This is a genomic window from Mucilaginibacter pocheonensis, from assembly GCF_031456535.1.
Classification (GTDB): Bacteria; Bacteroidota; Bacteroidia; order Sphingobacteriales; family Sphingobacteriaceae; genus Mucilaginibacter; species Mucilaginibacter pocheonensis.
In genome coordinates this window covers 692,060-749,730 of record NZ_JAVDUU010000002.1, presented here as the reverse complement: position 1 = coordinate 749,730, position 57,671 = coordinate 692,060, and the positions used below count along the sequence as shown (strand labels likewise).

General features: G+C 41.7%; 45 protein-coding genes and 1 tRNA gene (2 of these 46 running past the window's edge). 30 read left to right on the top strand and 16 right to left on the bottom strand.

Features of this window, described 5'->3' with window-relative positions; translation table 11 throughout:
- Nucleotides 1-1,275, bottom strand: partial view of a glycoside hydrolase family 30 protein gene (locus J2W55_RS10165; RefSeq protein ID WP_310095169.1) — the 5' portion only. Its footprint begins 132 nt before the window's first position; the window shows 1,275 of its 1,407 coding nt (coding positions 1-1,275); the start codon lies at nt 1,273-1,275; its stop codon lies beyond the left edge, outside the window.
- Nucleotides 1,276-1,540: 265 nt separating this feature from the next.
- Between J2W55_RS10165 and J2W55_RS10160 the strand changes: the two genes are divergently transcribed.
- Nucleotides 1,541-1,915, top strand: a complete 375-nt coding sequence (locus J2W55_RS10160) for a response regulator (RefSeq protein WP_310095167.1) — start codon at nt 1,541-1,543, stop codon at nt 1,913-1,915.
- 59 nt (nt 1,916-1,974) lie between these two features.
- On the opposite strand, the gene J2W55_RS10155 is transcribed toward J2W55_RS10160, so the two are convergent.
- Complete coding sequence (locus tag J2W55_RS10155; protein WP_310095164.1) at nt 1,975-4,890, bottom strand: outer membrane beta-barrel protein; 2,916 nt, start codon at nt 4,888-4,890, stop codon at nt 1,975-1,977.
- Nucleotides 4,891-5,093: 203 nt separating this feature from the next.
- Nucleotides 5,094-5,864: a collagen-like domain-containing protein gene (locus J2W55_RS10150; protein ID WP_310095160.1), complete on the bottom strand. Its 771-nt coding sequence runs from the start codon at nt 5,862-5,864 to the stop codon at nt 5,094-5,096.
- 207 nt (nt 5,865-6,071) lie between these two features.
- Between J2W55_RS10150 and J2W55_RS10145 the strand changes: the two genes are divergently transcribed.
- A complete protein-coding gene (locus J2W55_RS10145) occupies nt 6,072-6,344 on the top strand; it encodes a hypothetical protein (RefSeq protein ID WP_310095157.1) in 273 nt (90 codons plus the stop codon).
- A gap of 118 nt (nt 6,345-6,462) precedes the next feature.
- On the opposite strand, the gene J2W55_RS10140 is transcribed toward J2W55_RS10145, so the two are convergent.
- The gene (locus tag J2W55_RS10140) at nt 6,463-9,102 is read right to left on the bottom strand and encodes a zinc-dependent metalloprotease (RefSeq protein WP_310095154.1); all 2,640 of its coding nucleotides are present in this window, start codon (nt 9,100-9,102) and stop codon (nt 6,463-6,465) included.
- Nucleotides 9,103-9,173: 71 nt separating this feature from the next.
- Complete coding sequence (locus J2W55_RS10135; RefSeq protein ID WP_310095150.1) at nt 9,174-10,421, bottom strand: aspartyl protease family protein; 1,248 nt, start codon at nt 10,419-10,421, stop codon at nt 9,174-9,176.
- Between the two features lie 94 nt (nt 10,422-10,515).
- On the opposite strand from J2W55_RS10135, the gene J2W55_RS10130 reads away from it, so the two are divergent.
- On the top strand, nt 10,516-11,805 hold the full coding sequence (locus J2W55_RS10130; RefSeq protein WP_310095146.1) for a D-alanyl-D-alanine carboxypeptidase/D-alanyl-D-alanine-endopeptidase: 1,290 nt from the start codon (nt 10,516-10,518) through the stop codon (nt 11,803-11,805).
- A gap of 103 nt (nt 11,806-11,908) precedes the next feature.
- On the opposite strand, the gene J2W55_RS10125 is transcribed toward J2W55_RS10130, so the two are convergent.
- Together J2W55_RS10125 and murQ are read right to left on the bottom strand one after the other, a co-directional pair.
- Nucleotides 11,909-12,475 carry a hypothetical protein gene (locus J2W55_RS10125; protein WP_310095143.1) on the bottom strand — a complete coding sequence of 189 codons (567 nt, stop codon included), beginning with the start codon at nt 12,473-12,475 and terminating at the stop codon, nt 11,909-11,911.
- A 111-nt stretch (nt 12,476-12,586) separates the two neighbouring features.
- Complete coding sequence (murQ, locus tag J2W55_RS10120; protein WP_310095140.1) at nt 12,587-13,393, bottom strand: N-acetylmuramic acid 6-phosphate etherase; 807 nt, start codon at nt 13,391-13,393, stop codon at nt 12,587-12,589.
- A gap of 102 nt (nt 13,394-13,495) precedes the next feature.
- Here murQ and J2W55_RS10115 point away from each other — a divergent pair, with 102 nt between their 5' ends.
- A complete protein-coding gene (locus J2W55_RS10115; protein WP_310095137.1) occupies nt 13,496-15,076 on the top strand; it encodes a S41 family peptidase in 1,581 nt (526 codons plus the stop codon).
- A gap of 5 nt (nt 15,077-15,081) precedes the next feature.
- Here J2W55_RS10115 and der read toward each other — a convergent pair whose 3' ends face one another.
- Together der and era are read right to left on the bottom strand one after the other, a co-directional pair.
- Complete coding sequence (gene der, locus J2W55_RS10110; RefSeq protein ID WP_310095134.1) at nt 15,082-16,383, bottom strand: ribosome biogenesis GTPase Der; 1,302 nt, start codon at nt 16,381-16,383, stop codon at nt 15,082-15,084.
- A gap of 139 nt (nt 16,384-16,522) precedes the next feature.
- Complete coding sequence (gene era / locus J2W55_RS10105; protein ID WP_310095131.1) at nt 16,523-17,398, bottom strand: GTPase Era; 876 nt, start codon at nt 17,396-17,398, stop codon at nt 16,523-16,525.
- Between the two features lie 144 nt (nt 17,399-17,542).
- On the opposite strand from era, the gene J2W55_RS10100 reads away from it, so the two are divergent.
- The 4 genes from J2W55_RS10100 (at nt 17,543) to J2W55_RS10085 (ending at nt 20,060) form a co-directional block, all read left to right on the top strand.
- Nucleotides 17,543-17,615, top strand: a tRNA-Met gene (locus tag J2W55_RS10100).
- A gap of 121 nt (nt 17,616-17,736) precedes the next feature.
- A complete protein-coding gene (locus tag J2W55_RS10095) occupies nt 17,737-18,201 on the top strand; it encodes a hypothetical protein (protein ID WP_310095127.1) in 465 nt (154 codons plus the stop codon).
- 234 nt (nt 18,202-18,435) lie between these two features.
- Complete coding sequence (locus J2W55_RS10090; protein ID WP_310095124.1) at nt 18,436-19,020, top strand: Crp/Fnr family transcriptional regulator; 585 nt, start codon at nt 18,436-18,438, stop codon at nt 19,018-19,020.
- A 68-nt stretch (nt 19,021-19,088) separates the two neighbouring features.
- Nucleotides 19,089-20,060, top strand: coding sequence for a quinone oxidoreductase family protein (locus tag J2W55_RS10085; RefSeq protein WP_310095121.1), 972 nt, complete (start codon nt 19,089-19,091; stop codon nt 20,058-20,060).
- Nucleotides 20,061-20,338: 278 nt separating this feature from the next.
- Here J2W55_RS10085 and J2W55_RS10080 read toward each other — a convergent pair whose 3' ends face one another.
- The gene (locus J2W55_RS10080; RefSeq protein ID WP_310095117.1) at nt 20,339-21,622 is read right to left on the bottom strand and encodes a BamA/TamA family outer membrane protein; all 1,284 of its coding nucleotides are present in this window, start codon (nt 21,620-21,622) and stop codon (nt 20,339-20,341) included.
- Nucleotides 21,623-21,848: 226 nt separating this feature from the next.
- Here J2W55_RS10080 and J2W55_RS10075 point away from each other — a divergent pair, with 226 nt between their 5' ends.
- The 7 genes from J2W55_RS10075 to pyrH all read left to right on the top strand — a co-directional run bounded on the left by J2W55_RS10075 (nt 21,849) and on the right by pyrH (nt 27,510).
- A complete protein-coding gene (locus J2W55_RS10075; RefSeq protein ID WP_310095114.1) occupies nt 21,849-22,421 on the top strand; it encodes a hypothetical protein in 573 nt (190 codons plus the stop codon).
- A gap of 166 nt (nt 22,422-22,587) precedes the next feature.
- Nucleotides 22,588-23,025, top strand: a complete 438-nt coding sequence (gene rplM / locus J2W55_RS10070) for a 50S ribosomal protein L13 (RefSeq protein ID WP_310095112.1) — start codon at nt 22,588-22,590, stop codon at nt 23,023-23,025.
- A gap of 25 nt (nt 23,026-23,050) precedes the next feature.
- The gene (rpsI, locus tag J2W55_RS10065) at nt 23,051-23,437 is read left to right on the top strand and encodes a 30S ribosomal protein S9 (protein ID WP_310095109.1); all 387 of its coding nucleotides are present in this window, start codon (nt 23,051-23,053) and stop codon (nt 23,435-23,437) included.
- Between the two features lie 18 nt (nt 23,438-23,455).
- Nucleotides 23,456-24,322: a 30S ribosomal protein S2 gene (gene rpsB, locus J2W55_RS10060; protein WP_310095107.1), complete on the top strand. Its 867-nt coding sequence runs from the start codon at nt 23,456-23,458 to the stop codon at nt 24,320-24,322.
- 156 nt (nt 24,323-24,478) lie between these two features.
- Nucleotides 24,479-25,330, top strand: a complete 852-nt coding sequence (gene tsf, locus J2W55_RS10055; RefSeq protein WP_310095104.1) for a translation elongation factor Ts — start codon at nt 24,479-24,481, stop codon at nt 25,328-25,330.
- Nucleotides 25,331-25,504: 174 nt separating this feature from the next.
- Nucleotides 25,505-26,626 (top strand): N-acetylglucosamine-6-phosphate deacetylase, encoded by a 1,122-nt coding sequence (nagA, locus tag J2W55_RS10050; protein ID WP_310095099.1) that lies wholly within the window; start codon nt 25,505-25,507, stop codon nt 26,624-26,626.
- A gap of 179 nt (nt 26,627-26,805) precedes the next feature.
- Entirely contained in the window at nt 26,806-27,510 is a 705-nt protein-coding gene (gene pyrH, locus J2W55_RS10045) for a UMP kinase (protein ID WP_310095096.1), read from the top strand.
- Between the two features lie 170 nt (nt 27,511-27,680).
- Here the strand turns inward: pyrH and J2W55_RS10040 are convergent, their stop codons facing one another.
- Nucleotides 27,681-30,179 (bottom strand): M1 family aminopeptidase, encoded by a 2,499-nt coding sequence (locus J2W55_RS10040; protein ID WP_310095093.1) that lies wholly within the window; start codon nt 30,177-30,179, stop codon nt 27,681-27,683.
- 267 nt (nt 30,180-30,446) lie between these two features.
- Here J2W55_RS10040 and J2W55_RS10035 point away from each other — a divergent pair, with 267 nt between their 5' ends.
- The 7 genes from J2W55_RS10035 (at nt 30,447) to J2W55_RS10005 (ending at nt 44,489) form a co-directional block, all read left to right on the top strand.
- The gene (locus J2W55_RS10035) at nt 30,447-30,821 is read left to right on the top strand and encodes a hypothetical protein (RefSeq protein WP_310095090.1); all 375 of its coding nucleotides are present in this window, start codon (nt 30,447-30,449) and stop codon (nt 30,819-30,821) included.
- On the top strand, nt 30,778-33,213 hold the full coding sequence (locus J2W55_RS10030) for an ABC transporter permease (protein WP_310095087.1): 2,436 nt from the start codon (nt 30,778-30,780) through the stop codon (nt 33,211-33,213). The genes J2W55_RS10035 and J2W55_RS10030 overlap by 44 nt, the downstream gene beginning before the upstream one ends.
- A 39-nt stretch (nt 33,214-33,252) precedes the next feature.
- Nucleotides 33,253-35,613 (top strand): ABC transporter permease, encoded by a 2,361-nt coding sequence (locus tag J2W55_RS10025; RefSeq protein ID WP_310095084.1) that lies wholly within the window; start codon nt 33,253-33,255, stop codon nt 35,611-35,613.
- Between the two features lie 102 nt (nt 35,614-35,715).
- Nucleotides 35,716-38,076, top strand: coding sequence for an ABC transporter permease (locus tag J2W55_RS10020; RefSeq protein WP_310095080.1), 2,361 nt, complete (start codon nt 35,716-35,718; stop codon nt 38,074-38,076).
- A gap of 36 nt (nt 38,077-38,112) precedes the next feature.
- Nucleotides 38,113-40,485, top strand: coding sequence for an ABC transporter permease (locus J2W55_RS10015; RefSeq protein ID WP_310095077.1), 2,373 nt, complete (start codon nt 38,113-38,115; stop codon nt 40,483-40,485).
- A 60-nt stretch (nt 40,486-40,545) separates the two neighbouring features.
- Nucleotides 40,546-42,939: an ABC transporter permease gene (locus J2W55_RS10010; protein WP_310095075.1), complete on the top strand. Its 2,394-nt coding sequence runs from the start codon at nt 40,546-40,548 to the stop codon at nt 42,937-42,939.
- A 17-nt stretch (nt 42,940-42,956) separates the two neighbouring features.
- Nucleotides 42,957-44,489, top strand: a complete 1,533-nt coding sequence (locus J2W55_RS10005; RefSeq protein ID WP_310095072.1) for an alpha/beta hydrolase-fold protein — start codon at nt 42,957-42,959, stop codon at nt 44,487-44,489.
- A gap of 68 nt (nt 44,490-44,557) precedes the next feature.
- Here J2W55_RS10005 and J2W55_RS10000 read toward each other — a convergent pair whose 3' ends face one another.
- Nucleotides 44,558-44,968 (bottom strand): BrxA/BrxB family bacilliredoxin, encoded by a 411-nt coding sequence (locus J2W55_RS10000; RefSeq protein ID WP_310095068.1) that lies wholly within the window; start codon nt 44,966-44,968, stop codon nt 44,558-44,560.
- Nucleotides 44,969-45,167: 199 nt separating this feature from the next.
- Between J2W55_RS10000 and J2W55_RS09995 the strand changes: the two genes are divergently transcribed.
- From J2W55_RS09995 to ahcY, 3 genes are all read left to right on the top strand, one after another.
- On the top strand, nt 45,168-46,034 hold the full coding sequence (locus J2W55_RS09995) for a peptidoglycan DD-metalloendopeptidase family protein (protein WP_310095065.1): 867 nt from the start codon (nt 45,168-45,170) through the stop codon (nt 46,032-46,034).
- A gap of 65 nt (nt 46,035-46,099) precedes the next feature.
- Entirely contained in the window at nt 46,100-46,465 is a 366-nt protein-coding gene (locus J2W55_RS09990) for a bactofilin family protein (RefSeq protein ID WP_310095063.1), read from the top strand.
- Nucleotides 46,466-46,612: 147 nt separating this feature from the next.
- Entirely contained in the window at nt 46,613-47,929 is a 1,317-nt protein-coding gene (gene ahcY / locus J2W55_RS09985) for an adenosylhomocysteinase (RefSeq protein WP_310095060.1), read from the top strand.
- A gap of 84 nt (nt 47,930-48,013) precedes the next feature.
- Here the strand turns inward: ahcY and J2W55_RS09980 are convergent, their stop codons facing one another.
- Complete coding sequence (locus J2W55_RS09980) at nt 48,014-48,352, bottom strand: hypothetical protein (RefSeq protein WP_310095057.1); 339 nt, start codon at nt 48,350-48,352, stop codon at nt 48,014-48,016.
- 323 nt (nt 48,353-48,675) lie between these two features.
- On the opposite strand from J2W55_RS09980, the gene J2W55_RS09975 reads away from it, so the two are divergent.
- Nucleotides 48,676-49,407, top strand: coding sequence for a pyridoxine 5'-phosphate synthase (locus J2W55_RS09975; RefSeq protein ID WP_310095054.1), 732 nt, complete (start codon nt 48,676-48,678; stop codon nt 49,405-49,407).
- 113 nt (nt 49,408-49,520) lie between these two features.
- Here the strand turns inward: J2W55_RS09975 and J2W55_RS09970 are convergent, their stop codons facing one another.
- From J2W55_RS09970 to J2W55_RS09960, 3 genes are all read right to left on the bottom strand, one after another.
- A complete protein-coding gene (locus J2W55_RS09970) occupies nt 49,521-50,036 on the bottom strand; it encodes an OmpH/Skp family outer membrane protein (RefSeq protein WP_310095051.1) in 516 nt (171 codons plus the stop codon).
- A 133-nt stretch (nt 50,037-50,169) separates the two neighbouring features.
- Complete coding sequence (locus J2W55_RS09965; protein WP_310095047.1) at nt 50,170-51,996, bottom strand: serine hydrolase domain-containing protein; 1,827 nt, start codon at nt 51,994-51,996, stop codon at nt 50,170-50,172.
- Nucleotides 51,983-53,614: an amidohydrolase gene (locus tag J2W55_RS09960; RefSeq protein ID WP_310095044.1), complete on the bottom strand. Its 1,632-nt coding sequence runs from the start codon at nt 53,612-53,614 to the stop codon at nt 51,983-51,985. The genes J2W55_RS09965 and J2W55_RS09960 overlap by 14 nt, the downstream gene beginning before the upstream one ends.
- A gap of 132 nt (nt 53,615-53,746) precedes the next feature.
- Here J2W55_RS09960 and mutL point away from each other — a divergent pair, with 132 nt between their 5' ends.
- The 4 genes in view from mutL to J2W55_RS09940 are tightly spaced (at most 33 nt apart) and all read left to right on the top strand, a layout consistent with a single transcriptional unit that may run on beyond the window.
- Nucleotides 53,747-55,603: a DNA mismatch repair endonuclease MutL gene (gene mutL / locus J2W55_RS09955; protein ID WP_310095042.1), complete on the top strand. Its 1,857-nt coding sequence runs from the start codon at nt 53,747-53,749 to the stop codon at nt 55,601-55,603.
- A gap of 23 nt (nt 55,604-55,626) precedes the next feature.
- Nucleotides 55,627-56,352 (top strand): rhomboid family intramembrane serine protease, encoded by a 726-nt coding sequence (locus J2W55_RS09950; protein WP_310095039.1) that lies wholly within the window; start codon nt 55,627-55,629, stop codon nt 56,350-56,352.
- A gap of 33 nt (nt 56,353-56,385) precedes the next feature.
- Complete coding sequence (locus tag J2W55_RS09945; RefSeq protein WP_310095036.1) at nt 56,386-57,264, top strand: rhomboid family intramembrane serine protease; 879 nt, start codon at nt 56,386-56,388, stop codon at nt 57,262-57,264.
- Nucleotides 57,254-57,671, top strand: the start of a protein-coding gene (locus J2W55_RS09940) for an endonuclease/exonuclease/phosphatase family protein (RefSeq protein ID WP_310095033.1). Its footprint extends 698 nt past the window's final position; 418 of the gene's 1,116 nt are visible here — the first part of the coding sequence; its start codon is at nt 57,254-57,256; its stop codon lies beyond the right edge, outside the window. The genes J2W55_RS09945 and J2W55_RS09940 overlap by 11 nt, the downstream gene beginning before the upstream one ends.

Here is a 57,671-nt window from a genome sequence, read left to right as displayed (position 1 = left end):
TTTAAACGCAACGTTTGGCAACTTATCTGAATTGTTTGAAGCAATACGAACCGAGCCGGGACGTACGAATTTAGAGGCATGGGCAATAGAGTAATAAGCTAAATTACGTTTCACCGCATTTTTATCTATAGTGACCGCGCCCTGACACATGGGGCAGCCGCCCCTGTCGGTATAAGGCTTATAATCGGGATCTGCAGCAAGGTTCCATTCAAGCACATTGCGGCTCCAGTTGCGGGTAGCACCAATAATCAAACGTTTAACCGGTGAAACAATATCAATAGTTGAACTATTTTCTGGTTCAACAACCATTTGCTCGGTAAAATAGAGGTTCTTATCAGGGTGCGCATTATGAACGTCTGTTAAAGCCTCAATGTCGCCGCCGTATAAATGAAAGCCTGAGCCATCGATATATTTACTTGCCGCCGGGTCATTTAAAATAGAAATAGGGTAATCGGGCCTGTCGGCGTTATGATCATAAATAATAATTTTGGTATGGATGCGTGCTGCTTTAAATGCCGGCCCCAGATAGGATTTGATAAACTCGCCCTCGTCTGGTGCTACCAATAGCAGGCTGGGGTTATTGCCTGGATGTAATGGCTCGTTCTGAATAGTGATAGCATCGATGGTTATTCCCTGTGCTTTCATTTCCTGTATGTATTTTACAAGGTATTTGGCGTAAACGCCGTAATACGCTGGTTTTAATCTGCCACCACGGGTGTCGTTATTGGTTTTCATCCATGCCGGTGGCGACCACGGCGATCCCAGTATCTTAACAGACGGATTTATGGCCAGTATTTCCTTCATCACCGGGATCACATCCTGGTGGTCAGGCCCGAGATCAAAATGTTTGAGAGCCGGATCAGTTTGACCAACAGGCATATCGTCATATGAAAATACACGTTCATTTAAATCAGAGGCACCAATACTCAGGCGGATATAGCTAACCCCTATATTATTGCCGTTTGTGGCAAACAGCTCTTTTAGTAAAGCTGCCCGACTATTCGCGCTCATGTGGATAATATGCATGGCGCTTCCGCCTGTTAATGCAAACCCAAACCCGTCAATAGGCTGATAGGTTTGCTTGTCATCAATGCTTATGGTAAAATTGTTGCTGTTTAGCGGTTTAAAATACAAAGCATCCTTCTGTTTTTCAAACAAAACAGACCTGTCGGCTTTAGTTAACCAAAGACTGGCCCCGGTATTTTTTTGAGCGTTAACAGTGCTTGTTGCCAATAACAGCGGCAGCAGAAAAAAAAGTCTGACATTTTTATTCATAGGTAAAAATTTGGCAGGTACAGCATGAAGTGGTTGGTTTTAAAAGGCTAAAATTGGAAAGTAAATTTATTATTGTTTTTAATATAAAAAGAACATAAATGCAGGGTAACTAATATATTACGAAAGTGTAAAACATACACCAATGCTTATATCGCTCATGAAATCGTATTTATAAAAGATCAGGCAATACAGTTCTATACCAATAATGGATTTAAAATATTTTGATTTATTAGGATTTATTTATAGTTTCACTTGAAGTATTCACATGAAAGAACCGCGAAAAAAGATTGTCATATTTGATGATGACGAAGACATACTTTCTATTTGTAGTTATATTTTAGAAGAGCATGGATGGGAGGTTTACACCTTTACTGATTGCAACAATATAATTGATAAGGTATCCAATGTTTTACCCGATGTAATTTTAATGGATAACTGGATACCTGATGCCGGAGGAATTATTGCTACACAAACACTTAAGAAATCTGACGAACTAAAACATATCCCGGTTATTTATTTTTCGGCAAATAGTGATATTGAGCTGTTAGCAAACCGGGCGGGCGCCCAAACCTATCTGGCTAAACCGTTTGATCTGGAAGATCTGGAACGGGTAATTAATACTGTTTTAGTTACGCAATAACTATAAACCTAAATTGATCATAAAAAAACCATCCTTCCGGATGGTTTTTTGGGTTTATATTATTGGGGGCCACCGGGAACGCCTGGTGCCGTGTTGCCGCCATCGCGCCTTCCTCCGCCGTCCCTGAATCCCCGCCCGCCGCGGTCATCCTGTACCGGAGCTTTGCCGGCAAATTTTTGCAAACGCAACGTAAAGGTTAGTAAGTAGTAACGGGCAAGCCGGTTAACACGTGTTTGTGTAAGGGAACTGGCTGTTGGGACAGATGTAAAGCCCGTGTTTTGGTTAAATAAATCAAATCCCGAAAGGCGGATAGTAGCTACTTTATTTTTCAGGAACCTGCGTTCAACGTAAAGATTCAAGATGTTTGGATTGGTTACCTGAATATTTGAAGCATAGCCATAATTGGTAGCTTTTGTATAATCATAACTAAACACCCAGTCGCCAAAATAATTTTTTCCGTTGATGCCTAAGTTCCAGGTTCTGACATTTGATAAGCCATCATTAAAGTCATTTTTTACAGAGTTACTTGTTCTGTTGATGGCGTAATTGCTTAAAATTTGAGCATCAATTACATTAGTTATATCAACCCTGAAACGTAATTCGGGAGTTAAGACCAGGTTTTTAGCAAGGTTTTTTTGTCTTGCGGCATCAATTTCTGCCTGTGTAGCAACAAGTGGGTCCAGGTCAACATTTGTTAAATAACCCACATTATTATTATAGGTAGCGGTGCCGTTAAATATGAGTGAGTATTTACGCTGAGCCCATGGTTTGGCGTAGGTTACACGGCCTGATATGTTATAGTAACCATCTGCATTTAAATATTGTGTTAAGATTCTGTTTGATGTATTTGAAGTAATAGTATTGGTTACAACCTGGTTATTTATTTGCTGATAGGATAAATTAGCAAAAAATACATTACCTGTAGCAAAGCTGAAATTGTTATACCTGATAGAAAAATTGTTTGTGAATGCCGGGTTAAGGTTTGGGTTACCTACAACCGGGTAAAGGGCATTCGAGAAATCGACAACGGGTTGCAGCTGGCTGAAGCTTGGTGCAGCGTTTGACCCGTTATAATTAACGCTGAAGGCTTTGCTGCGTGAGAAATTATAAATAAACCTGGCAGTGGGAATAATATTAAAGGTTGATCTGTGTGTTTCAATATCATTTAATGGCGAGTCTCCGTCTAAAACAGAGGGTTGCACACCTAAACCCAAGGTATAGTTATATTTCTTTTCAACAAAGCGATAGTTTAAACCAACTTTATTGGTAGTAAAAGTATAGTTGTATTGATTGCTTAACAAATCATACCGGTTATAACTACCTGTGCTGCTTAGGGTATCTGTTTCTTTGTTATTGGCTGTAACAGAATGGTTAAACGCATAATTAAGTTCAAGGTATGAACGTTTGCCAAGCGGCTCAAGGTATGATAAATTTACACCATAACTATTTGTACGGCTATAGGTATTTATTAATTGGTTTACAGGAGCGGCAGGTGTGCCGGCCGTATAATTATAAATAGGGTTTTGGTATGACCAACTTGGAGCCGAGCTTGCATTAGCAAAAATGCTTAAGTTACGGCGATGCGGGAATCTGTGATTGTACAACGCCGAAATGCCATAATTAGGCGCCTGCGAATCGCCATTGGTAAAAGAATTATAAGCCGAAGTTATTGCTTGCTTTTGAGTAAGCGATACACTATCTGTTTCATTGGTGTTTGTACCGGCGTAAGAAAATGTCGGCGTAATTTTTAGGTAGTTTACAGTGTCTGGTTTGTACTCCATGTTCCAGGTAAAACGATGGTTTATATTCTGATCTTTTTCAAGGCTATATTGCTGTTGTTCGCTTGGATTAGTTGATGAAGTGTTTTGCTGAAATATATTATTAGTGGTTGATGTGGTGTTATCGGCAAAGCTATAACTGCCATATACCGAAAAGTTTTTACCCCATTGATCGCGAAAGTTTACCCCAATAGAACGGGCAACAGTAATACCGTTTTGAGCAGTTATAAGGCTTCCGGAGTTTAAGCCGCCACGCCCGGCGTTCCCGCGTCCGCCGCCGCCTCCAAAATTACCGCCACGTCCGCCGCCGGCACTACCAAAAGAAAAGGTGTTTACGTTTGTATTATTAAAACTACCCTGAACAGCAACTTGCTGATCACCGTTAAACGTGAAAACATTTAATGACCCAATGTAACGGTTTTGATTTGGGATACCCTGGCTTTTGGGCAATGCATCCTCACCATCACCGGCGGTAGCCTGGCCAGTGTAGCCGTAGTTTTTATCTTTCCTGATCGTGATGTTCATGATCTTATCGGGCTCGCCGGTTTTAACACCTGTTAAATTTGCCTGATCCCCGTAATCATCAATCATTTGTATGTTTTCAATAATATCAGCCGGCAGGTTTTTGGTTGCGCTTTGAACATCGCCCCCCATATAATCCTTACCGTTTATGCGCACCTTGGTTACCTGTTTACCCTGGGTTGTAATGTTACCATTCACATCTACATCAACACCAGGGAGTTTTTTGAGCAGATCTTCAGCCGGAGCGTTCTCGCGTACTTTATAGGAACCAGCGTTATATACCACGGTATCTTCTTTAAGCGTAATGGGATTTGCTGCGCCAACAATGGTTACCTGGTTTAGCATATTGGTTTGTGGCTGCAAAATAATATTACCCAGATCAACCGGTTTGTTATCATTATCAAGCGCAAAATGTTTTTTAACAGCCGTAAACCCTATAGATGATATGGTGAGGGTAATTTTACTGCCTTTAACTCCGGCAAAAATGAACTTACCATTGGCATCAGCAATAGACATGGTACTATCACCACCGTTTGATACCAGCTTGATGCTACTGCCCGGTAATGATAACTTGGTTGAGTCGGCAACGGTACCACTTACATCATGGGTTGTTTGCGCATAGGTATTGAATATGCTTAAAAATGTTAAACTTAAAATAAGGAACAGGGGCTTCATAAATTGTTTCAGCTTGCTTTTTTAATTAGTCATAAGACATAATTTGGATGCAAATGTTCAATTTATAAAGTATTAAATATTAAAAAAGCATATGATTGTTACACTTCCGGCTCTAAAGAGCTATCAATCACACCATTGTTACAGATATTAAACAAAAAAAGCCGGGAACGCCAGCTTTTTTGTTTAGCTGTTTTATGTGAGAATCAGTTTATATGAAGCGCTGTTGCAACCTCGTTGTAATTTTTAAGGTTGATGCCGGGATGTTTAACCTGCAACGTGGTAAGGCTGCTACCCGGAAAGATAACAATTTTAAAATCAAGGCCTGTTTGCGAAAAATTGGCTTTAATGTTTACATAACCTACACCAAAGTCAGACAAGGTTATGGTACGGCCGGCTTCGCTATAAGGTAAGGCATAATAACCCGTATTACTGCCGGTTGTTCTGAAGTAAGCTAAAATTACGCCGCTGTCCACAATATCCTGTGTAATAGCAGGTATTGAAAAGTTGGTAAAACCGGTTAAGGTAACACTCCTGTTAAGCAATAAATAGCTTTTAACATCCATGGAGCCGTCTTTGCCATCAGCGCCTGCAGGTCCTGTTGGCCCTTGAGGCCCAACTGGTCCTTGCGGGCCAGTAGCACCGGTGGCTCCCGTTGCTCCGGTAGCACCTGTATTACCGGTAGCCCCAGTTGCGCCTGTCGCTCCGGTTGGCCCGGCTGGTCCTTGTGGGCCGGCGGGTCCTTGCGCACCCGTTGCGCCGGTAGCACCTGTGGCCCCCGTAGCTCCGGTTGCACCTGTAGCTCCGGTTGCTCCTTGCGGGCCGGCTGGTCCCTGTGCTCCTGTATTACCCTGCGGGCCCTGTGCCCCATCAGCTCCAGTACCGCCGGTTGGACCGGGAACACCAACTTTTTTACATGAACCCATACAGAGCAGGCACACCGATAGCATAGTAAATAAGTGTAATAGTTTTCTCATGAATTTAGTGTTTTGAAGGTTTATAGTAACATTATTACGTACGGATGCGTAATTAGTTACAAGCTTTACTAAGACGAAACCGATTTATTACGTTAAAATAAATTTCCCTTAGTCGCTATATAAAAAATAAATAAATAATAAAAAATAGCAGCAAAAAACAGCAACAAAAAATATTGTATTTCGTTATACTTAAAATCTTATTAACCTATGAATAACATCAGCAACACATTGCACTCTAAAGTGCACAACTGGATAGACGCAATAGGCTTCAGGCTAAACGCATCACAAACAAATAAAAAAAGTCATGTAACAACCAATCATTACTTTTTTGAAACGTTTAACTTTTTTGAAAAAAAGCGAAGGGATCATCCTGAAAGTACAAAGTTTTTATGCTTTGATGCTTATGGAGAAAAAATTAATGTAAGGTCATTGCTTGATCTTCAGGTTGCTTTTTTTGAAAATATCAGCCAGCTCAAATAGCAATGATTTACAGGCAGGCATTGCTAATGTTTAGCCATACTGTTTGATTGTCGGGCATAAAAAAATCCTGCCTTAGAGATTTAAAGCAGGATCTGTAGAGATTTTTAATTACGGATAGTTATTCTATAATTGTTCGTGGCCAGCAATTCCTGTAGCTGCCATCGATGTTTTCTTTTAAAATTTCATCCGTATTTATGCCGCGCATAAGCAGGGGCGTAAAATTAATTACCGGCCGCATGGGATTAAGAGCTTCCTTGATCCTTAAATGCAGGTCGGCAAAATGAGCGGCTGTTAAAGCGTCGCCCCCTTTTGGCAACCCTGCATCTATTTTCTTTAATTCTGCACGTACCATCGGCCTGATATCGGATAGGGCTATGTTGATGGGAGTTAAACCAAAAGCCGCCAGCTGAGTGCTGGTAACCCCTGGAAAGGAAATGCTTACATCAGTATTAAGCATATTCTTCATATTTTCAACATAGCCGCGTTGCAGGTTACGTTTATAAGCATCCGGTTTATTATTGCCAAAAACACCAGCGCGTAAGTCTGCAAATAGATCCGAAACGGTGTACGCCTTATTGCTGTTCTTTGCTTCATTATCATACATCCGTGCCAGCCTTGATGGATTAAGTATATTGGCCAGTACAGCAACCTGCAGCGCCTTAATACGGTTAAGTACAAGGCCATTATCAAATTTGCTTAGTTCAGACTTGTTGATAAGCCAAAGCGGAGTTTCAAACAATTGCTTGTTTAAAAAAAGAGCAGCATCACGTTGCCGGGCTTTGCTTACAAAATCATATACAGCACCTTTTTGATCATAAGTCTTAAAGTTTTCGTTCATGCCTCCAATATTGGTAGATACGTGGCCCATATAACGGTAAAACTGACCTATTACTTCGTTATATAACTCAGATACATCACTAAAGTTCTCGCCCTTTTGATAGGTCCATTTCTCGAGATTTGGTAAAATACGCTTCAAATTTGCAATGCCATAGGCGCTGGCCTTCATAGCATTGTCACCAAGATCCTCGTTTTGTAAACGGGGGTCAATAGATGTGCCCTGCCTGCCAAAATAATATAGTGGATTGCCAGCGCGCTCATTGGTCCAGTTTGCCAATATTTCTTTTTCCTGTTGTGGGTTTTTGTTACCTGGGAACCAGCTATAGCCCCATTTAATTGCCCATAAATCGTATTCGCCTATTTGCGGGTAAAGGTGTGTAACTCCATCACCAGGCTGGGCTATATAATTAAAGCGTGCATAATCCATAATAGAAGGAGCGGTTCCATGCTTATCAGTAAATGATTTTGAGCGTAGTGAATCAACCGGATAAGCGTAGCTTGAGCCAAAATTGTGGGGCAGCCCCAGCGTGTGTCCAATTTCGTGTGAGGACACAAAGCGAATCAGCTCACCCATTTGCTCATCAGTAAACCGGGCCTTACGGGCAGCAGGATTTACGGCAGCGGTCTGTATCAAATACCAGTCGCGTAATAAGCTCATTACGTTGTGGTACCAACCTACGTGACTTTCTAATATTTCGCCGCTCCGCGGATCTGAAACATGCGGTCCATAAGCATTTTCAACATCAGAAGCAAAGTATCTGATCACGCTATAGCGCGCGTCCTCGGTACTAAATTCCGGATCTTGTTTTGGTGTTGGTGCTTCCTTACCGGCAATTGCATTTTTAAAGCCGGCGGCTTCAAAAGCTTTATTCCAGTCGTTTATTCCCTGAATAAGGTATGGAATCCATTTTTTTGGAGTAGCGGGATCAATGTAATAAACTATCTGTTTTTTGGGCTCTACCAATTCACCTTTAGCGTAGGCAATGGGGTCTTTAGGTTCAAGTTTCCAGCGGTGTATATAAGCCGTTACCTGTGCCTTTTGCGCACCGGTTCCGTAATCTGTTTGGCGCTGGCCAAAAAAACCTACCCTGTCATCACTAATGCGGGCTTTCATAGCCATTTTGGGCAATAACAACATAGATGTGTTAAGCTCAAAAGACACAGCTCCATTAGAATTGTCGGTAGGCGACTCGCCGGAACGATACGTTTTTAAAGTGTGAGTTTCCAGGTTTATCGGAAAACTTTTAATAGTATCGATATATGACCGCGTATTATCAACCCCCGAAATTTTGTAAGCTTTTTTCACATCATCACTAAGCCCAATTGCAGTTACATCGCCGTTGTAAAAGTCGGTAACATCAATTAGTACACCTGTGGTGTCCTTATTAAAAGCTTTAATATCAAATGCAGCCAGTACAGCATCAAGGTTTGAATTTTTAACTGACTGGTACATATCGGTGGTACTATCGGCCCTTATTGAGTAGCTGGGTACCCGGATAAAAATTTGCTTATCATGACGTTCCCACTTCCATACCTGATTGTTCAATTGTTCGCCGCCGTATTGCTGGCCAAAGGTTTTTAAGCCGCCTGGGGTTTTAACATAACGGGTAACAACCAGCATTTCGCGGTTAATTAATGAATCGGGGATTTCATAATAATATTTCCCTTCAACTTTATACGTGTTAAAAAGCCCGCTGTCGGCCTTTATTTTGTCGGTTATGAGATCGCTGAACTTTTTAATACCATCTTTTTTAGGAGGGCCAACCGTTGCTGTTGACACCGTTCCTGATGGGCTGGTAGTAGTTTTAAGCGTTAAAGTTTGGTTTGCAGCTTGTTTTTTAGTAGCGCAAGAACTGGCTAAAACAACAAGCAAATACACAGCGCCGCGCATACTGTGCCGAACAAGGAATTGTTTATTCATTTATAACAATAGTTTTAAGGTAAACTTAATCAAAATATCACTTTTATACTTATACTGTGTAAATAATAATATCAGATACGGCGCTTTAAAGTAAGTATTACCTTGTCCAGTTTTTTATCGTGATACACATCAAGTAAAAGGCTCCGATCGTTTTTTGATTTAAACAGATCGTCAATTTCTTCGAGGGTCATTTTTGCAACTGGCTTAAAATTAATGGCAACAATTTCGTCATCCCGTTCCAAACCCACTTCGTCACCTGCTGATCCGGGCTCAACGCGATTAATAATAATGCGGTCAAAGTTATTACCAGCGGCATAGTATTCCAATCCGCTCATGTCATGTTCAAACGGATCCCGAAAGCGCGAACCTGTTTTTAGATACATGGTGTTATGGGCATAATCTAATATAACAGAAAATCGCTTAAGAATACCTATACCCAGGTTGCCATCTCTTTTTACGGATAAAGCGCTCTGATTATTGGTGGTATCGGGAAACGATGCTATAACCTGTTTAACTTTAAATTTACCCAATTCGAGCGACTCCACACGTCCTATAAAGCCATTAATAGGGCCATTTAAACCTATACCCAGATTGGCTGAGGCAATAAATTTTTGAGGTAGTCCATAACGCTTTATAATATTTTCAAGAGAAACGGGATGCCCTGCACCCAGGTCAATGATGAGTTTGGTTTTAATATTTTCGCCGGTCTGCAATTTTACCCAGGCTTCAACATAAGGTTTCCTGTCTTCAATGGTAATGGGAATAGGGACCCCTTTCCTAAATACCTTAAGGTCTTTTGGACGCCAAACCGTTAAAGTGCTGTCCTGAATACTAATTTTAACAGCCAAATTGTTAAAAAACTCGTAGCCGAGCAGTCCGTGTATGGGCATACCAGCGTAGCCAGACAAGCTAAAAAGGTCTTTTTTTAGTATAGCGGCGGCTACGTCATAACTTACAAGACCAGGTATTTCAACATCTAACGGTGAGGTAACGTAGGCTTCAGCATCTTCGCCTTCACCTAATCCGGGTATTTTTAAGGTGCGTTTGTTTGGAATATAAATTGAATCGGCTAATTTGGGATCGGTTATTATCATGAGTCCAACCCCGGTGTCTAATATGAAATTATAAGGGCCTTTATGATTAATGTTTAATTTTATTACCATAAGGCTGCGTACCAGCTTAAACGGGATAGTGATCTTTTTTTTATGGTAATCAAGATCAAAATATTGAGCCTGCGCAGTTAAAAAGCAACCCGAAAGTAAACACGCCAGCCATAACGCCCGGAATCGCCTTAATTTATGAAATAACGTACGTAGCAAGGTTATTATAGTTGGTATATTAAATTTACAACAATAATTGGTTAAACTGAATTAAATTATGCTAAAAACAACTTTTGTATTTCTGCTAACAATAATGAGCTTATTGCTATTTAATGATACCGTTTATGGTCGGTCAATTAAAAAACGGAAGATAAAAAAGCAGTTCAAGCACTCACAGATAATCAAGGATCATTTTACCGGGTTTGCCTTATATGACCTGGATGATAAGAAAATGATATATGAATTAAATTCTGATAAATATTTTATCCCGGCTTCAAATACAAAGTTGTTCACTTTTTACACTTGTCTTAAAATACTGGGCGATTCAATCCCTGCACTGCGGTATGAGTTGCGTCATGACTCGCTGGTGTTCTGGGGCTCGGGTGATCCTTCATTTCTGCACACTGATCTTAAGGGTATAAACGGATTAAATTTTTTGAAACGAAGTGATAAAAAACTCTATTATTCAACCAATGGCTATACCAATGATTTTTATGGAGCGGGCTGGGCCTGGAACGATTATAATGATTATTATCAGGCCGAAATAACCGCCTTGCCCATCGAGGACAATGTGGCCCTACTATATGCCGATCAAGATGGCAACCTGCAAATTAAACCAGCTTATTTTAAGCGGTATCTGAATGCCGACATCACGTATCGTCCGGATAAATTTACGGTTAAACGCGATTTTTTGAGCAATAATTTTGTTTACCCGGAAATGGCAGTACCTTCAAATTTCAGGCAGGAGATTCCGTGGAAGACAAACCCTGAATTAACGCTTGCTCTACTGCGCGATACACTTAAAAAGCCGGTATGGCCAGTAAACCTGCCATTAAGCGTTAACGCTAAAATAATATATAATACTAATGCCGATTCTGTTTACCGGCGTATGCTGCAACCCAGCGATAATTTTATTGCCGAACAACTGTTATTGGTTTGTTCATCGGTAAAGTTTAATACCTTGAATACCGATTCGGTGATCAATTATTCAAAGGCTAATTTTTTAAATGACCTTCCGGATGCCCTGCAATGGGTTGATGGTTCCGGGCTTTCGCGCATGAATTTATTTACTCCAAGAAGTATCATCGCCCTGCTGTGCAAGATCCATGATGAAGTAAAAGATGAACGGCTTTTGCAAAGCATGCTACCTGCAGGCGGTGCAACCGGTACACTCAAAAACGCTTATAAAACTGATAACGGGCAAGTATTTGTTTGGGCAAAAACAGGATCGTTATCAAATAATTACAACCAGAGCGGCTACCTGGTTACCCGCAAAGGCAAGCGGCTGGCATTCTCATTCATGAACAATAATTTCACACGGCCTGTAAAGGAAATAAGGGATGAAATGGTGAGGATCATGACTTACATTCATGAAGAGTTTTGATCCAGTTAAACCTTCGCCGGGGCGGAGATTTTTAATTACAATTTTAACTTACCGGTTACAGGTAGTCTGGCGCCGTCCTTTTTTTGGCAGGGTTGAATGGGACTTAATTTAGTCGTCTCTCCAATTGTTCTTCTACTTTTTTAAATACCTGTATGGGTTTTAGTGTACGCCAACCCAGGTCATCAAGCACACCTCCAAAACTAATGTAATAATCAATATTATTACGCTTAAACTCGTCTATTACATGTTCCCTGAAATTGATACCTGCAATCCAGCCGTCTTCCACATCCTGAAACCATTCTTCATAATAACAATCATCAGACGAATGAAAATTGAGTACATTTTCGCCGATAAGTATAAAATGATTAATTCCGTTATCAATCATCAGTTCCAGCAATTCACGCTTAAGCATCATAATATCATTGTTAATGGCATCGTTCCATTCGCCAATAAATTCAATAATAGTATATCCTTTCTCATAATCGGCAAACAGTACCTTCAGGTACAGGGTATTGGAGCCAAAGGAATCCCATTGCGGGTGCAGCAGGTAATTGTAAACCTGCTTATCAAATTCAAACTCGCTATATTCAGTTGCATAAAAAGGTGAATATTCATCTTCCGATGCTATATAATCGTCTCGCCAGCGGTAATATGGTTCTATCTCGTGCATTCCTCAAATTTCAATTTCAAATGAGCGGATATATAAATTAATATTTAACACCTCACCACATTTGAACACCAACCAATCTGTTCATTAATATGTACAACTGCTAATTGCACATCATTTATTAAAGTTATCTACAGCGCTTCTTACACTTCCGTGTTTTTTTAACAAAGCTGCAGCATCATCTTCATTTAAGCCGGTTTCTTCCATCACCATGCGAGCTCCGCGGTTAACCAGTTTATTGTTGCTTAGCTGCATATCAACCATTTTATTTCCTTTTACGCGTCCCAGTTGTATCATTACACTGGTACTCAGCATATTCAAAACCATCTTTTGCGCCGTTCCCGCCTTCATTCTTGTTGAGCCGGTTAAAAACTCCGGCCCAGTAATTACCTCAACCGGGTATTGGGCTTCGGCAGCAACCGGACTGCCGCTATTGCAAACTATACAGCCGGTTATTATATTGTTTTGAGCGGCCATTTTTAACCCGCCTATTACATAAGGGGTGGTACCGGATGCTGCTATGCCTATAACAACGTCCTTATCATTTATTTCAAATTCCTGCAGATCTTTCCAGGCTTGCTCCGTATCATCCTCTGCAAATTCAACCGCTTTGCGTATAGCACCATCGCCACCGGCAATAAGACCAACAACCATATCAAACGGAACTCCAAATGTTGGCGGGCACTCAGAAGCGTCAACCACGCCTAAACGGCCGCTCGTACCGGCACCAATATAAAACAGCCGTCCGCCATTTTTCATCCTTGAAGCGGTTATAGTAACCAGCTGCTCAATTTGCGGCAGCGCTTTTTTAACAGCAAGGGGTACTGTTTGATCTTCTTTATTGATATTCTCAAGTATCTCAAGAACAGATAGCTGCTCTAAATTCTTATAATGCGATTCCCTTTCGGTGATGGTTTCCATTAAATTTCAAATAATTTATAACAAAATTCGGTAAAAAACATCAAATGCAACGGTGTCAATAAAAATTATTGATTTAGCATTGATTAACTTTGCTTATTGAACATGAAAAAAACTGCAGGCGTTATTTTCAGGACGATGATCCTGATATTGGTGGGGATAACTATTGGGTTGCTGATAAGCGACCATAACTTTGCTGACCGTAACCTTGGGTTTTCATTTTCGGGCTCAGGCAAACTATCAAAAGTTTTAGAACTGGTAGGCCAAAATTATGTTGACAGTGTTAATATCGACAGTATTGAAGGGGTATCAGTTAACGATCTGTTGCAAAACCTTGACCCGCACTCCCTTTATTTACCACCGCAGCAGGCCCAGTCAATCAATGAACGGCTGGATGGTGGTTTTAATGGCATTGGCATTGAATACCAGTTGTTGCGCGATACGCTGATCATTACCCAGGTGTATGCCGGCGGACCAGCTGCGAAAACAGGGCTGCTGGCTGGCGGCAAGGTTATTAATGTAGATAATAAAAAGTTTTCGGGCACCAAACTTACAACCGAAAGGGTAAATAACATTTTCAGGGGACAGAAGGACGCCGTTATTTTGCTTGGTGTTACATTTGGTAATGGGATAAAAACATATGCTATAAAGCGCGGACGCGTTGACATCAGCAGTGTAAATGCTGCATATATGGCTGATAAAAATACAGGGTACATTAAAATTGGCAAGTTTGCGTCAACAACCGATGCCGATTTCCGCAAGGCCCTGACGAAGCTTAAAGCAGATGGAATGAGTAAATTACTGCTTGATCTGCGCGGCAATGGCGGCGGGTACCTGAATGCGGCAACATCACTTGCAGATGAATTTTTAGGTAAAGGAAAACTAATTGTTTACACTAAAGGTGTACATGAGCCACGCACCGATTATTTTGCAACAGATTCCGGCTCGTTTCAACAGGGAAAGGTAACTGTATTGATCGACGAATATTCGGCATCGGCCAGTGAAATATTGGCAGGAGCATTGCAGGATCTTGACAGGGCTACTATTGTTGGCCGGCGCTCATTTGGCAAGGGGTTAGTACAACAACAATTTCCGTTTGGGGATGGCTCGGCTGTAAATTTAACCGTTGCCAGGTATTATACCCCATCAGGGCGGTCAATACAAAAATCATACAGGGGTGGCCTGGAAAGCTATCGTAATGAGCTGGCAGCACGCATGCAAAAAGGCGAGTTGTTTTCTGAACAAAGCAACAGGAGCGATACGGTTTTTAAAGGCTCATCATATCATACCCTTAACGGGCGCAAGGTTTTTAGCGGCGGCGGAATAATGCCCGATGTTTTTGTGCCGGCAGATACTTCTCAAAGCACATTATTAATTCAAAATTTAATTGACCAGCAGCTTTTTTCGGCCTTCGTGATTGACAGGATGCAGCCTGTTTTAAACCGGTTTGCAACTGACAGTGATTTTATAAAACAGTATACAGTAAGCGATAATGATCTTCACGATTTTATCCTTTACTCATCACAAAAACTCAAAGAAATGGATTCGCACGAATTGTTGATCTCCAGGGATTACATCAAGAGTGTGCTTAAAGCCAATGCCGCTCGTTTTAAATGGGGCGATAATGCATTTTACCAGGTAATAAATGATAATGATGAGGCATTTAAGAAAGCCCTGAACATATGATCATTTTACTTTTGCCTAAACCAAACCTGCACAGGCGCGCCGGAAAAATCAAAATTCTCTCTTAATTTATTTTCTATAAAACGGTAATAGGGTTCCTTCACATATTGTGGCAAATTGCAAAAGAACGCGAACATTGGTGACACGCCCGCAATTTGAGTGATATATTTAATTTTAACGTATTTGCCTTTAATGGATGGCGGCGGGTAGTTTTCGATAATGGGCAACATTACCTCGTTCAGTTTAGAAGTAGATATCTTTCGTGCCCTGTTCTGATAAACCTGATTGGCCACATCAATTACTTTTAGTACCCGTTGTTTTTCGGTAACAGAGGTAAAAACTATGGGCACGTCAGTAAAAGGCGCTATTTTTTCGCGGATCTGTTCTTCAAATACTTTGATCGTTTTATTGTTCTTTTCAATCAAATCCCATTTATTCACCACAATTACCACGCCTTTTTTGTTCTTTTCGGCAAGATGAAATATATTGATGTCCTGTGACTCAATACCTTCAACAGCATCAATCATCAGGATTACCACATCAGCTTCTTCAAGTGCTTTGATGGTACGCATAACAGAGTAAAACTCAATATTTTCCTTAACCTTTGTTTTTTTACGCATACCGGCGGTATCAATCAGCATAAAATCATGCCCGTACTGATTGTAATGTATGTGTATAGAATCGCGGGTGGTACCGGCTATCGGAGTAACTATATTACGGTCTTTACCAATCAGCGCGTTTATAATAGATGATTTGCCCACATTCGGCCTGCCCACAATGGCATATTTAGGCCTGGTGTTTTCTTCCGGAAATTCATCTTCAAAATGTTTAACCACTTCGTCAAGCAATTCCCCGGTGCCTGATCCCGTCATGGACGATATGTTATATATTTCGCCCAGGCCTAAACTATAAAAAACAGTAGCGTCGGCCAAAAGGGCGTTGTTGTCCAGTTTATTTACCACCACAAATACCGGTTTTTTGCTTCTGCGCAGCAAATTGGCAATTTCGTCATCAAGATCAGTAATACCGGTAGTAACATCAACCATAAACAAAATAACAGAAGCCTCTTCAATAGCAATCTCCACTTGTTCACGAATAGCGGCTTCAAACACATCAACAGAGTTGGCTACATAACCCCCGGTATCAATTACAGTAAAATGATGGTTGGTCCACTCAGAAACACCATAATGCCTGTCGCGGGTTACACCGCTAAAATCGTCAACAATGGCTTTGCGGGTTTCGGTTAAGCGGTTATATAAAGTTGATTTGCCTACGTTAGGTCTGCCCACTATGGCTACTATATTGCTCATTCTTTTTAGATTTGAGATGTTAGATTTGAAATAGGAGACGCTCTTGGGCCCGTTATCAAATTCACACCAAAATTATTTCATTAATTTATAAATACCAGATTTATCTCAAATCTAATATCTCAGATATCACATCTGTGTTTTATTCGTATCCGAATTTTTTAAGGTAATTTTTTTTGCTGCGCCAGTCAGGTATCACTTTTACAAACATCTCCAGGAAAACCTTGCGCTGAAAAAAGTCTTCCATATCGCGCCGGGCATAGGTGCCCACTATTTTAAGCATTTTACCGCCCTGGCCTATCAGTATGTTTTTTTGTGAGTCGCGCTCAACAATAATCTCGGCGCTGATACGGTGCAGGGTTTCGCCTTCAACAAAGGCGGTTACAATAACTTCACTACTGTACGGAATTTCTTTTTTGTATTGTTTAAATATTTGTGCTCGGATCATTTCCGACGCAAAAAAACGATCGTTGCGATCCGTCAGCGCATCTTTTTCATAATAGGCGGGGTGCTCTGGCAGGTTCTCAATAACAAAGTCCATGATGGCTTTAATGTTATGGCCCAATAATGCCGAAATAGCGAAAACAGCCTTGGGCTTTAATTTTTCCTGCCAGAATTCTACTTTTTTCTTAACAGTCTCTTCGTCGCTTTGATCAATTTTATTGATAAGTACAGCTATGGGTGCCAGTGAGCCTTCCAGTTTTTTCAACACATCGGCCTCGTCATACTCCTCATAAATATCAGTAACCAACAGGATAAGGTCGGCATCAACAATCGAACCATCTACCTGGTGCATCATACTTTCATGCAGGGCATAGTGGGGTTTAATTACGCCGGGAGTGTCGGAAAACACAATCTGGTAGTTTTCATCATTCACAATACCCAATATACGGTGGCGTGTAGTTTGAGCCTTGGGAGTGATGATTGACATATTTTCGCCAACAAGGGCGTTCATAAGGGTTGATTTACCGGCGTTGGGCTTACCAATTATGCTTACAAAACCTGCCTGATGACTCATATAAAAATAATTAAAAATATATTTGGACTGCAAAGAAACGAATTATATCTTTGCAGTCCAATTAAAACGGAGTGCAAATTGCATTTTGACAATTGGAAGGAACTTTCCGAAGTTATGACGGAATGCAACATATAAGAATAACAGTGCGGGATGGAGCAGTTGGTAGCTCGTCGGGCTCATAACCCGAAGGTCGTAGGTTCGAGTCCTGCTCCCGCTACCTCAAGTAAAAAGCCTTGAATCGAAAGATTTGAGGCTTTTTTGTTTATTATTATGTAGTTTTAAATATCGAAGATGTGAAATTATGTTTTCTTGAATAGATAATCAGCAGCACTCTTAATATGACCCGGAATACATTCAGAAAAATAGACGATAACTTGCGCGTAATAATACAAGGCAAATCCTCAACCAAAACGTCAGACTTTCTACAAGCATTTTTAATCGATATGTTTCCTATTGAGGCTGTTGAAAACCTTCACGAAGAGGAATTTGAATTTGGCTCGGGGAGTGGCTGGGATGAACTAATTATCAGTATTAATCCTCAAAGAAACATCCCGGAAGAATATTCAAGGATAATTATAGAAAGACGGATTAAGTTATTTACCAGTGAAGACGAATATCAAGTATGGGTTGAGTTAGAATTTGATAAAATGGCATATTCAGAATCCTTTTACAAAAAGTCTGATTTTTTTTCTGAAAAGTCAGAGTGGGTTAATGCTATTAACAGTAACAGTGTTTTTAAAAAATTAAAGGATTCCATCCCTATAAAAATTATTAGGGAAGACAATTTCGATTTTGTTGGTTGAAATTTAACAAGCCTTTTAGTTCTTGAAATAAACGGTTCGATTTTAGTCCTGCTCCCGCTACCTCATCAAATCGAAAGCCTCTTAGAGAAATCTGAGAGGCTTTTTTGTTGGAAATAATGTTTGGGATCGGTATAACCGGGTAAAATATATTACTGATATATTAAAAGGCGACAAAGATCTTTTTGATTATGTCGGTTAAAAGCAGAATTTAGCATTTCATAATCCTGTAGCCGTATGATCTTTCAATTCCAAAAACAATTCCCGCAATTGAATACCTATTGGCAGCGTTACCTGCCACTTCAAAAACGGTTGGATGTTCCGGCTAAAACCAAACTGCTGGATGAAGGCGTGAATTCACAACACGCGATTTACGTGGAGAAAGGGTGTCTTCGCACCTACTTCAACAACAACGGGGAAGAAAAGACCGTCCAATTCTTTTTTGAGGAAGAAGGCTTGAGTTCCCTTGACAGTTTCATTAATAACTCACCCAGCCCTTTTACCATTGAAACGGTAGAACCATCAGTTGTTTACATGCTTTCCAAAAAACATGTATTGCAGCTGCTTGACGAATTAACCCATGAACCGGATTTTTTGATGATGTTTATGAAGATAACTGCAAAGCGGTTAACACATTACTCGGGCGAATTTATTTCTTTTATCAGAGATACTCCCGAGCAGCGTTATCAGCGCCTTTTGGAAGAGCGGCCTCATATTATTCAGCGGGTTAGCCAGCATTATATCGCTTCTTATTTGGGTGTAAGCAGTGTCCATCTTAGCCGCATTAAACACAAACTGGCCAAGGGGAACGCACATTTCTGAACTTGATAACATATGTTATTGCCCCGGTATTCGGGTTGCTGCAACTTTGCTTTATAAAAATTTAAAATATGAAAGCAGCAGTGATTTATCAAAAGGGCGAATTGCCACAGTATGTGGAATACCCAGTGCCCGAACCAAAAAATGAAAATGAGATACTGGTAAGTGTTAAAGCGGTTGCCATTAAACACTTTGATAAAGGCCAGGCCAGTGGAACGCATTACAGCAGCACCGGCCCTAAAGAAGGCGGCAAGATTATTGGGGGCGACGGCGTTTGTTTGCTGGAAAACGGAACCCGCGTTTATGCCATTGGGACAAGCGGCATGCTGGCTGAACGGGCAATTGTTGAAAAAGGCCGTTTTGTAGAGGTGCCTGATGGCGTGGATGATGCCACAGCTGCCGCATTACCCAACTCCGTATTCGGTGCGGCAATGGGTCTTAAATTTAAAGCGGATATAAAACCAGGTGATGTAGTGCTCATTAACGGGGCAACGGGCTTTACCGGAAGAGTGGCCGTTCAAATCGCGAAACATTACGGAGCCGGTAAAGTGATCGTAACGGGTAGAAACCAGCAATCGTTGATAGACCTGCTTGACCTGGGTGCCGACGAAGCCATTTCGGTTTTACTGGAAGACGAGCAATTCAAAACAAAAATTCAACACATTCACGCCACTACCCACATCAATGTAATAATAGATTACCTGTGGGGACACCCCGCCGAATTGATATTGGAAGCGCTGAAAGGAAACGGCAGCTTTACCAATCCCACTCGATACGTTTCTGTTGGCAGTATGGCAGGCGACCTTATTAACATTTCATCAGCTATCCTGCGCAGTACCGATATTCAGCTAACCGGATCGGGGCTGGGTTCATGGAGCAAACCGCAAATAGCCGAGCTTTTCAAATCCATATTGCCCGAAATGTTCCGGCTGGCTGCCGAGGGTAGGTTAGTGGTTGATACCGTGCAAGTGCCTATTGAAAATATTAGCAAACTATGGGATCTGGAAGTAAATGACGGTAAACGCCCGGTGGTAATTATATAATATATTTTGAAGATTACGCTGATCCTCTTCGCCGGTCCCCTGCTGGCCGGCGAACGTTGAATATATGTAAGAAACCGCATTTTTACAGTGGCAAATAATATCATGCGAGTATCTTGGCGCAACTATTCTTTCCATAAAAAAACTATCCTGTTGCTGTCCCTGCTGTTTCGCACAAACTGCGGTGGTCAATGGTCGGGTTACCGACAATGCGGGAACCGATTTACCGACGTGGGCTGTGCCGCGGCGCGGCATGGCCGATCCAGTCGAGTTGCAGACTGTTAAAACACCTCATTAAGTCCTAAAAAGAAGCCGCTCGAACCATAACTGCCCCGTCCGTAGTCAATACAGAGGTTTGAGCGCGTATATTTATTGAATAACAGCCTTAATCCCACTCCTGCTCCGGGTTCCCAATACCTGAACAGCTTGATATCGCGCTGGTTATTGGCCGATTCGATATTTACAAAAGTAACACCACTTAATAACTTGTTTGAGGTGAGCGGAAAACGGTATTCTGCTTCGTTGTATACAAATGACAATCCTTTAAAACGGCCAATAACAAATGCCCGGCCTATGCGGCCATAAGCATCGCTGCCGGTACCGGGCAGTTCAAGGTAAGGCAATGATCCGTTAAGCAGGTAATTGGCCCAGTGCCAAAAAGCAAAAACATTTTCAGGGTTAGATGCTGATAGGCTCCAGTACTTTCTGAATTCTGTTTTAATTTGCCATGCATTACGCGTGCTGCCCAGCCAGCTTTGGTTTGCCCTTAATACAACATCAGCATAAATACCCCTGAACGGGCGGTTTGGTTGATCGCGGTTATTGAATTGGAAATTCAATAAAATACCATTGGCCTGATAAGCATTAGGCGAATACCCATTTTTAACGCTATACCTAAAATTGTGAGTAGCTGTTATTGGCACTTCCTTACGACCATCGTCAATACCGGTATAAAAATTAAAACTAAGGCCTGCGCCGGCGTAAAAATAATTAGCAAGCTTGCGGTAAATGCGCTCATTTACTTTAATATAAACATATCTGAGGGGATATTCATTGGGGTTGTTGGGGAAATGCTCATCATTCATACGAAGTTCGCCATCGCCAACACTCCTGCGCCCGGTACCCAGCCCGTTGTCCTTTGCTATGGTTTTTCCAATTTGCAAAGTGCCCTGGAGGTTCCATTTGTTTTCCGATGAAAAGGCATTATGCTTAAACTCAAATGTCGAAAGCCGGTTGGTTGAAATGTAAAACCCTGCATTGATCACAGACAGTGTTGTATTGACTGGATCACCAAAATATTTGCCTCCTGATGAAATTGCTCCAACAGCAAAGCCGACACTTGGATTATATGCAGCGGATGGTAACACTGACCAGCTGCCTTCTTTGGTCATATCAACCGGAGCGGCAACTGAATTTTTGCCGCTGAAAAAGGCGCTTAAAATGCCATTAGCATCCCTTTGCGATCCTAAGGAGTCGGCGGTGTATATCCGGGTTTGGGCAAACAACCTGCCGGCACTTAACAGCACCAAACAAATAAGCGCGCTTCTGCAAATGAGAATGATCAATTAGGTTTACTTTATTAGTTAATGCTAATATAATAGTATCATTTAAGGATAAGAAGGAAAAGTCATAAAAAAGTAATTTTTTTTATTGAATAGACATTATAATTCTATAGGAGTAGACAACATGGCCACGGACAACATTGTAAATCACCAAAACTGAAGTAATTGTACCGTAGAATTTAAATGAGTATGTTTAATAAAATAATAACGCAATAGTTTTTAACCGGTTATGCATATTACTTTTTTTATAATCAACATCTTGCTTTTTATTGGCTATGAAAAGGATCAGTTTGATTTAAAAGCTGATTTAAAAAAAGACGGTATAATATTGCAGGAACGACATGGTCGATATGTAGATAGATCCAAACTAAGTCAATTTGAGTTATACGCTAACTTGAATTTATCAAAATTTAAATTTGACAAGCGAATATCGGGCAAACACAGTATTTTAAAATGGACAAGCGCTTCAGTTGCTAAACTCACCATTTATGAGGTAAAGTCAATCGTACCATCTGATACTATTTATCAGGATACAATAATTCTGTGGGATTCTGTTACAAACAGAAGTATGACTAAGCTTGGAGAGAAGGTAAATCTAAAACCTTCTAATTTTACATTTCACACGTTCATTATTCAGCCAACGAGCAAAAAGCCACTAATTTATATGACTGAACAGCATGAGGGTTTAATGGAATATCACATTGGCGACAAAATATTTTATCCCGTTTATGAAGATATAGTATTGGGCCTGAAAAAGCCTGATATAAAAGAGATATTAAAATTGATAGCTGCTTTAAGATGACCTGTTTATGCGGCATTCTCCTGGTTGGTAATGTATCTGCTGTCCTCCATCCCTATTCCCTTAATAAAAACTTAAAAACCATTTGTTAATAAAGTAAATAAGCGTATCTTTGCAGTCCCGAAAATGCGGGGTATAATAAACGTTTAAACAATTTAATTAAAAGCAAGTGAATACGTTAAGTTACAAAACTGTCTCAGCCAACAAAAAAACCGTTAACAAACAATGGGTTGTTGTTGACGCACAAGGCGAGATTTTGGGGCGCTTGTCCACTAAGATCGCAATGATCATTCGTGGTAAAACCAAGCCAGATTTCACCCCGAACGTAGACTGTGGTGATAATGTAATAGTTATCAACGCAGACAAGGTAAAGTTGACCGGAAACAAATTCAGTGACAAAACCTATGTTAGGTACACTGGTTATCCAGGTGGTCAGCGTTTCATTTCTCCTAAGGAGTTAATGGCAAAACATCCTGAACGCATCATTGAAAAAGCGGTTCGTGGTATGTTACCTAAAAGTCGTTTGGGCAAAGCATTATTTGGTAACCTGTATGTTTATGCAGGTACTGAGCATCCTCATGCAGCACAAAACCCAACAACCATTTAACTTTTTATTTTAAAGGAGAAAAGAAATGCCAACAACTAACACTTCAGGCAGAAGAAAAACAGCCGTTGCACGCATCTATCTTACCGAGGGTAATGGAGCGATCGTCGTAAACGGAAAAGATTACAAAGAATACTTCCCAACATTGCCATTACAATACATCGTTACTCAAAGTACTGAGGTTTCTGGTTCGGCCGGAAAATTTGATGTTAAAGTAAATGTTGCAGGTGGTGGTGTAAAAGGACAGGCAGAAGCCGTTCGTTTAGCTATTGCGAAAGCCATTGTTGAACTTGATCCTGAAAAGAAACCTTCACTACGCGCTAAAGGTATAATGACACGTGATGACCGTATGGTTGAGCGTAAAAAACCAGGACGCAAGAAAGCACGTAAGAGATTCCAATTCAGTAAACGTTAATCAAAGGAGGACAACAAAATGGCAAGAACAACATATCAGGATTTACTGGATGCAGGTGTACACTTTGGTCACCTTACCCGCAAATGGGATCCGAAAATGTCACAGTACATTTTCATGGAACGCAACGGTATCCACATTATTGATTTAAATAAAACCTTAACTAAGGTTGAAGAAGCTGCTGCAGCTATCAAACAAATTGTAAAATCAGGCCGCAAGGTATTATTCGTAGCTACAAAGAAACAAGCGAAAGATATTGTTGCTGATTATGCAAAAACAGTGAACATGCCGTACATCACCGAGCGTTGGTTGGGTGGTATGTTAACTAACTTTGCAACCGTACGCAAGTCAATCAAAAAGATGTCAAACATCGATAAACTGACTAAAGACGGTACTTACAGCAACCTTTCAAAAAAAGAAAGACTGATGATACAGCGCGAACGCATCAAATTAGAAACCCTGTTAGGTGGTATATCTGATTTGAACCGTTTACCAGCAGCATTATTCCTGATCGACGTAAAGAAAGAACATATCGCGGTTTCAGAGGCGTTAAAGTTGAACATCCCTACATTTGCTATGGTTGATACCAACTCTGACCCTTCAAACATCGACTTCCCTATCCCTGCAAATGACGATGCTACCAAATCAATTTCATTGATCACCAGCATTATCATCAAAGCGATTGAAGAAGGTTTAGATGAGCGCAAGCGCGAAAAAGAAGACGAAGCAGAAAAAGAGGCAGCTCAGGCAAAAGCTAAAGCTGATGCTCCTGAAGTGGCAGACAGAACCCCTAACGAAGGTGGTAAAAGAACCCGCAAAGCAGCCGAAGTAGCAGATGTTGTAGCCGACACTGATGCCGAAGCTCCTGCAGCCGAAACAGAAGAGTAATTAAATTGTGGGTTGTAAGTTGTGAGTTATAAGTTTTCTTGTAATTACAATTTACAGCCCATAGTTTTAATATTAAAAATAGTTGCAGGTTACAGCAGCACATTAATTTTGCTCAAAGCTTACAACTCATAACACAAAATTTAAAACTCAAAAAACATGTCTACAGTACAAATATCTGCAGCCGACGTAAACAAACTGCGCCAGCAAACTGGTGCCGGTATGATGGATTGCAAAAAAGCATTAACCGAAACTAACGGTGATTTTGAAGCAGCTATCGATTTTTTAAGAAAAAAAGGTGCTAAAGTTGCAGCAAGCCGTCAGGACAGGGAATCAAACGAAGGTGTGGTTATCTCTCGTACATCAGCTGATGGAAAACGCGGTGTGGTTATCGAGTTAAACTGCGAAACTGACTTCGTTGCTAAAAATGCTGAGTTTATCGCTTTTGCTAACGCTATTGCTAACGAAGCCGTTGAAAACAAACCTGCTACTATTGAAGAACTTTACGCTCTTTCAATTGATACTGATAACACCCGCACCACTATTGGCGAGGCTGTTATTGACAAAACAGGTAAGATCGGCGAAAAGATCGGTGTATCTAAATATGAAGTTGTTGAAGGCGAAAAAGTTATCGCATATGTACATGGTAACTTCCGTTTAGGTGTATTAGTTGCACTGAGCGCTAATGCAGCCGGTGCAGACGAAGCTGGTAAAGATGTAGCAATGCAAATTGCCGCCATGAACCCTGTTGCTATTGATAAAGATGGTGTTGACGCAACAACTGTTGAGCGCGAGCTTGAAATTGCAAAAGATCAGATCCGTGCCGAAGGCAAACCAGAAGAAATGGTTGAAAAAATATCTTTAGGCAAGCTGAACAAATTTTATAAAGATTCAACCCTGTTAAACCAGGAGTTTGTAAAAGATCCTTCAAAAAGCGTTGCTCAGTTCCTGAGCACTGTTGAAAAGGGGTTAACAGTAACCGCCTTTAAACGAGTAGCTTTAGGAGCTTAATATTTAATCCCCCTCGTTTTAAAACGAGGGGGATTTTTTTTGCGATAAAAGCCCGCGTCCTTGCGAGGCACGAAGCAATCTTTATGCTGTACAGAATGAATGAGCATGGTTGCTACTTATCTATGAGATTGCCACGCTTCGCTCGCAATGACATGTTGATTAAATATTTATACTATGACAACAGCGCTTCATAATCTCAAACTCATATCTGGTGGCAGTATCACCGAAGGCAAAGCCGTTCTGCTATCAGCCGGTGTGATCATTGATGTTATTGATGATACGGCTATTCCAGCGGATGCCGAAAAGACCGACCTTAAGGGTGCATACCTTGCCCCGGGCTTTATTGATTTGCAGATTTACGGTAGCGGAGGCCAACTATTTGCCGGTAAGCCAACCGTTGAAGCGCTTGAACAACTGGAAAACGATCTGCTTAACCAGGGCACCATTGGCGTATTTGCTACTATCGGCACCAACACCAATGATATTGTAGAAACCGGGATAGAAGTCGCTAAAATATATCGTGAAAAAAGTAGGGGAGCCTTTTGGGGCCTGCACCTGGAAGGGCCATATTTAAACCCGGCCAAACGCGGGGCACACCCGGCAAAGTTTATAAAGAAAGCTACCCTGGCCGAAGTTAAAGGATGGGTTGAAAAGGCCGATGGCGTGATAAAAATGATAACCATAGCCCCCGAACTGCAGGATCAGGAAGTGATAGATTACTTGTACAACGAAGGAATTATCATATCGTCTGGGCACAGTAATGCCACTTACGCCGAGGGAAAGGCATTTTTAAACAAACCTATACAGGCGGTAACACATTTATATAATGCTATGCCGCAAATGCATCACCGCGAGCCTGGCTATATCCCTGCTATTTTTGAAGAACGACCTTACACCAGTATCGTGGCAGATGGTATCCATGTTGATTTTGCTATGATACGCCTTGCCAAACGCGAACTTGGAGACAAGCTTTATTTAATCACCGACGCGGTTACCTCGACCAGGGAGGGCGAATATCAGCATGAACTGAGAGGCGACAGGTATACCATGCCCGACGGTACGCTGTCTGGTTCATGTTTAACTATGCTCAAGGCTGTTGAAAATTGCGTAAAAAGGGCAGGCATTGATTTGGCCGAAGCGGTAAACATGGCTTCACTATACCCGGCGCAATTAGCAGGACAAACCAAAAAAGGAAAAATTGAAAAAAGTTTTGATGCCGACCTGGTTATTTTTAATTCCGGGTTTGAAGTAACAGGTACTATTTTAAAAGGCGATTTTTTAACAAACGCAACATAAAATTTTAACACTGGGTTTTATTACATATTTTTGGTAAACTACTTCTATATGAACAAAGCTTTATCAAATTATGATATATACGCAAGCGAGTTCAGTCTATTTCTATTAAAAAATGCGCAAAATATCCATAAGCGCAATTGAAAAACAAATAATTAAGCGAAAAAAACAAACCACACCAGATGAAGTACAAAAGAATCTTACTAAAACTTTCGGGCGAATCGTTAATGGGCAGCAGGCAGTATGGGATTGATAATAATCAGGTTTTGCAATATGCTCATGATATTAAAAATGTATATGATGCAGGTATAGAAATAGCGATCGTTGTTGGTGGCGGTAATATTTTCAGAGGATTAAGTGCCGAGAAATCCGGTATGGAACGTGCCCAGGCCGACTATATGGGGATGCTGGCTACGGTAATTAACTGTATGGCCCTGCAAAACGCGTTGGAAAGTATCGGAGTTGAAACACGCCTGCAATCGGCAATAAAAATGGAGCAGATCTGTGAACCTTACATTCGCCGCCGCGCTATGCATCATTTAGAGGTTGGCAAGATCGTTATATTTGGCGCAGGTACCGGTAACCCTTATTTCACCACTGATACGGCAGCTTCTTTACGTGCCATTGAAATTAAAGCCGACGTAGTATTAAAAGGTACCCGAGTTGATGGCATATACACCGCTGATCCTGAAAAAGATCTTTCTGCAACCCGTTATGACGAAATTTCATTCCAGGAGGTATATGATAAAGGGTTAAATGTAATGGATATGACCGCAATAACCCTTTGCCGCGAAAATAAATTACCGATCATCGTGTTTGACATGAACCAATCAGGCAATTTTATGAAGATTGCCCAGGGCGAACCAATTGGTACCCTCGTACATTAATTATTATTAATCGTCTCGTCATCCCGAATTTATTTCGGATCCACAAGCCAAGCACTTTGTGTGACGATTAATTGCCTATGCGGCGCTGAAACAAGTTCAGCATGACTCATTTATAAAAACAAAAGGCCTTCATTAAATGAAGGCCTTTTGTTTTTTAAGCCAAATGCTATTTATTTGGTGTCAGCAAGTTGTTTTATAGCTTCATCGGCGGCGGTGGCAGATGCAGTATCATTCATTTGTGTACGCTGTGTTTTTATACCCTGCAGTACACCGCCCGCAAACTGAGCGGCACCATACATTTTGTATTTTATGCCAAATGCTTTCAATTCTTCAATGCCTTGTTGCGCATATTCAGGTTTTTCAACGCGTCCGGTAAAATCAGCAAATTTTTGAACGCTGTTAAACTTGTTCTGAATAGTGCTGCTCTTAAAGGTATTATATATATACGGCCATTCGGCTGAGCCACCGTTGGCAGCATACACATTAAATATGGCCGCGGTTAATGCCCCTTTATTGTCTTTTTCAAAGCCCTTAGCCAATGGCAGTGCCTGAGCAGGTTCCAAAAGACTGATGGCTGTTAATGCGGCTCCCTGTACCGCGTATGATTCGCTGTTGAGCGACTCCTTGAACAAGGTTAAATTACCAGCAGCTTTGAGCTTGCCTAAGGCCGTGATCGCGGCTGCACGTGCCAGTGTATTATCGTCAGTTTTTGCAAGCGAGGTCAATACAGGTTGGGCGGCATTGCGTATATCATCATTAGTAAGATTCAATGCTTTAATGGCCTTAATACGGAGGCCATAGTATTTATCTTTTAAAGCAGCTATGATTATTTTTTGATTAGGCTTTTCTTTTTGATTAGCCGCAGCCGCTTCAATGGCCTCATACCTATCCATGTACAATGGAGCATTAAAATACTGAAACGAAAATTCGTCAATTGTTTTATTGTCTGTCTTTTTCGCCAGCAGTATTTTATCGCCATCAACATTTACCAGGTCAGGCTTGGTTGCTAAATGAAAGGTTAAGGTATCTGCCTTGTCATTCATCCAAACTTTATGACGCTCTTTTTTTCCTCCCGAATAGATATCAATAGCCATAGGCAATTTAAAGGTTTGCCCATCCTGGCTTTGCTGCAGGTAAACGGTTTGTGTTTTGGCAGCGTCATCCCATTTGTAACTGATGTTTAATACCGGGTGACCGGCACCATAATACCACTGATTAAAATACCAGTTAAGATCAAGCCCGCTGGCGTCTTCAAAAGCCAGACGTAATTGCTGTGCCTCGCCATTTTTAAAGGCATTTGTTTTCAGGTAAATATTTAACCCTTTAAAAAAGGCCGCATCCCCTAAATAATTACGCAGCATGTTTAAAATACGGCCGCCTTTTTGGTAGGTAACTACATCAAAAACATCTTCTTTATCTGCATAATGGAAACGCACCAGGTCTTTAGTTTTAGCATCCGGATTTCTTAAATAAGCCAGCATATCATCATGGTTATGCTCATCACCTACATCTTTACCATATTTATGTTCGGCCCAAAGGACTTCGCTAAAATTAGCGAACGATTCATTCACGGTAAGGTTACTCCAGCTTTCTGCAGTTACATAATCCCCAAACCATTGGTGAAACAACTCATGCACAATAGTGCTGCGGCCGTTGTTAAAATACGCATCTATCAACTCGCGATGGGTACCCTGTACATACTCGCCGTGAAGGGTAGCAGAGGTGTTTTCCATAGCGCCGCTCACATAATCACGTGCCACAATTTGCGAATATTTATTCCAGGGATAATCAACCCTTAATGTTTTGGAGTAAAATTCGATCACCTCTGGCGTAAAACCGAATATTTCTTTGGCGTAGGGTGCATATTTAGGCTCCAGGTAGTAGTTCACCTCTTTATTGCGCCATTTATCTTTGTAAATTTTAAAATCGCCAACGGCCATCATAAACAGGTATGGCGAGTGTGGCAGCTCCATTTTCCAGGTATCGGTGCGAGTACCATCGGTATTGGTTTTTTGCGAAGCCAGCCTTCCGTTTGATAAAGTAACATATTTTGCAGGAACGGTCATGCTGATCTCTTCGGTAGTTTTTTGGCTTGGTTTATCAATGGTAGGGAACCATGCCGATGAGCTTTCCGTTTCGCCCTGCGTCCATATTTGGGTTGGTTTATCCTTTTCAGTGCCGTCAGGATTTATAAAATATAAGCCTTTGGCATCGTTTATAGCCGCGCTGCCTTTTTGTTTTAACTCGTTGGGTTTGGCAGTGTAATCAATGTAAATGGTGTAGCTTTCATTGTTATGATATACCTTATCAAGGTGTATTGCCACTGACAAACTATCCTGATAGTTGAATTTTAACGGTATGTTTTTTCCGTTTTTAACTACCGATATATTTTTGAGGTCCATTCCCTTAGCATCAAGCCTTAGGCTGTCGGTTGGATAAAAATGGGGTTTTAAAGTAACCCATTCTTTACCGTACAGGTAACGTTTTTTGTAATCAAAACGAACGTCAAGTTTAGTGTGGATAAGATCGTTCACCTTGGTTGGCGTAGCCCGGTAAATTTTTAGCGCCGGGTTCTCCGGCTGAGATGCCTCCTGTGCATAGGAAGAGGTAAAGGCCGCTGTTAACATGCATGATAACAGCAGTGTTGAAAATGGTTTGAGATCAGTCATATAGCAATATTAATATTTTGCCTCCAAACTAAAAAGTTTGGCTTTAAACTTCTTATGACGCCTTAACAGGACCATACGTTACTCATGATGTTAATTATTGTTAGGAAACAGTATAAAAGCGGACACCAGCTGTTCGCTTTCGTACAGTAGCAATAATTTAAAATATATAATTAATTGACAATCAAATAATTAAACCGATGGCACATGTTTTATTCGGTTAATGGGGTAAATATCCACTAATTATAAGGCAAGCCTATAGAATGAAATATGAACACAGCAGATTATGTTTGGAATCTGGTGGCAAAAAAATTAGCTAATGATGCTTCGGAAGAAGAATTGCGCGAACTAAACACCCTGATGCAGGAAGACCCAGAATTAAATAGGATCCTTGAGCTCATGTTTAACTGGTGGGACAATGATGAGAAGGCAAAGGTTGAAAGTAACAGCCATTCCCTTTTCAATAAAATACAGGATCGCATAAAAACTGCCGAAGCGACTAATGGCAACCATATAGAGCAGCAAAACAGGACTAATGCTAATCCTTATACCGAAAATAAAGAAACTAAGCCAGGTACTCATTTTTTAAAAAAAAACCGGGATGATCAAAAATTATTTAAAAATTGCAGTAAGGCAACTGCGTAAACAAAAAATGTATGCGGCTATTAAAATTGGAGGGTTCGCTTTTAGCATTGCCGCCTGCCTGTTAATTGCCCTGTATATACGTGATGAGTTGAGTTTTGACAAAAATTATCCCAACGCTGATAACATTTACCGCTTAATCGGCGATTTCCATGATGGTGGCGTGCATGAAAAAGGTGTTGACTGGCCGTCGGTTATGGGGAAAGTGATCAAACAGGACTTTCCGGAGGTGGAGAAATCGGGGCGTTTAATGCCTAACTCGTTATTTTGGGGGGCGGGAAGTAACGAGCTCAAACGCGCCGACCAGGCCGATAATACCCACGAAGATGGCTTTGCCTATGCCGACCAGGGGTTTATAGATATATTGAATGTACCGATGGTTTATGGCGATGCCAAACATGCGCTCAGCGAACCGTTAAGCATGGTGATTGCAAAAAGCAAGGCAGATAAATATTTCCCCGGCCAAAATCCGGTAGGTAAGGTGATGTTCCTGAACAATAACAAAACCAAGCCTTTTAAAATAGCGGCTGTGATGCAGGACATGCCCCATAATTCGCACCTGCGCGATTTTAAGTTTTTGATTACACTTGCCGGGGTTGAGTTCTGGAACGGTGAACAGACCACCTGGGATGCCAACAACTACCACATTTACATGGCGTTGAAACCAGGTACAAACATACAGCAGTTTGAAAAAAAGGTTTCCGCTAACATTCTGAAAACCTATTATGAGCCCAACATGATCCGTAACGGCGATAAGCGGGCAAGCCGGGTAATGGATATATTTAAGATGAAAGTCCAAAATATACAGGACATTAATTTGCGGTCTTATGACATTCATGATGGTATGTCACACGGGGATATACGGTTTATTTGGCTGTTTGGTGCAGTGGCCGGTTTTATTTTGGTGATTGCCTGCATCAATTTTATCAACCTTTCTACCGCCAAATCGGCCAACCGGGCCAAAGAAGTGGGTTTGCGCAAAGTAGTTGGCTCACAGCGCAGCAGCTTGATCCAACAGTTTTTAGCCGAATCATTATTATATAGCTTTTTCTCATTTGTGCTGGGGCTGATATTAGCCTGGATCCTGCTGCCATACTTTAATACACTGGCATCCAAATCGCTCAGTATGCCGTGGGCACAGTGGTGGCTGGTGCCGGCAGTATTGGCGTCAGCCTTTCTGATTGGCATCGCTGCGGGCATTTACCCGGCGTTTTACCTGTCAGGCTTTAAACCTGCTGAGGTGTTGAAAGGCAAACTAAGCGCGGGCAGCAAAAGTTCGGTGCTCAGGAATGCGTTGGTTGTTTTTCAGTTTACAACTTCCATTATCCTGATTATCAGCACCGTGGTTATTTATAACCAAATGCAGTTCATCCTCAATAAAAAGGTAGGTTTTGAAAAAGACCAGGTAGTGATGATACAGGGTACCAATACACTTGATAACCAGGTAAAAATATTTAAAAATGAATTAATAAAACTACCCACGGTTAAAAGCGCTTCTATCAGCGATTTTTTGCCGGTTACAGGTACCAAGCGTAACGGCAATGAATTTCATAACGAAGGCAAGGAAAAAGTAGAGGCCGGTGTTGGCGGTCAGTTTTGGGATATTGATCATGATTACCTGCAAACTTTAGGTATTAAACTCGTTGCAGGCCGCAACTTTAACCCTGATATGAAAACCGATTCTCAGGCGGTGATCATTAACCAAACCATGGCCCAAAAGCTGGGACTTAAAAAGCCGATAGGCAAACGCATTGTTAATTATGGTCCGGGAAGAACCATCATTGGCGTTGTACAGGATTTTAATTTTGAGTCCATGCGTGATGGAATAGAGCCGATGGTGCTTCATTTGAGCGCCAGCGAATCAATAGTATCAGTAAAAATAAAAGCTACTGATGTAAAAACGGCTCTTGCGCAAATCACCGCAACCTGGAAACAGTTTGCACCAAACCAACCCATCCGTTACACTTTTATGGACGAACGCTTTGCCAGCATGTATGCCGATGTGCAGCGAATGGGGCGCATATTTACCAGCTTCGCGGTGTTGGCCATCATCATAGCCTGCCTTGGCCTGTTTGCTTTAGCGGCCTTTATGGCGGAACAACGCAGCAAAGAGATAGGCATTCGCAAGGTGCTGGGTGCTACCATAGGTAACATAACCGCCATGCTATCAATGAATTTTGTAAAGCTGGTGTTTATAGCTATTGTGATAGCAATACCCATAGCTCACTACGCCATGACCAAATGGCTGCAGGATTTTACATACCGGGTACAGTTAAGCTGGTGGATGTTTGCCCTTGCCGGCGTGACAGCCATTTTGATAGCGCTGGCCACGGTAAGTTATCAAAGCATAAAAGCCGCGCTGATGAACCCGGTAAAAAGTTTAAAAACAGAGTAGGGCATTACAATGACAATTTAAAGGTTAGAGTTTTCAATCATGATTAAAAACTATTTAAAAATCGGGTGGCGAAACCTTGTAAGAAACAAGACGCATTCATTTATAAATATTGCCGGTCTATCTGTCGGCATGGCTGTTGCCATGCTGATTGGCCTTTGGATTTGGGACGAGTTGTCATACGATAAATATCATCGGAACTATGAAAGCATAGGGCAAATCATGACTACGCAAACTGCTAATAATCAAACCGTCACCTTTGGATCAACAGTTGTACCGCTTAATAATGAGCTGCATACAAAATACGGCAATAGCTTTAAGCTTACTGCCCTCACTTCGGGCGGAACACACATACTCGCCGCAGGCGAAACAAAACTATCACAGCAAGGTATATGGGCTGAGCCCGGTCTGCCCTCCATACTTTCACTGGCAATGATTAAAGGCAGTTATAGTACTTTTAAAGACCCTTCCTCTTTACTCCTGTCAGCTTCTACCGCTAATGCTTTGTTTGGCAATGCCGACCCGATCAACAAGGTAGTTCGCCTTGATAATATTAAGGATATGAAAGTTACCGGCGTTTACCAGGACCTGCCGAGTAACACTACATTAAATGGAACCATGTTTTTGCTTCCATGGAACAATTCCGCAAATTTTTGGATCACACAATCAGGCCGGTGGGACAATCATGGCGTTCAGCTGTATGTACAACTCAACCCTAATGTGGATTTTAACAAAGCATCGGATCAGATCAAGAATATTACAGCACCCTATAATAAGAATGTTAATGAAACGATACAAGTTTTTCCGATGCGGAATTGGCATTTGTACAGTGATTTTCAAAATGGAAAATCAGCAGGAGGCCGTATCCAGTTCGTATGGTTGTTTGGTATCATAGGCATATTTGTATTGTTGCTGGCCTGCATAAATTTCATGAATTTAAGCACAGCCCGCAGCGAGAAAAGGGCTAAAGAGGTAGGTATCCGTAAAGCTATTGGTTCTTTGCGCAGTCAGCTCATTAAGCAGTTTCTGGGTGAATCAATCTTGGTTGTGTTCTTAGCTTTTATTTTAACCATCGCATTGGTGTGGTTTGCGCTTCCTTATTTTAATCAAATAGCTGATAAACAAGTAACCATTCCCTGGAGCAACGTATTGTTTTGGTTATTTACATTAAGTTTTATTTTTTTTACCGGATTGGTATCAGGCAGTTATCCAGCATTTTATTTATCCGCATTTAAGCCTGTAAAAGTTTTAAAAGGGGCATTCAGAGCTACACGTTTCGCCGCGCTTCCCCGTAGGGCATTGGTGGTTGTTCAGTTTACAGTATCCATCGTTTTAATTATCGGCACCATCGTCGTATTCAGGCAAATACAATTTGCCAGCAACCGCCCCATAGGTTATACCCGTGAAGGGCTAATTACGGTGGAAATGAACACCCCGCAAATTTATGGACATTATGAGGCGATGAGAAATGATTTGATAGCAAGCGGCGCAGCACTTGATATGGCAGAAGCAAGCACTACTACCACACAGATTGGGATAACCAACACCGGTTTTAACTGGGAAGGAAAGGCGCCTGGTTTTGACCCGATGTTTGGGAACATATTCGTTTCTCCTGATTTTGGTAAAACCATTGGCTGGAAAATTGTTGACGGGCGCGATTTTTCAAGAAGCGTTCCTGCGGATACAGGGGCGTTTATTTTGAATGAATCGGCTGTAAAGCTTACCGGCATCAAAAACCCTGTTGGGAAAACGATGCATTGGTTAGGCAAAAACCATGTAATTACTGGCGTGGTCAAAGATATGATCATGGAATCGCCCTATAAACAAACAATCGCTACCGTTTTTCAAATGAAACCCGATTGGGTTAACCGTATCATTGTTCGGGTTAACCCCAAAATGCCAATGCAAACAGCATTAAGCAAAATTGAACCTGTATTCAAAAAATACAACCCCGGCAGCCCTTTCGAATATAAGTTTAACGACGATGAATACGCCAAAAAATTCTCAGACGAGAAACGTATGGGCAATTTAGCTACCGTGTTTGCCGCGCTGGCTATTTTCATTTCGTGCCTGGGCTTATTTGGCATGGCTACATTTACGGCCGAGCAGCGTATCAAAGAAATTGGCGTGCGCAAAGTATTAGGCGCATCGGTATTTAACCTATGGCGTTTACTGTCAAAAGATTTTGTGGGGTTGGTTGTAATTTCATTATTGATAGCAACTCCGGTTGCTTATTACATCATGCATCAGTGGCTGCAAAACTACGCGTATCATGCTGGCATAACCTGGTGGATATTTGCGTTAACCAGTGCAGGCACCGTATTAATTACCCTGCTCACAGTAAGCTATCAAAGTATAAAAGCTGCGCTGATGAACCCGGTAAAAAGTTTAAAAACAGAGTAGGGCATATGTATCAAATGGCAGCCCTTGGTTTATTGGTTTGTGAGTAAAAGGCAGATAAAATGATAATTTTAAAAAACCTCTTGTGAGGTTAGGAGGAGCAAAATGTTTAAGAACTACATCAAAATAGCGTTCCGCAACATTGTTAAAAACAAGGTGCATACCTTTATTAACGTTGCTGGTTTATCGGTAGGGATGGCAGTAGCCATGCTAATTGGATTATGGATCTGGGATGAGCTGTCTTTTGACAAATATCATAAAACTTACGACCGGGTGGGCCAGATTATGGTTACACAAACAGCCAATGGCGAAACGGGGACATTTGGATCAACAGTAGTGCCGCTGAGTGCAGAGCTGCGTACCAAATATGCCGGCGATTTTAAGTTTACTTCGCTATTTTGGCAGGGCACGCATATCCTTGCCATTGGCGACAAAAAGATAACACAACCCGGTGCCTGGGCAGAGCCGGATCTTCCGGAAATACTTTCCCTTAAGATGCTGAAGGGCAGCTATACCGGGTTTCGTGATCCTTCGTCGTTTATTATATCACAATCGGTAGCAACCGCACTGTTTGGCAATGCCGACCCCATTAATAAAATGGTAAAGGTTGATAATAAAACTAATTTAAGAGTTACCGGTGTTTACCAGGACCTGCCACATAATACTTCTTTTTATGAAACCAGGTTTATGCTGCCTTTTTTTAATAAAGATAACTGGTGGGGCACCCAAATCAGTGCCTGGGATAATCATGGTTGCCGCATTTATGCGCTGTTGACTGATCATGCCGACTTTGATAAAGTGTCGGCCAGGATCAGGAATATTACCAAGCCCCGGTTTAAAATTAATGAAGAAACCATACAGGTGCATCCCATGAGCAAATGGCACCTGTACAGCGATTTTAAAAATGGCAGGTCAGTTGGCGGCCGGATCGAAATGGTATGGCTTTTCGGCATTATTGGCGTATTTGTATTGTTGCTGGCTTGTATAAACTTTATGAATTTAAGCACTGCTCAAAGCGAGAAACGAGCCAAGGAAGTAGGCATCCGCAAAGCCATAGGTTCTATGCGTATGCAACTGATTAACCAGTTCCTGAGCGAATCCCTGGTGTTTGCTGTGCTGGCATTGATAGTTACATTGTGCATTGTGCTGATAGCGCTGCCTTATTTTAACCAAATTGCCGATAAACAGATAGCTGTTCCGTTTGGCAATATTTGGTTTTGGCTTATGGCTTTGGGCTTTACTACTTTTACGGGCATTATTGCGGGCAGCTATCCGGCATTTTATTTATCATCATTTGAGCCGGTGAAAGTGTTGAAGGGAACTTTCAGGGTTGGGCGTTTTGCATCAATGCCACGCAAGGTGCTGGTTGTAGTTCAGTTCACGGTTTCTATTATACTCATTATTGGTACCATCATCGTTTTCAGGCAGATCCAATTTGCCAAAAACCGGCCTATCGGTTACTCGCGTGCCGGACTACTTACCATCGAAATGAATACGCCCGAAATTTACGGGCATTATGAGGCGATGCGCAATGATTTGATCAAGACTGGTGCAGTTGAGGATATGGCCGAAGCAAATAGTTCTACAAACCAGATATGGTCAAACAACAGCGGCTTTGATTGGGAAGGTAAAACTGCGGGCTATGACCCCACATTTGGTACTATTGGCGTTACCTATGATTTTGGACGTACAGTAGGCTGGAAAGTTGTGCAAGGCCGTGATTTTTCAAGAAATTTCCCCACAGATACCGACGCTTTTATCATGAATGAATCGGCAGTAAAACTCACGGGGATCAAGAATCCTGTTGGTAAGGTTTTACGATGGAACGGCAAATCGCATACTGTTACTGGGGTAGTGAAGGATATGATCATGGAGTCGCCTTACGAAAAACCGGTCGCCACCATATTTATGATGGAACCGGGCTGGGTTAACTTTATAACCATACGGGTAAAATCAACAACGCCTATGCAAGAGGCTTTGAAGAAGATAGAACCGGTATTTAAAAAATATAATCCCGGCAGCCCGTTTAATTTTAAATTTAATGATGATGAATATGCGCGTAAATTCTCAGACGAGCAACGCGTTGGCAGCCTGGCTTCTATATTCGCGGGGCTTGCCATTTTTATTTCGTGTCTTGGCTTGTTTGGTCTTGCCTCGTTCGTGGCGGAGCAGCGTGTTAAAGAGATTGGCGTACGAAAAGTGCTGGGAGCTTCTGTAGCCAACCTGTGGCGCCTGCTCTCTACAGAATTTGTAGTATTGGTTGTTATATCCCTGTTCATAGCCATTCCACTGGCCTATTATTTTATGCAGCATTGGCTGCAGGGTTATCAATACAGAACGTCAATTTCCTGGTGGATATTTGCCTTTGCCGGCACAGGAGCTATAACTATCACGTTAATAACCGTAAGTTTCCAGGCAATAAAAGCAGCACTGGCCAACCCGGTAAAAAGTTTAAGGAGTGAGTAGGCAGGATGAAAGTAAAAGCAATAAAAACATTATAACATGTTAAAAAATTATTTAAAGATAACCTGGCGTAACCTGATCAGGAACAAGGCGCATACTTTTATCAATATAGCAGGCCTTTCAGTTGGCCTTGCCTGCAGCCTGCTTATCTTATTATGGGTACAAAATGAGCTAAGTACTGATGCGTATCATAAAAACGGCAACCGCCTATATTGGGTAATTGAAAGGCAGTATTATGACAATAAAATTATGGGGCAGTATGCCACACCCGGTGTATTGGCTGATGAATTGAAAAAGCAGATCCCTGAGATCGAAGCCTCAGCAAATGTGCTTTATGGCGATGAGTACACTTTTCAGGTTGGGGATAAGATATTGAAAATGGAAGGTACGGATGCCGGCGACGATTATTTTAAAATGTTAAGCATCCCCCTATTACAGGGGAACGCAAAAACCGCTTTGAATTCGCCGGTAAGCCTGGCTATCTCGCGTAAAATGGCCATAGCTTTTTTTGGCAGCGCGCAGCAAGCTATTGGTAAAACTATACGCTATGAAAATAAGAAGAATTTTACAGTAACAGCAGTGTTTGAAAATGACCCCAAAACATCATCACACAAAGGCGATTTTGTAATGAATTGGTATAACTACCTGGAAGAGAATAGCTGGGCGAAAGATTGGGGAAACAATGGCCCCAGCACCGTGATCATGTTACGTGCCGATGCTAACGCTGCACAGGTTGATAAAAAAATTACGCACTTTTTAGATAATTTAAACAAGGATCAAAAGAAGGGCACCTTCACTGAAGAACTGGGTTTACAACTCTTTTCCGATAGCTACCTGCACGGCAATTTTGTTAACGGGAAGCCCGAGGGCGGCCGTATAGAGTATGTACACATGTTTACTATTGTGGCTATTTTTATTTTACTGATAGCCTGTATCAATTTCATGAACCTTACTACAGCCCGCTCAGTTAAGCGTGCCCGCGAAATAGGCGTACGCAAGGTAGTAGGCGCGGTACGGTCAGTTTTGATTAAACAATTTATAGGCGAATCGCTACTGATTACGTCGCTGGCAGTAGTGGTTTCACTGGTGCTGCTTATACTGCTGTTACCTGTGTTTAATCAAATCACTCAAAAGCAAATCGATCTCCCGTTTAATCAACCCCTGTTCTGGATAAAGTTATTGGGGCTCACTTTAGTTACCGGCCTCATATCAGGCAGTTATCCCGCTTTGTTTTTGTCGTCATTTAACCCGGTTAAGGTACTCAAGGGAGCCATTACATTAGATTCAGGCACTACCCTGTTCCGCAAAGGTTTGGTGATATTTCAATTTTCGCTATCGGTTATCCTGATAACAGCCACCATAATTGTTTCAAGGCAAATGGCTTATGTACAGTCAAAAAACCTGGGTTACGATCGCGAAAATCTGATATATGTGCCGATGAATGGTGAATTGATACCTAAATACAGCACCTTTAAAGACGAAGCATTGCATATGCCGGGCATACAATCAATAAGCCGCATAAGTAGTGTGCCTACTAACATGCAAAGTACCACCGGCGGCGTAAACTGGGAGGGTAAGGACCCAAACTTGAATGTTGAGTTTACCCAAATATCGGTAGGTTACGATTTTGTAAAGACCCTGAAAATGAAGATGCTTGCCGGGCGCGATTTTTCAAAAGACTTCCCTACAGACTCCGTGGGTTATATAATTAATGAAGCCGCTCTGAAGCGAATAAAATACGCGGATCCTATTGGAAAACCGCTCACTTTCTGGAACAAAAAAGGGACGATTGTTGGGCTGCTGAAAGATTTTCATTTCAATTCCTTACATAATGAGATCCAGCCACTGGTGATCAGGTTCAGGGAACAGGAAAGCTATGGAAATATCATGGTAAAAACACAGCCCGGAAAAACTAAACAGGCCCTGGCCAGCCTGGAAAAACTTTGCAGGCAAATTAACCCGGCATTTCCGTTCGCCTATAATTTCTCTGATCAGGAGTATCAGAAACTTTATCAAAGCGAACAGATAGTAACAAAGCTTTCAAACGCGTTCGCTTTCCTGGCCATATTTATTTCGTGCCTGGGCCTGTTGGGCCTGGCCATGTTCACAGCTGAGCAGCGCATTAAAGAAATAGGAATCCGTAAAGTATTGGGTGCAAGCGTAAGTTCATTGTTCACTTTATTATCATCTGAATTTTTGATATTGGTAGTTATTGCCCTGTTTATAGCTTTGCCGGTGTCATGGTATGTTATGCAGCATTGGCTGCAGGGTTTTGCCTACCGTACGCCTATGCAATGGTGGATGTTTGGCCTGTCGGGCTGTATCATCATATTGATAGCCATGGCAACCGTAAGTTTTCAGGCAGTTAAAGCAGCGTTGGTTAATCCGATAAAAAGTTTAAGAAGTGAGTGAGCAAGGGCTTAAAGCTCAAAGCTATATAGTGTATTTTCTGTACAACATAAAACGTATGAGATGATCAGGAATTATTTAAAAATAGCGTGGCGTAACCTTGTTAAGAACAAGGCGCATACGCTTATTAACATTACCGGGCTTTCGGTGGGGATGGCGGTGGCTATACTTATCGGGTTATGGATTTGGGATGAGCTATCGTACAATAAAAATTATGATAACTACGACCGTATTGTGCAGGTTTGGCAAAACCAAACTTTTAATGGTGTAATAAGCCCTCAAACGGCTATGCCCATGCCGCTTGGGTACAAGCTTCGCGAAGATTTTAAGCAGGATTTTAAATACACCATACTCTCCACCTGGACCGATACACACATTATCTCATACGGCGATAAAAAGCTTACCAAGACAGGCAACTACATGCAGGCCGAGGCCCCTGACTTGCTTACGCTGAAAATGCAAAAGGGTAGCCGTTCGGGCCTGGCCGATCCTTCGTCCATCATGCTTTCAGCATCGCTCGCTAAAGCAATTTTTGGCGATGCTGACCCGATGCTAAAGACCATTAAGATTGATAATCAGTGGAATGTTAAAGTAACGGGTGTATATGAGGATATGCCGCATAACAGCGATTTTCGCGATCTTGGTTTCATTGCTCCCTGGGATCTTTATATGACCACCATGTCATGGTTAAAAAACGCCCGTACCCGCTGGGGTAACAACTCCTGGCAGATATTTGCTCAGCTGAAGCCGGGAGTGGATATAGACAACACATCGGCCAAAATAAAGAATGTAAAGCTTGATGGTCTTAAGGCTCAGGGCGATAGTGTTGGCATGAGCGCTAAATCGGCGATATTTTTACACCCAATGAGGAAATGGCACCTGTACTCCGAGTTTAAAGATGGCTTTAATACAGGCGGCGACATCAAATTTGTGTGGATGTTTGGCATCATTGGTGTTTTTGTGCTGTTGCTGGCTTGTATCAACTTCATGAACCTCAGCACCGCCCGCAGCGAGAAACGCGCCAAGGAAGTAGGCATTCGCAAAACGGTTGGTTCATTAAGAGGCCAGCTTATCAGCCAGTTCCTTATCGAATCGGTCATGATCTCGGTATTTGCCTTCCTGATTTCGCTGTTGCTTGTACAACTGATATTGCCCTGGTTCAACACCGTAGCCGATAAAACAATGCATATGCTTTGGGGCAATATTGTATTTTGGCTAATGGGTTTAGGTTTCAGTATCCTCACAGGATTAATAGCAGGCAGTTACCCCGCGTTCTATCTCTCGTCATTCCAGCCGGTAAAGGTATTGAAAGGCACATTCAAAGCAGGCCGGTTCGCAGCCATACCACGCAAGGTACTGGTAGTACTTCAGTTTACCGTTTCGGTAACGCTGATCATCGGTACCATCATTGTTTTCAGGCAGGTACAACATACAAAAAATCGACCTATTGGCTATGACCGTACCGGCCTGGTGCAGATGGAAATGCGCACCGATGAGATTCACAAACATTTTGAAGCGGTGAGAAATGATCTGCTTAAATCGGGGGCTATAATAGAGATGGCCGAATCAGGCAGCCCGCTCACTGCTGTATATTCAAATAACAGCGGTCTTAACTGGCGTGGTAAACCGGCAGATTTGCAGGATGATTTTGCCACCATTACGGTAAGCCCGGAGTTTGGAAAAACCGCGCAATGGAAAATAATAGAGGGCCGCGACTTTCAACGGAATAATGTTGCCGATTCGTCGGGGATGATCATTAACGAAACAGCAGCAAGGTTCATGAACTTCAGTCACCCGGTTGGCGAAACCATTGATTGGGGCAAAAAGTTCAAGATCATTGGTGTTATTAAGGATATGGTAATGTCGTCGCCATATGAGCCGGTTAAGGCGTCGATATTTTTATTGGATAAATATGATTTTGGCTTAGTTGACATCAGGCTAAACCCCAAAATGGGCGCGCATGATGCATTAACTAAAATTGAAGCGACATTTAAACAATATGCACCGGGCAGTCCGTTTGAATTTAAATTTACTGACGAAGAGTATGCACGTAAATTCAGTAACGAAGAGCGCATAGGCAAACTGGCGGGCTTCTTTACCCTGCTGGCTATTTTTATTAGCTGTATGGGGCTGTTTGGTATGGCATCATTCATGGCCGAGCAGCGTACTAAGGAAATAGGCGTGCGCAAAGTGCTGGGTGCCTCGGTATTTAGTCTGTGGCAATTAATGTCCAAAGACTTTGTGATCCTCGTGTCGATATCATTGTTGATAGCTATACCAACGGCCTATTATTTTATGCATGGCTGGTTGCAGGATTATAAATATCGAGCCGATCTTTCCTGGTGGATCTTCGCGATGACAGCTTTAGGGGCCATTGTAATAACCCTGCTTACGGTGAGTTATCAAAGTATAAAAGCCGCATTAATGAATCCTGTTAAAAGTTTAAAAACGGAGTAATGATCACTGCATTAAAAATGAAAAGCAAACTCCGTTCTTTCTTACTGTTAATGTTGATAACCGGCAGCCTGGTGAATATAACCAAAGCGCAGGACACCGTTATCAGAGCATCCGACGCAGGAAGGCTTGATTCGTTGAATTCGGACATATTGAAAGAAAAAAGACTTATAGAGGTATTTGTCCCACCGGATTATAAACCGGGAGATGCCAACAAATATGATGTATTGTACGTGCTTGATGGGGGCAACTGGAATACCGGCTTGATAAAACAGATCCAACACTACTTAGGAGGTGAAGGCTATATACCCCCAGCGATAATTGTAAGCGTTTTGAATAAAGACCGAAACAGAGATCTTACGCCAACGCATATGGACAATTGGAAAACTTCGGGCGGGGCAGATAAATTTCTTGGTTTTATTAAAAATGAGTTGATCCCGTATGTAAATAAAACATACCCCTCCAATGGTAACAACACCCTTTGGGGGCATTCATTTGGAGGCTTGTTTGTTATATACGCGCTGTTAAATGAACCCCATAGTTTTAAATCATATATCGCGGTAGACCCCAGCCTTTGGTGGGATAATGTTTATCTGCCAAAAATCGCTGCCGGCAAATTACCTGTTTTAACTGGTTTGAATGCAACGCTCTTTATTGGAGGCCGTGAGGGCGAAGATGGTAAAGGCATGAGGATTGATACCATGGATGCCGTGCTTAAAAAAATAGCTCCCGCTGGTTTAACCTGGAAAATTGCCATGTATCCCGAGGAAACACATAGCTCGGTACGATTAAAAACCACGCATGACGGATTAAAGTTCGCTTATTGGGGTTATGGTAAAAAGAGCCCTGAAATTCATCCATCGAATGGGATCCTCCTAAAGAACAAACCAATTAAAATGTGGTATTTCGGCGATACATCAAGAACAAGATATACCACCGACGGAACGGAACCCACGCTGGCATCGGCAAAACTAAAAAACGAATTTATTGTATCAGCACCGGGCAAGCTCATTACAAAGCGATTTTCATACAGTGGCAGGTATGATACTTCCAGCACGAGCGAATTTAAAGAAGGAACCTACCTGCCTGCAGCTTCAAAGGTGAAAAATTTAAACCCCGGTGGGTTTCATTACACTTACTATGAGGGTAAATGGGATAGGCTGCCCGATTTTAGCAAATTAAAGCCCGTTCAATCAGGGCTTACAGATACAGGTTTCAATATAAATAAACTCCCCCGCACAAATAATTTTGCACTGCTTGTTAATGGCTGGCTGCAAGTAAAACAAGATGGCTATTATTTTTTTGTATTGGTATCTGATGATGGCTCAAAGCTATATATTAACAACCGGCTATTGATAAATCATGATGGTTTACATAGCAATGATGGCGGAAAATCATATATATTGCCATTACAAAAGGGCTTTTATCCAATAAAGGTGGAGTACTTCCAGAAAGATGGTGGCAGTGACCTGAAACTACTTTACCTTACGCCCGGTATGTCTGATGTTAAACAGTTTATTCCAGTGCCTTTTGAATTGCAATACCACAAATAAATGCAAACAAAAAAGCTGAAAAGAATAATCAATTCCTTTCAGCTTTTTGCTTTAAGCCTTTGGCTCAATTAGCAATATTGTTCAAATGCGCCAATTAAATTATCGGCTATCATTTGCGCAGGGCGGCCTTCAATCTGATGGCGCTCTATCATATGTACAAGTTTACCATCTTTAAATAAAGCCATTGCCGGCGACGAGGGCGGATAAGGCAGCATATAATTGCGTGCCGCGTCAACCGCTTCTTTTTCCATACCTGCAAACACGGTTACCAATTTGGCCGGGTGCTTTTCGTTTGCTGTAGCAATCCGGGCAGCAGGGCGCGCGTTAGCTGCAGCACAACCACAAACAGAATTTACCATCACAAATACGGTACCTTCACTTTCAATAGCTTCTTTTACAGCATCAGCGTCTTTCAACTCCACAAAGCCAACTCGTGTTAAATCTTCCCGCATTGGGGCAACTAAATATTCTGGATACATGATCTTTTCTTTTAGACTAAATTTACCTGATACAAAAGTAAGAAATGATTAACAGTTTGCTTGTAAAAAACAGAATAATAACATTTTGCTGACGATGTACGATCCGGATAAACTCTACCGTTAATTACTGTATTCTTTACAATTGATATTGCTTTACCAATAGTAATAATTATATTGCATACCCTAATTAATGAATTTGATGAATAAAAAACCTTCTGAAATTAGTACGGTTGTTATTATTAACAAGAACCAACAGCAAACAAAATCATTACAAATAAAAACAAAACATATTAACAGATTAAAACACTATGCATACAGCATATTGTCTGTTGTATTAATGTTGCTTGGTTTTGTTATTTATTTAAGATCACAAAACTCAAAGCAGGAACAGGAAAACCTGCAATTACAAGCCCAAATTATAAAACTTAAAGGAGCCATCCCCATAGTTGCAACTACTGAAAATAAAGAAGGCAGCGCCCAATCATATATCCAAGCTATTGAAGGTAAACTAAAAACCATTAACGGTTATTTAAAAAGGCGCGGTTTAAAAGGCTTTTCAACAAAAGGAATTGGCGGAGATGCCAATGCCGAAGGCAACAAATTATCTGACACTGAGGTTTATTCGCTGTACAATGATTACTTAAATCATTTAGTGGGTACCATCGCGTTTACCCCAATGGGCTACCCACGCATCAGTTCATTTACCTCATTTTTTGGTTACCGCAGCGATCCTTTTGACGATGGCCGTGCGGAGTTTCATCCGGGAATTGACTTTAAAGGCAAAAAGGGTGATGCGGTAAAATGTACTGCAAGCGGCAAAGTTATATTTGCCGGCTGGAGCAGTGGTTATGGAAAATGTATTCGCATTGCGCATATCAATAGCTTTGAAACCGTATACGGACATCTTTCGCGCATTAAGGTTAAAGTTGGTCAACAAGTAAATGTTGGCGATGAGATAGGGCTTGTTGGTTCCACAGGGCACTCAACCGGCGCCCATCTGCACTATGAAGTACGTAAAAATGGCCGGCCAATAAATCCGGTTAATTTTTTAACGCTCAATAAGTAGTTCGAAAAAAATTAGCGAACATCCGGTAACGTATTACGTATACGTCAAACTCAAAAACGGAAACAATGGCTTTTTTTGGTAAAAAAGATAAAGTTGCGCTTGACCTGCAAGCGATATCAACGCTGATAAGCGATGGCAGTGTTTTAGAAGGTAATCTTAAAGCTCCGGCATTTGCCCGCATTGACGGACAGGTAAACGGTCATGTAGCCATTGATGAGGGGCTGATCCTTGGCGAAAGGGGATTAGTTACAGGTAATATCATTTCTAAAGAAATTGTTGTTTATGGCATTGTTAACGGCGATATTCAAACCGACTCACTTGAGATAAAAGCGTCGGGCAAAATTACCGGTAACATTAAAACGCAAAATCTGGTGGTTGAAAACGGCGGCGTTTATAACGGCAATCTTAACATGCAGCAGCCCGATCAGTAATTTTTCTTTAATATATGCGCGGTACGTTTTATAGACATATGCAACGTAAAATGTACTACGTATACCCCGCTTAATTAGGCCCGGCCATGGCAACATTTCATTTTGATGTTTTTATAAGCTAAATTTGCATTTCAAAATTGAAATGTTATGTCATCAGTAGAAACTGCATTCGTAAAATACAAAGTAAAAGACTTTTCACTGGCCGAATGGGGCCGCAAAGAGATTGAACTGGCGGAAGCCGAGATGCCCGGCTTAATGGCTTTACGCAAAGAGTATGGCCCAACACAGCCGTTAAAAGGCGCACGTATTGCAGGCTGTTTGCACATGACCATCCAAACCGCAGTTTTAATTGAAACTTTAATTGAGCTTGGTGCCGAAGTTACGTGGTCATCATGCAATATATTCTCAACCCAGGACCATGCTGCCGCTGCCATTGCTGCCGCCGGTGTTTCTGTTTACGCCTGGAAAGGCATGAATGCCGAAGAGTTTGACTGGTGTATTGAGCAAACCTTATTTTTTGGCGAAGACCGCAAGCCATTGAACATGATACTAGATGATGGTGGCGACTTAACCAATATGGTGCTTGATAAATATCCCGAACTGGTTGCCGGCATCAAAGGACTATCAGAAGAAACAACCACCGGAGTACACCGTTTATATGAGCGCATGAAAGCAGGTACTTTACCAATGCCTGCTATTAACGTGAACGACTCGGTTACCAAATCAAAATTTGATAATAAATACGGATGCCGCGAATCATTAGTTGATGCTATTCGCCGCGCTACCGATGTAATGATGGCGGGTAAAGTAGCCGTTGTTTGCGGTTATGGCGACGTAGGCAAAGGCTCTGCCGATAGCTTACGTAACGCGGGCGTACGTGTTATAGTTACCGAAATTGACCCTATCTGTGCGTTACAGGCCGCTATGGAAGGTTTTGAAGTTAAAAAATTAGGCACCGCTATTAAAGAAGCCGATATTGTGGTAACTGCAACAGGTAACAAAAATATTGTACGTGAACAGCATTTCCGCGCGCTAAAAGACAAAGCCATTGTTTGTAATATTGGTCACTTTGACAATGAGATTGATATGGCCTGGTTAAACAGCGCTTACGGAAACACAAAAATTGAAATTAAACCACAGGTTGATAAATATACTATTGATGGCAGTGACGTTATTGTACTTGCAGAAGGCCGTTTAGTTAACCTGGGTTGTGCAACAGGCCATCCAAGCTTTGTAATGAGCAACTCGTTCACCAACCAGACCCTGGCCCAGCTGGAGCTTTGGACAAATGGAGGCCAGTATGAAAACAAAGTTTATACGCTGCCAAAACATCTTGACGAAAAAGTTGCCCGCCTGCACCTTGCCAAAATTGGTGTTGAGCTGGAAGTACTTGACCAGGATCAGGCTGAATACATTGGTGTAACTGTTGATGGACCATTTAAACCAGAATATTACAGGTACTAAAACAGATTTGAGCTATCAGATCTAAGATTTGAGACTTATAAGGGCATAGTTTTACGACTATGCCCTTTTGCTTTCTTATTCCAGTTAATTATAAATTATCTTATCAAACAGAACATATTGATAATAATTGTTTAGATCAAGGTTAATAGAAGTTTTTAAAATATACTTGGCTGTAAGATAAATGCTCTTCTTTTTTATTCCGGGTATCTTTGGCGAAAATATTTGCCCCATATAGTACTCCAAAACCCCAACGGTTTCAACAGAACATTGAAATTTTTCGTTGTTAATATAATACAGTTGTTCAACTATATTATCATACCTTTTCAATAATGTTTGAAGCATATACCCATTCGGGTATGAGTATTCTGTTAAATCATTTAACAGATATTTTAATTCCGCAAGCTGGTTTGCATATTCAGTCATAACGACAGGAATTGTAAAGGGGCATCGGCTATTGCTTATCCCCCTTAAATGAAAAGCTAATTAAATATGGCTGTTAATTAGTTAAAAGACAACATTTTATTGGAAATTGTAAACTATAAACGGCATTTTGTAAACCGAAATGTGCTTTTAAATTTGAATTTCACAAAAAGAGCACACCCGCAATCAAGCCTTCAATATTGTGCTTTTATTGATCGTAACAACGCCAGGGTTCTGAATGCTATTGAACTTTAAAATAATTGAGGCATAAACTTATCCTGGATTTTATAGTTAAACTTATTTGGATGAAATATTAACTTTGAGCCATGACCCGTTTATCTGTAAACATCAATAAAATAGCTACCCTGCGCAACTCCCGGGGCGGTAATAATCCCGATCTTATTCAGGTTGCAAAAGACTGTGAGCGCTTTGGCGCACAAGGCATCACGGTACACCCCCGCCCAGACGAAAGGCACATTCGTTACAGTGATGTTTTTGAGCTGAAAAATATCGTGACTACCGAGTTTAATATTGAAGGCAACTGCCAGGAGCAAAAGTTTATTGACCTGGTGCTGGCCAACAAGCCCGAACAGGTTACCTTAGTACCCGATGTGCTGGGACAAATTACCTCCAACCACGGCTGGGATACCATTACTAACTATCATTATTTAAAAGATATGATATCGGTGTTTAAAAATGCCGGCATCCGCGTTTCTATATTTGTTGATCCCATAATGAAAATGGTTGAAGGCGCCGCTAAAACTGGTACCGACCGAATTGAACTGTATACCGAAGCCTATGCCACTCATTTTCATCAGGGTAAGGAACTGGCCATTGCTCCCTATATTCAGGCGGCCAAAGCTGCCCAGGAGGCGGGTTTGGGGATTAACGCCGGCCATGACCTTGATCTGCATAACCTTAAGTATTTTGCCGAAAATATCCCGGGCCTGCAGGAAGTAAGTATAGGCCACGCGCTCATTTGTGATGCCTTATATTACGGACTTGAAAACACTATACAAATGTACCTGAGGCAACTGGCACAGCCCGAAGCCCGGTAATTAATGCTATTGAAAAGCACGAAGTAATCTTTTAAATAACAGATGAAAGTATCAAACAGCTCTGATTATTTAAAAGATTACTTCGTGTTTCCAGACGGTATGTTTTCCTAAAATTATTTTATTCCCAGCTTAGCTTTTACAGGTACCATCAAATCAGTACCTTCATTAGAAACAAGCAGTGGTGAACCCTGCGATGAGTCAAGCACATAAGCAATACCTTTTTCTTTAGCTACGCTATTAATGGCTGCACGCGCTTTATCTGACAAGGGTTTTATCAATTCGTTTGATTTAGCCTCAACCTGCTGTTGTGCATTGGTTTGATAATCTTGCATACGTTTCTGTAGGTCCTGCAATTCGGTTTGCTTTGTAGCACGCACGGCATCAGTCATTGTTTTGCTTTGCGATTGCAGCTCCTTTCCCTTTGTTTGCAGTTCGTTATTCATGGTTGTCAGTTGGTCTACAAACTGTTTTTGGTAGGCATCAATCTGGGGTTTAATTGTTTTGGCTTCAGGCATTTGGCCAATTAATGTCTGAAAATCAATATAACCAATTTTAGCTTGTGCATGTGAAAATTTTCCGGCAAATAATAAGCCCGCAGCAATCATGACAACTTTGAACGTGTTTCTCATATCTAATTAATTTCGTAAAAGGTATAGAAACGCTCACGGGTGGAAATTTGTTTTAAATATTAGTTAATTAATAAAAATAAAATAGTTTTTCCTTTGGTAATGGATCCTAAATAACTCCCATGGTACAAATTCACTACATCCCCTTGTTTATTGCCTCATAAACCACATCCTGTATCCTGGGCCTGATGTTCAGGCTGCCCAATTTATTGCTGGCATTGGGGTGTACCCGGTTTGAAAGGAATACATATACGAGGTTGTATTTAGGATCAACCCAAATGCAGGTACCTGTAAAACCGGTATGCCCATAGGTTTGCGGCGAAGCCAGTTTTGACGGATAATGGCGGTCGGCGATCGGGTCCCAGCGGTCAAAACCCAATCCACGGCGACTCACAGCTGATTGTTTGGAGGTGAACAGATCAACCACTTCAGGTTTAAAATATTGTACGCCGCCGTAGTTACCACGATTGAGTAACATTTGGTACATGATGGCCACGTCATTGGCGCTGGCAAATAAACCTGCATGCCCGGCAACACCACCCATAAGGGCCGCGGTTGGGTCATGTACATAGCCATCAAGTAAGGAGTGGCGGTACTCCTGGTCATTTTCAGTCGGAGGGATACGATCCTGGCTAAAGCGGTACAATGGTAAAAACCCGGCGGTTTGCATACCCAGGGGGGCATAAAACTGCTGCTGTACATACACATTCTCGGGAATGGAGGTAATGCTCTCCACTACTTCCTTCATAAACAACAGTCCCACATCGCTGTAAACATATTGCCCCCTGGTAGGTAAAGGCGAATTCAGCATATCCGGAAACATTACATCTTTATAGTAATCTTTCCGCACAAAATAATGATCGGATACATGGGTGGGGTAAGCTGCAGACGAATCAGTACTATAGTCTGAAGGCTTTATTTTTTCAAATGTTTTGATGTCAGGTATCAGCCCCGCCTGGTGCATCAGCAACTCCCGTATCTGAAGGCCATTTTTATTGCTTTTACGGGCAAGCGGAATATAATCGCCAACGGTGGCTTCCAAACTCAGTTTACCCTCGTCGGTAAGTTTCATCGCCTCCACCGTAGTAGCCGTTATTTTAGTCATGGAAGCCAGATCAAAAATATCGGTGATGCGGTCGGGGATAGTATTTTCGTAAGTATGGTAGCCATAGGCCTTATTAAAAATCACCTTACCGTCTTTAGCTACCAGCACCACACAGCCTGGAGTAGCATGCTGGGTTATGGCTTCTCGGGCTATATCATCAATACCTGTAAGATTGTTTGAGTTAATGCCGGCATCCTCCGGAACGGTATATTGCAGCCTTATTTTATTGGTAATAAAACCCATACCGGTTGCAAACTGCGGCGAATATGTGCGCGTAAGCTTTTGTGTTACCGGTAGCCCGCCAAAAATAGCCTGAGCGCTATAAAATGCCGAAACGGGGGTTAAACGTTCGCTCCATAAAATAGGTGCTGTAATGTTGCTCAGTTTGCTCAAAACCTCACCTCCGCCAAAAACAGCTACAATCACATTCTTCAGCCTTTGATTGCTGCTGATAAAGTCAATGACTTGTGGATTGTTCAGATCGGCATTGGTTAACTGCAGTATAATGGTATTATACCATTTAAGGTCAGACGACAGATCGATCAACGTTTTTGGCCCGCTGTAAGCGTTGCCATCAAACGCCTGTACTTTGCTGTACTTATTTAGCAAGCTATCAAAAGCCATAGCATATGGGCTTGAGAAATGAACACTCGCAATTTTCAGCTGATCAAGATCTTGAAGCGGTATCAGGTATTTGCTATTGTTAAATAAAATAGTTGAGCGTTCAACCAGTCGTTCTTCATTAACATATGCCTGTCCTGTTGGAATGTTAACAGGTGGAATTTGCGCGCAGGCGGTATTAAAAAGTGTAAACCCTAACAATACTAAAGGAGCGTAACCCCATTTATTTTTTATCATATACTTTTATTCCGTTTATATAGGTTTTAGTTACTTTAATATGAGGCAGGTATGCTCCTTTTGCTTTCATAATATCCTTATCAAGCATCACAAAATCGGCGTATTTACCGCGCTCAAGACTGCCTTTTTCTTTTTCCTCAAAATTAGCCTTGGCAGCCCAAATGGTTATACCCCGTAAAGCTTCGGCCCTGCTTAAAGCGTTTTCGGGCTGAAACCCTCCGGGTGGGAAACCATTCATGTCTTTACGCTCTACTGCTGCATAAAACGTGTATAGGGGGTTTATATTCTCTACCGGAAAATCGGTCCCTAACGGTATCCACCCGTTTTGCTTTAATAATTGCTTATATACATAGGCCGATTTTAGGCGGTTGGTCCCCAATCTTTTGCCGGCCCAGTACATATCTGATGTGGCATGTGTGGGCTGTACCGATGGGATAATGTTATAATCGCCAAAATATTTGATATCATCGGGAGATAATACCTGCGCATGTTCAATACGCCAGCGTTTGTTATTTTTACCTTTTAATACGGAGGCATATATCTTTAACATTACCCGGTTTGCCGAATCGCCAATGGCATGGGTAGCCATCTGGAAACCGCCAGAGTCTATCTTTTTGGCTACTTCTTCAAAATGTTGCTGACTGCTTAACAAAAAGCCATTCCAGTTCTTTTGATCAGCATAAGGCTTCAATAAGCAGGCGCCCCGTGAACCAAGCGCACCATCGGCATACACTTTAAATCCTCTTACGTTTAACCCGGGAGTTTTATAAACCCCGCGTTTAAACAGATATTCGTAATTCTCTTTCCTATCGGCCAGCAGTACATAAAGCCGCATTTTAAGAGCGCCTTTGTGTTGCAGTGCAGCAATTGTATTGATCATGGTGTAAGGTAAACCGCAGTCATCAACTGTGGTTAAACCAACTGAAAAGCAATTTTTCTGCGCCGCCAATAAAGCATCTTCAATAATATTATCAGTAGGTTCGGGTATTTTGCGGGTCACAATACCCACGGCGTTATCAACCAGTATGCCGGTAAGTTTTCCGTTAATGGTCTCTATCTCTCCGCCGTTAATGGTTTGTCCGGGTTTCACCCCAGCAATGTTAAGGGCGGCCTGGTTGGCAATAGCGGCATGGCCATCAACCCGGCTTAATATTACCGGCCTTACCGGAAACAGCGAATCAAGCCGGGCCTTATCCGGAAATTGTTTTTTTGCCCAGTCGTTCTGGTCCCAACCATGCCCCATGATCCATCCGTCGGTGTTACGGGTGGAGTAGGCTTCAACAGAATCAACAACTTCGTCCCAACTGTGGGTACCAACCAGGTTAACTTCCTGCAGCCCCATGCCATACTCATAAAAATGGGCGTGCGCATCAATAAACCCGGGATAAATAGCAGCACCGGCGGCATCAATAACTTCCCGTGCCTGGTATTTTTGTTCCAGTGTATCTGCATTACCCACATCCAAAATTTTACCAGCTTTTACTACTATAGTATTGGTCACGGTAAAGTTACTGTCAACCGTATACACAACGGCGTTTTTAATTAAAAGGTCGGCGTTATACTCTTTTTGCTTACAGGCTACCGCAAAAAGGAGCAGTGCAGGCCATAATTTCTTCATATGTGGCTTTTGTATAATACTGGTAATGTAATTATTAAACGATATATGTTTATACAATTATCAAATCATAAAGTTATGCCTTCAAATATTTAATTTAGCATCGAATTCGAAATTGGAGGGATTTTTTTTAAAATGTCAGATATAATACAGCTTTTACCGGATGCCGTTGCCAACCAGATTGCCGCGGGTGAAGTAGTGCAACGACCGGCATCTGCAGTAAAGGAATTGATTGAAAACGCTATTGACGCAGGCGCTGGAAAAATTCAACTCATTGTTAAAGATGCAGGCAAATCATTGATACAGGTTATTGATGATGGTTGCGGCATGAGCCTTACTGACGCGCGCATGTGCTTTGAACGCCATGCCACTTCAAAAATACGTAAAGCCGACGATTTGTTTGCAATACGCACCATGGGTTTCAGGGGCGAGGCCATGGCATCAATAGCAGCTATTGCCCAGGTTGAAATGAAAACCCGCCGGCATGAAGACGAACTGGGCACCTGCATTTTTATTGAAGGCTCGGAAGTGATTAGCCAGGAAGCTTGCCAGGCCAATACCGGCACATCTATTTCTGTAAAAAACTTATTTTATAACACCCCCGCCCGCCGTAACTTTTTAAAAAGCAACCCGGTGGAAATGCGCCATATTATTGATGAATTTCAACGGGTAGCGCTGGCCAATCCTCAAATATTTTTTACGCTGCATCATGACGGGCAGGAAGTGTATCATTTGCCGGGCGCAGCGTTAAAACAGCGCATCGTACACCTGTTTGGCAACAATTATAACCAGCGGCTGGTTCCGGTTGAAGAAGATACCACGATTATTAACCTGCGCGGCTTTGTAGGCAAACCCGAGTTTGCCCGCAAAACCAGGGGCGAGCAGTTCTTTTTTGTGAATTACCGATTTATTCGCGATGCTTATTTGAACCACGCGGTGCTTACCGCTTTTGAAGAGCTGTTGCCCGATGACAGTTATCCGTTTTATGTACTGTTCATTGATATTGACCCATCAAAGATTGATATTAACGTACACCCAACTAAAACCGAGATCAAGTACCAGGATGAAAAAGCTATTTATGCTATTATACGCTCGGCGGTAAAACGTTCGCTGGGCCGGTACAACATTACCCCAAGTTTGGATTTTGACCAGGAAAACAGTATTGAGCACCTGATAACGCCCAAACCATTTGAAGAGATCGTTGCACCTACCATCTCGTTTAACCCCAACTTCAATCCTTTCGCTACCGAGAAAAGGCCCGAACGTGAGCACCCTTTTTTAAAGGATAACGGCAATTATAAAAATGACCCGATCCCTAAAAATTGGGACACCTTGTATGAGATCAGCAAAAAAGAAAGCAACCTGCAGCATGAAATGCATGAAGAAAAGCGCATTGCAGTTGATGATCAGGAGGTGAGCAAATCAAGCGAGCGGCAATTATTCCAAATCCATAACCGGTTCATCCTTTCGCAGATCAAATCGGGCTTTATGCTGATAGGGCAACAAGCAGCCCATGAACGCATTTTATACGAACGTTTTTTACAGCAACAGCAAAACCATTCGGGGGTAAGCCAGCAAAGTTTATTTCCGCAATCGGTAACACTAAACGGCAGCGATTTTGAGTTATTAAAAGAACTTTTACCCGACATTAAGGCCCTTGGTTTTGATATACGTGAATTCGGTAAAAACACCGTTGTGGTTGAGGGCATTCCGGCCGAGCTGAGCAATGTTGACGAACATGAACTATTGGAACATTTGCTGGAAGGGTTTAAAAACAATATGGCCATCCTGAAACTGGATAAGCGTGATAACCTGGCACGGTCACTGGCGCGCAACGCGGCTATTAAAACCGGTACTAAATTGTCACTGGAGGAGATGAACCAGTTGATCGATCAGCTTTTTGCCTGTCAAACGCCCAACCAGGCATTGAACGGTAAGCCTGTAATCAGTACCTTTACCATGACTGAGTTATTAGAACGATTTGAAAAATAGCCCACAGGCTTTTATTATACTATATGAATAGTCCATCACCGTTTTCCAATATACCACCGGTTGTAAAAAACCTGCTGATCATTAATATTTTGTTTTTTATTGGAACAATAATATTGGTTAAAGTCAACATAGATGCATACCGATGGTTATCTGCTTTTTACTTTAATTCACCTTTATTCCGCCCGTGGCAAATTATATCGTACATGTTCATGCATGCGGGCATTGATCATCCCGAGCATATATTTTTTAACATGTTCGCCCTTTTTTCATTTGGTCCAATTCTGGAATACTCAATGGGTTCAAAAAAATTTTTGAACATGTATTTCTTATGTGGCATTGGCGGAATTATCTGCCACCAAGTTGTACAGGCGTTTGAAGTACACGCAATTACCGGCGGTATTACTATTTCAAACCCTCAGCTAATATCATCTTTCAATGCTTACGGTGCTATGAGCACTAAATTGCAGGAAATTTACGCAACACCAATTGTAGGAGCGTCTGGGGCTATATTCGGCTTGTTGGCTGCTTTTGGTCTAATGTTTCCAAATCTGGAGATGATGATTCTGTTTATCCCTATACCGATTAAGGCAAAATACATTATTCCAGTTTATATAATTCTTGAGCTATATTTGGGTATTAAACAATATTCAGGTGATTCTGTGGCACATTTTGCGCATTTGGGAGGAGCCCTCGTTGGTTTAATTATGGTGAAAGTTTGGCGATTACAGCGACCAAACAATTTTTATTAATTATGGTAGTTATCAATTAAACGGACCTGTTTTATGAGTACCCTTTGGCAAAACATTCACTATAAAATGCTGCGGTCGGGCAATAAATTAAACTTGCTCATTGGCATTAATGTTGCCGTTTTTTTGGTCATTAATGTTTCGGCAATTCTTGAACAATTGCTTTTTACAGGGTTTGGCAATAGCGCTATTCTTTTTAATACCAATGAATATTTATTGCTCCCGGCTAACCCGGCCAAATTGTTAACCCACTTCTGGACTCCGTTGACCTATATGTTCATGCACGCGGGTATTTTACACATCCTGTTCAATATGCTCTGGCTTTATTGGATGGGGCAAATATTTGAAGAATACCTGGGCAATAAGCGCACTATTGGGCTATATATTATGGGTGGCCTGGCCGGCGCACTTTTTTACCTGCTATGTCTTAATTTTTTACCGGCATTTACCCATACCAATGCCGCTTTAAACAGTACAATTGTTGGCGCATCGGCCAGTGTTATGGCCATTGTGGTTGCTACGGCCACTTTATTGCCAAATTATACCATATCGCTCATATTATTTGGACCGGTAAAATTAAAATGGCTTGTATTGGTTATCCTGGTTATTGACTTTTTGGGTGTTGTAGGCCCCAATGCAGGGGGCGAAATTGCCCACCTGGGCGGTGCTTTGCTTGGATTTGTTTACATTAAGCAACTACAGAGAGGGCATGACTGGATAGGTGGTATAAACAATATATTTAAATCAAGACCTAAACTAAAGGTTGTTACCAAAAATACGGGCAAAAATTCGCCTGAGTACCCTCGTCAGGAAGAAATTGACCGGATATTAGATAAAATATCGCAATCTGGCTATGAAAGCCTGAGCAAGCAGGAAAAAGAAATTTTATTTCGCGCAAGCAATAATGAGAGCTAAACGAAAACAAAGCTTTATCGGTACAGTATTACTATGGATAAACCTGTCGCTTTGTTTTGCTTTATTAATCAGTTATTTAGCCCCGCACGTTAACCCCTCAACCGTTTGGATCATCGCATTTTTCGGCCTGGCTTATCCAGTAATCCTTATAGCCAATGTTATCATGCTCATTTACTGGCTGCTGCGCCAAAGGTGGCAGTTCCTGTTATCGCTTATCACCATACTCGCGGGCTGGAATGTTTTGTTCAATAATATAGGTTTCAGACTTTCTGGCGCCGATACTGCAAAGCCCCCTATCGAAAACGCCATCAGGGTAATGACTTACAACGCGCACAATTTTAAACGTTACGGTTCAACCAATGACGTATCAACCAAACATGAAATTTTAAACATGCTTGGCCAGCAAC

Excerpts from the sequence above, each read along its gene's own strand:
- J2W55_RS10160 (WP_310095167.1), top strand. The coding sequence starts at position 1,541 with ATGAAAGAACCGCGAAAAAAGATTGTCATATTTGATGATGACGAAGAC.
- J2W55_RS10035 (WP_310095090.1), top strand. The coding sequence starts at position 30,447 with ATGAACACAGCAGATTATGTTTGGAATCTGGTGGCAAAAAAATTAGCT.
- J2W55_RS09995 (WP_310095065.1), top strand. The coding sequence starts at position 45,168 with ATGAATAAAAAACCTTCTGAAATTAGTACGGTTGTTATTATTAACAAG.
- tsf (WP_310095104.1), top strand. The coding sequence starts at position 24,479 with ATGTCTACAGTACAAATATCTGCAGCCGACGTAAACAAACTGCGCCAG.
- J2W55_RS10130 (WP_310095146.1), top strand. The coding sequence starts at position 10,516 with ATGAGCTTATTGCTATTTAATGATACCGTTTATGGTCGGTCAATTAAA.
- J2W55_RS09975 (WP_310095054.1), top strand. The coding sequence starts at position 48,676 with ATGACCCGTTTATCTGTAAACATCAATAAAATAGCTACCCTGCGCAAC.
- J2W55_RS09990 (WP_310095063.1), top strand. The coding sequence starts at position 46,100 with ATGGCTTTTTTTGGTAAAAAAGATAAAGTTGCGCTTGACCTGCAAGCG.
- J2W55_RS10005 (WP_310095072.1), top strand. The coding sequence starts at position 42,957 with ATGAAAAGCAAACTCCGTTCTTTCTTACTGTTAATGTTGATAACCGGC.
- der (WP_310095134.1), bottom strand. The coding sequence starts at position 16,383 with ATGAGCAATATAGTAGCCATAGTGGGCAGACCTAACGTAGGCAAATCA.
- J2W55_RS10025 (WP_310095084.1), top strand. The coding sequence starts at position 33,253 with ATGATTAAAAACTATTTAAAAATCGGGTGGCGAAACCTTGTAAGAAAC.
- J2W55_RS09980 (WP_310095057.1), bottom strand. The coding sequence starts at position 48,352 with ATGACTGAATATGCAAACCAGCTTGCGGAATTAAAATATCTGTTAAAT.
- J2W55_RS10075 (WP_310095114.1), top strand. The coding sequence starts at position 21,849 with ATGCATATTACTTTTTTTATAATCAACATCTTGCTTTTTATTGGCTAT.
- J2W55_RS10090 (WP_310095124.1), top strand. The coding sequence starts at position 18,436 with ATGATCTTTCAATTCCAAAAACAATTCCCGCAATTGAATACCTATTGG.
- murQ (WP_310095140.1), bottom strand. The coding sequence starts at position 13,393 with ATGGAAACCATCACCGAAAGGGAATCGCATTATAAGAATTTAGAGCAG.
- mutL (WP_310095042.1), top strand. The coding sequence starts at position 53,747 with ATGTCAGATATAATACAGCTTTTACCGGATGCCGTTGCCAACCAGATT.
- J2W55_RS10140 (WP_310095154.1), bottom strand. The coding sequence starts at position 9,102 with ATGAATAAACAATTCCTTGTTCGGCACAGTATGCGCGGCGCTGTGTAT.
- J2W55_RS10125 (WP_310095143.1), bottom strand. The coding sequence starts at position 12,475 with ATGCACGAGATAGAACCATATTACCGCTGGCGAGACGATTATATAGCA.
- J2W55_RS10145 (WP_310095157.1), top strand. The coding sequence starts at position 6,072 with ATGAATAACATCAGCAACACATTGCACTCTAAAGTGCACAACTGGATA.
- J2W55_RS10085 (WP_310095121.1), top strand. The coding sequence starts at position 19,089 with ATGAAAGCAGCAGTGATTTATCAAAAGGGCGAATTGCCACAGTATGTG.
- J2W55_RS09965 (WP_310095047.1), bottom strand. The coding sequence starts at position 51,996 with ATGATAAAAAATAAATGGGGTTACGCTCCTTTAGTATTGTTAGGGTTT.
- nagA (WP_310095099.1), top strand. The coding sequence starts at position 25,505 with ATGACAACAGCGCTTCATAATCTCAAACTCATATCTGGTGGCAGTATC.
- J2W55_RS10015 (WP_310095077.1), top strand. The coding sequence starts at position 38,113 with ATGTTAAAAAATTATTTAAAGATAACCTGGCGTAACCTGATCAGGAAC.
- J2W55_RS10030 (WP_310095087.1), top strand. The coding sequence starts at position 30,778 with ATGATCAAAAATTATTTAAAAATTGCAGTAAGGCAACTGCGTAAACAA.
- J2W55_RS09970 (WP_310095051.1), bottom strand. The coding sequence starts at position 50,036 with ATGAGAAACACGTTCAAAGTTGTCATGATTGCTGCGGGCTTATTATTT.
- rpsB (WP_310095107.1), top strand. The coding sequence starts at position 23,456 with ATGGCAAGAACAACATATCAGGATTTACTGGATGCAGGTGTACACTTT.
- J2W55_RS10020 (WP_310095080.1), top strand. The coding sequence starts at position 35,716 with ATGTTTAAGAACTACATCAAAATAGCGTTCCGCAACATTGTTAAAAAC.
- J2W55_RS09950 (WP_310095039.1), top strand. The coding sequence starts at position 55,627 with ATGAATAGTCCATCACCGTTTTCCAATATACCACCGGTTGTAAAAAAC.
- J2W55_RS10040 (WP_310095093.1), bottom strand. The coding sequence starts at position 30,179 with ATGACTGATCTCAAACCATTTTCAACACTGCTGTTATCATGCATGTTA.
- J2W55_RS09945 (WP_310095036.1), top strand. The coding sequence starts at position 56,386 with ATGAGTACCCTTTGGCAAAACATTCACTATAAAATGCTGCGGTCGGGC.
- J2W55_RS10010 (WP_310095075.1), top strand. The coding sequence starts at position 40,546 with ATGATCAGGAATTATTTAAAAATAGCGTGGCGTAACCTTGTTAAGAAC.
- J2W55_RS10000 (WP_310095068.1), bottom strand. The coding sequence starts at position 44,968 with ATGTATCCAGAATATTTAGTTGCCCCAATGCGGGAAGATTTAACACGA.
- J2W55_RS10155 (WP_310095164.1), bottom strand. The coding sequence starts at position 4,890 with ATGAAGCCCCTGTTCCTTATTTTAAGTTTAACATTTTTAAGCATATTC.
- J2W55_RS10150 (WP_310095160.1), bottom strand. The coding sequence starts at position 5,864 with ATGAGAAAACTATTACACTTATTTACTATGCTATCGGTGTGCCTGCTC.
- ahcY (WP_310095060.1), top strand. The coding sequence starts at position 46,613 with ATGTCATCAGTAGAAACTGCATTCGTAAAATACAAAGTAAAAGACTTT.
- era (WP_310095131.1), bottom strand. The coding sequence starts at position 17,398 with ATGAGTCATCAGGCAGGTTTTGTAAGCATAATTGGTAAGCCCAACGCC.
- J2W55_RS09960 (WP_310095044.1), bottom strand. The coding sequence starts at position 53,614 with ATGAAGAAATTATGGCCTGCACTGCTCCTTTTTGCGGTAGCCTGTAAG.
- rpsI (WP_310095109.1), top strand. The coding sequence starts at position 23,051 with ATGCCAACAACTAACACTTCAGGCAGAAGAAAAACAGCCGTTGCACGC.
- pyrH (WP_310095096.1), top strand. The coding sequence starts at position 26,806 with ATGAAGTACAAAAGAATCTTACTAAAACTTTCGGGCGAATCGTTAATG.
- J2W55_RS10115 (WP_310095137.1), top strand. The coding sequence starts at position 13,496 with ATGAAAAAAACTGCAGGCGTTATTTTCAGGACGATGATCCTGATATTG.
- J2W55_RS10095 (WP_310095127.1), top strand. The coding sequence starts at position 17,737 with ATGACCCGGAATACATTCAGAAAAATAGACGATAACTTGCGCGTAATA.